This is a genomic window from Butyrivibrio sp. CB08, assembly GCF_003625485.1.
Classification (GTDB): domain Bacteria; phylum Bacillota; class Clostridia; order Lachnospirales; family Lachnospiraceae; genus Butyrivibrio.
On record NZ_RAIR01000001.1, the window covers coordinates 230,687 to 288,357 of the forward strand.

The following is a 57,671-nucleotide window of genomic DNA, read 5'->3' on the forward strand; positions in this document are numbered from 1 at the left end:
ATAACATCTCCTCCCTCAAAGAGTTGTTTTGTACAACCAATTTTGAATTCTAGCACTAGATTTTGTGGCTGTATATATGACTGACCAAATATTTAGAGAAAGTTTATAAATGGTTTAAAGAATGTTTCTTAGCAATTTTTGCAATGTTATAAAAAAGAGGACATGCTAGAATGATTATGTGAAAGCACTTACATTAGTCAAGATTTGCAACTTTTTGACCTAAAAATGAAGTGAAATTGAATATTGTTTACATTATGATGATAGTGGTTTAATAAGATTTCATGTATTGGAGGTAGTTATGGAACTTAGAACAGCATGTTCACCCAAGGACGAGAAGTACTATGACACCAAGAGACTCAGAGAAGAATTCTTAATTGATGATCTGTTTCAGCCAGATGACATCAAGCTTGTGTACAGCCACATCGACAGGATCATAACAGGATCTGCAGTTCCAGTTAACAAGGAACTTAAGCTTACAGCAGGAGATGAGCTTCGCGCTGAGTATTTCCTTCAGAGAAGGGAAATGGGTGTTATCAATATCGGTGGAGATGGAATTATCACCATTGATGGCAAGAAGTACGAGGTTGAGTACAAGCAGGGTATGTACATAGGAATGGGAGCAAGAGATATCTCTTTTGCCAGCAAGGATTCCGCAAAGCCTGCCAAGTTCTACATCAACAGCGCACCTGCCCACAAGACATATCCAACTGTTCTCATTAAGAGAGAGGGAACACCTTCTGAGGACGTTGTCATCATCAAGGATGAGAACAAGAAGGAGCTGGGAAGCCTTGAGCAGGCCAACCACAGAGTCATCAACAAGTACATCCTTCCAGGACAGGTTGAGACCTGCCAGCTGGAGATGGGTATGACTGAGCTTAAGCCAGGAAGCGTATGGAATACAATGCCATGCCACACCCACGACCGCAGAATGGAAGTTTATCTGTACTTTGATATTCCTGAGGATGCTCTCGTAATGCACTTTATGGGAGAGCCTACAGAGACAAGACACATCATCATGAGAAACGAGCAGGCAGTCATCAGCCCAAGCTGGTCAATCCACTCGGGCTGCGGAACACAGGCTTATACCTTTATCTGGGGAATGGTTGGAGAGAACCAGGACTTCGATGACATGGACGACTGTGCAATGACAGATCTTCTCTAATATAAACAAAACACTATTATTCAATTTTTCAATTTCAGGAGGGTTAAAAATGGGAGACTTTTTAAAGAACTTTTCACTTGAAGGCAAGGTAGCATGGATCACAGGCGCATCTTACGGCCTTGGACTTGCTTATGCAGTAGCTTACGCTGAGTCAGGAGCCAAGATTGTATTTAACGATATCAATCAGGAGCTTGTTGACAAGGGCCTTGCAGAGTACAAAAAGCGCGGCATCGAAGCTTACGGTGCTGTTTGCGACGTAACAAAAGAAGACCAGGTTGTTAAGTTTGTAGCTGACGCTGAGAAGGCAGTTGGCGGTACAATTGACATCCTTGTTAATAACGCTGGTATCATCAAGAGAATTCCTATGACTGAGATGACAGTTGAGCAGTGGCAGCAGGTTATCGATGTAGATCTTACAGGTCCTTTCATCTGCTCTAAGGCTGTTCTTCCAGCAATGATCAAGAAGGGATCAGGCAAGATCATCAACGCATGTTCAATGATGTCTGAGTTTGGCCGTGAGACAGTTTCTGCTTATGCAGCAGCTAAGGGCGGACTTAAGATGCTCACAAGAAACATCTGCTCTGAGTATGGTCAGTATAACATCCAGTGCAACGCCATTGGACCTGGCTACATTGCAACACCTCAGACAGCACCTCTTCGTGAGAAGCAGCCTGATGGATCAATGCATCCATTTGACAGATTCATCCGTTCCAAGACACCTGCACAGAGATGGGGCAAGACTGAGGACCTTATGGGCCTTGCAGTATTCCTTGCATCACCAGCATCTGACTTCATCAATGGTCAGGTAGTTTACATCGACGGTGGTATTTCAGCTTACATCGGACAGGATCCTAACAACCTTGATCCTTCCAAGTTCACAGATATTGATGAGAACGAAGCACAGTAATTAAATTTAAATAGTTATAAAAGGAAAGGTAATAACAATGGATAAGATTTGTGAAGAGCTTTACAAAATTGGTATTGTGCCTGTAATCGCTATCGACGACGCCAAGGACGCCGAGCCACTTGCAGAGGCGCTTATTAAGGGCGGACTTCCAGCAGCAGAGGTTACATTCAGAACAGAGGCTGCTGAGGAAGCAATCAGGATCATTTCTCAGAAGTTCCCTGAGATGATCGTAGGAGCTGGAACTGTACTTAATGCTGAGCAGGCAGATCGTGCCAAGGCAGCAGGCGCCAAGTTTATCGTTAGCCCTGGATTCAACAGATCAAATGTTGAGTACATCCAGTCTATCGGAGTTCCTGTAGTTCCAGGAACAGCTTCTCCTGGAGAAGTTGAGCAGGCTATCGAGCTTGGACTTGATTGTGTTAAGTTCTTCCCTGCAGAGCAGAACGGCGGTATTGCCAAGATCAAGGCTATGGCTGCTCCATACACCAAGATGCACTTCATGCCTACAGGCGGAGTTACCAAGGATAACCTCAATGATTACCTTGGATTCAACAAGGTATTCTGCTGTGGTGGTACATGGATGGTCAAGAAGGACCTCATCGCTGCAGGCAAGTTCGACAAGATTGAAGAGATGACAAGAGATGCAGTTAACGCTATGCTGGGCTTCAAGCTCAAGCACATCGGAATCAACCAGGACAGCGCTGAGGCTGCTGAGTCTGTTGCTGATATGTTCGATAATCTCTTTGGATTTACCAAGAAGGTTGGCAACTCTTCTGTATTTGCAGGATCATTTGTTGAGGTTATGAAGGCTAAGGGCCGCGGAGAGAGCGGACACATCGCTATCGGCTGCAATAACGTTGACAGAGCTGTTTATCACCTTTCCAAGCAGGGCGTTAAGTTTGATGAGTCATCATATTCATATGATGCTGAAGGTCACCTTAAGGTAGCATACCTTGCTGACAACTTTGGCGGTTTTGCAGTTCATCTTTGTCTCAACTGATATATTTAATGGAGGAATAATAAAATGGCAAAAAAGGTAATTACATTTGGTGAGATCATGCTGCGTCTGCAGCCAGATAACTATTTAAGATTCGTACAGGTAGACCATCTTGAGGCTACATTCGGCGGCGGAGAGGCTAACGTATCAGTTTCTCTTGCTAACTATGGTCTTGATTCTGTATATGTAACCAAGCTCCCTAAGCATGAGATCGGTCAGGCAGCTGTTAACTCTCTTAGAAAGTACGGCGTTGACACATCTAAGATCACAAGAGGCGGCGACAGAGTAGGTATCTACTTCAACGAGAAGGGTGCTTCTCAGAGAGGTTCAAAGTGCATCTACGACAGAGCTCATTCAGCTATCGCTGAGGCTTCTCCAGCTGATTTCAACTGGGATGAGATCTTCGAGGGTGCTGAGTGGTTCCACTTCACAGGAATTACACCAGCTGTAAGTGATTCTCTTGCAGCTATCACATTAGAGGCTTGTAAGAAGGCTAAAGAGCACGGCCTTACAGTGTCCTGCGACCTTAACTACAGAGGTAAGCTCTGGAGCAAGGAGAAGGCAGGAAAGGTTATGGGCGAGCTCTGCCAGTATGTAGATGTATGCATCGCTAACGAGGAGGATGCTAACGATGTATTTGGCATCGCTGCTTCTTCAACAGACGTTACAACTGGTAAGCTCAACAGAGAGGGCTACATCGAGGTTGCTCAGAAGCTCACAGACAGATTTGGCTTCAAGAAGGTTGCTATCACTCTTCGTGAGAGCATTTCAGCTAACGACAACAACTGGAGCGCAATGCTCTACACTGATGGACAGGCTTACTTCTCCAAGAAGTATGCTCTTCACATCGTTGACCGTGTTGGCGGCGGAGATTCCTTCGGCGGCGGACTTATCTACAGCTGCGTAAACAACTTTGGACCTCAGGAGACAATCGAGTTTGCTGTAGCTGCATCAGCTCTCAAACACTCTATTGAAGGCGATTTCAACCTTGTTACCGTTGACGAAGTCAACAAACTTGCGGGTGGAGATGGCTCAGGACGTATCCAAAGGTAATAAAGTTCACAAAAAATTACGAAAATAATGTCAAAAAGCGCCATGTTTGCTGTTTTAAAACATGGTGCTTTTTTGTATAATAGACTTACGGGTTTTGTTCTTTAGACTACTAACACACGAAAGAGGAGACAAAGTGCAAATACCTGGCTGGATAATACTCAACTTTTATACTGCACTTTTGTTAGTCCTTCTTTTGATATTTGAGAGAAAGACCATTCACACGGAAGCGGGTGACAGGTTTATTAGTCTTGATGTCATGACGCTTGTTCTTCTTGCGTCTGAAACCATCGGACATATAGGTGAGATTTATCCGGAAAAATATCTGATTCTGACTAAGATTGGGTACTATGTGATTTATGCACTGGACCCGGCAGATTATCTGTTTGCGATTCTTTACATTAATTGCTGGCTTGGTGATAATGGCAGGACTAAGGGGAGAAGGCCTTTTGTCTTTGCTTATTGGATATTTGTTATCACTAATTTTGCTCTTGTCACTATTTCCACTTTGTTTAATCTCAAGTGGTTTTACTACTTTGACGGAACCACTTATTGTAGAGGACCACTATTCATAACAAGAGCGGTGTTCCTGATGATATTCTGTCTGCTACTGACTTTATATACAGTTGTTTACAGAGAGAGTATCTATGCAGATTACAGGAAGGCTATTTTTTCACTTCCAACACTGGCTGCAGCGGGAGCATTTTTGCAGATAGCTTTTACAGAGATGAATATGACCTATGCTTCAATAGCTATAGGACTTCTGATACTCTTTTTCCAGCTTCAATCCAAGAATCTGGATGTAGATTATCTTACTGGAGCACTTAACAGAAGAGGTTTGGATATACGTCTTGAGGAGGCGATCAAAAACGCGCAGATGGGTGGCAGGACATTTTCAGCTATCATGCTGGATCTTGACCACTTCAAACAGATAAATGATACATATGGGCATATTGAGGGGGATTATGCTCTTAAGAAAGTGGCTGAGATTTTGTTCGAAGTCTTTTCGCAGCACGCTTCTATTGGCAGATTCGGAGGGGACGAGTTCTGTATCCTGGCTGGTGTTCAGGAGGCAGAGAAACTGGCGGATGTTGTCGACATCGTTGAAGATGAGCTTGAGAAGTGGAACTATAAAAAGGAAAAGCCCTACCAGATAGAAGTCAGTATGGGCAGCATGGTCTACGATCCATCAAGTAAGATGAGTGCTAAAGAGTTTCAGATGGCAATTGATGAGCTTATGTACAATCAAAAGCGCAAACACCATCTGGCAGATAATAGAAGGCAAGGTGAGGAACAATAATGAAGCTGGATAAGACATCTGAGACATTACTGGTATTTATGGCGGTTCTCGTCATAATAGTAACAGCATATTATGTAGAGGATATCAGCCTTAGAAACAATGTCTCCCTCGAATACAATCAGGATATGAGTCTTACTGGAGTAAGGTTGTCTGACAAGGTCTACAGTACCTGCCAGAAGGTCAAGCAGTGGAAAAATGCCACAGACTACGGCCTCCAGTTTGAGTTCACTCTCTATAACAACGAGAAGTCCAATATCAGCAACTGGACCATAGATATGGAAGTGCCTGAGGACGCAGAGATCGCAGACTGCTGGAATGCAGGAGCCACAATAAGAGATGGCATTCTTACACTGACACCTCTTTCCTATAACTCAGCCATACCAAGTGATGACCAGATCAGCTTTGGATACATAATTAACACCAAGGACAATAACTTTGCTCCTACAATGATGCATCTTGTAGGCTACAAGGCAGCAATAGTTTCAGACTCAGCAATTAAGAGAGTCATTTACATAGCATTTGTAATATGGGCAGTTCTCTTTGTTGGATTCTTCGTAACAAGATTTAACCTTAGGAACTACCGCGAGAAACAAAAGACAGACGTCAAGATCATCCTTCAGTCTATGAACACATTCATCAACTTCATAGATGCCAAGGATCCATATACCAGGGGCCATTCAAGACGAGTTGCCATGTACGCGGCAGAGATCGCCAAGAGAATGCACCTCTCAGAGGATGAGGTTCAGAACGTATACTACGCAGGACTTCTTCACGATGCAGGCAAGATCAGTGTACCTGATGCGGTACTCAATAAGCCTGGCAAGCTCTCAGAGGATGAGAGACGTCAGATCCAGGAGCACACAATCGCAGGCGGAGATATGCTAAAGCAGCTTTCTTCACTTCGTGGAATAAGGGAGACAGCTCTTTATCACCATGAGAGATACGATGGTAAGGGCTATCCTGAGGGACTTAAGGGCGAGTCAATTCCTCTTTATGCGAGAATTGTAGGCGTTGCAGATTCCTACGACGCTATGTCCAGTAACAGAGTCTATAGAAGGCACCTCAACAAGGACGAGATCATCGAAGAGATCCAGCAGGGTGCAGCTACACAGTTTGATCCTAACATCGTGGTATACATGATCGACATGATCAACGACGGATACGTCAACGTAGTTAAAATGGAGACCGCTGAGCGCGAAGAGGGCTCAAGAGATTTCCACCTTACCGAGGACGATATTCCTGGAGTATACATGGGACTATAAAAAGATACCCGCTACGGCTCTTGCCGTGGCGGGTTTTTGATTTATATATGCAGTTGGAGTGCTGACGCAAAGCGTCAGATGAGCTGTCCCTGGAGATGCCCGTCAAAGAGCTGATAGTAGGTCTCTTCGATCTTACGCATGAATACAGTGATCTCATCTTTTTCAAAGAAGATCTGGAACTGCACGCTGCCTACGCTCTCGCCGATGAGGTGGACCTTGATGTAGAGCACGTTGTCCCGGGTCCACATGGCGCCTGCAGTGTAGGCGTTATCATAAATTGGGAATATCCCTTCACACATTTCTTTAAAGCCAAAGTAGATGGTGTGAGGGGTTTTCTTTTGCTCAAAAGTAATGGAAGATGGGCCGTTATCATCAAGCACCAGAGTAAGCTTGTCAAACTCAGACTTATTTGGGGCGAGATGGAAGCTGGCAGCATATTCGGAGCCGCCTCTGGGGCTGGCGATCTCTTTTATGAAAGCCGGGATATCTGTCCTTGGCTTGTAAGCTCCAGTGTAAGCGAAATTCTCAGGAAGCCTTGGAAGGGCGATCCTAAGGGAATTGGCGTAGGCCACAAGGTCAGCGTAGGAACCACTTGGGGCAGGCGTATTGGAGGCTGTGATAGTGGCACCGGGCTTAGCAGCGGTTGGCGCTGGCGTAGCTGAGCTGGTCAGGGAGCTGCCAAGGAGGTTCTCATATATGGCGTCGTAGATAACCTGGTTGCCACCCTGTATTCCTTGCGTATCAGCAGTTGTCATGATCAGAATGTTTCTTTGAGGAATGCTGATTCCAAGCTGGCCGCCCATGCCATAGAGCACAAAGCCGCCTTTTTCTGTCTGCCACATCTGCATTCCATACCCTTGCATTTCGCTGGGCACTGGACCAGTCATGAGGGTGTCGGAGATGTTGGATGTAGCTTCTTTTATGAACTGCTCTGGTAAAAGAGTTCTTTCAACGCCGTCATTACATTTGATACGGCCGTTTTTGCTGATGATGTACAGGAACTTCAGAATATCCATTGGGGTTGCCATAAGGCCCGATCCACCCATAGATACGCCAAAGGGATCCTTGATCATGTAGGAGTTCTGGCTAAAGTCCACATACTTTAGCATCCTGTCCTTCATGTAGCTTAGCATATCTGTTCCAGAGAGCTTCTCACAAAGAGCGCACAGAACGTGAGCTGCAGAGGTGTCATAGTGAAAGATGGTGCCAGGCTTGTGTGTGGGCTCAATTGTAAAAAAGCTCTCCACCCAGTCTGATGTCATATCAACCTTATAGGTGCTTGCTGCATGACAGGTGCGCATCTGGAGCATGTTCCTGATGGTGAGCATCTTAATATAGGGGTGAGTACTGTCTGAGACATACTCCGGGAAATAGTCACAGATCTTGTCATCGAGACTGATCTTTCCTTCCATGGACAAAAGAGCTATCGCCACCGCAGAGAAGCTCTTGCTTATGGAAAACATCCTGTGAAGGGTATCTCTTTTATATGGAGCATAATATTTCTCAAATACCAGCTTGTCATCCTTCATGATAAGCAGGCTGTGCATTGGAATGTTCTTTTTATCCAGTGTTTCAAGGATTTTCTTTATCTTAGCAGGTTCAATTCCTACGTTTTGTGGAAGATCTTTTTCAAAGACAAACATGGCGAAATCTCCTTTATTTCCTGTGTTTATCTTACCATATTTAGAGGCTTCATAGTGTCCTTGAAAGAATTAGGCCTCTAGTTTATAATTGGTAATTGACGAAAAGTTTTTGTGAGGTATTTATGTCATCTATTATTCAGAACAATCAGGTTTTTAATAACGAGGTTCCATTCTGCAGAGTCTACAGTGTAGACAGCAAGAAACAGCTTGAAGAGAGGTTCCTCGCACACAGGATTTCATATTTCATCGAATGGCAGGATAAATCAATCCTCCAGCGCCTCTTTGACAGAAGCGGCAGCAAGATCGTCTGCACCTTCAAGATCAACAAGGGTGAGATCGCAAGAGCAAGAGAGCTTGCACAGGGTATCGAAGGTATCAAGTTTAAGGATTATGGTGAGGTCAAGAACACAGAGAGGATCCGCAGAAGATCAGAAGCGGTAACTGATGAGTCTACAGGCCTTGAGATGCCAGAGCTTAAGTTTGAGAACAAGATTGAGGATCTTGATAAGGAAGAAGAGTAATGTTTATAGAGCAGGGGATGAGTTCTCCTGCTCGTTTTTTCGAAAGAGACAGGAGATAACATGGCTGAGAAAAAGACAGCAGCTAAGAAAACAACAGGTAAAAAGCCAACATCAAAGAGTGTAGGAAAAAAGACGGCTCCAGCAAAGAACACAGGCAGAAAGCCTACCCCAAAGAAGACAGAGCCACCAAAGAGCGTAAGCCGCTGCCCGGTATTTAAGAAGTGCGGCGCATGCCAGATGATAGACACTCCTTATGCAACCCAGCTTCGCAAGAAGCACGCAAGGGTACAGGAGCTTTTGGAGCCCTATTGCAGAGTTGAGTCATTCATAGGAATGGAGAGTCCTGAGCACTACCGCTGCAAGGTTCATGCGGTATTTACCCACGACAAGAAGGGCAATCCATTATCTGGAATATACAGAGAGGGAACTCATGAGGTAGTTCCTGTGGATTCATGCCTTTTGGAAGACCAGAAGGCTGATGCCATCATCGCTACAATAAGAGGCCTTCTTAAATCCTTTAAGATCAAGACATTTGATGAGGACAACGGTTTTGGGCTTCTTCGCCACGTCCTTATAAGAATTGGCAAGCACACGGGCGAGATCATGGTTGTACTGGTCACAGTATCCCCGATCTTCCCATCCAAGAACAACTTTGTTAAGGCTCTGAGAAAAGAGCATCCGGAGATCACTACTATTGTCCTTAACGTCAACGACAAGCAGACCAGCATGATCCTTGGAGATAAGGAAAAGCCAATGTACGGCCCAGGCTTTATCTATGACATCTGCTGCGGCATGAAGTTCAAGATCAGTCCCAAGTCCTTCTATCAGGTTAATCCGGTTCAGACCGAGATTCTGTATAAGACTGCAATCGATATGGCAGACCTTAAGGGAGATGAGATTGCCCTTGACTGCTACAGCGGCGTAGGAACAATTGGAATCATTGCTTCCCCTCACGTTAAAGAGGTGATAAGCGTAGAACTCAATAAGGATGCAGTTAAGGACGCAATCCTTAACGCCAAGATCAACGAGGTCAAGAATATCACCTTCTACCAGAACGACGCCACAAGGTTCATGGAGCAGATGGCAGATTCTGGAGATAAGGTAGACCTTGTATTTATGGATCCTCCACGTGCTGGTTCAACGCCAGAATTTATCGGTGCGGTTGAGACTCTTTCTCCCAAGAAAGTTGTCTACATTTCCTGCAGCCCTGACTCTCTGGCCAATGACTTAAAGCTCTTTGACAGGAAGGGCTACAAGGTAAAAAGAGCTGTCCCTGTGGATATGTTCCCATTCACCCGTGGAATCGAGACAGTAGTCCTGCTTACTAGGACCGAAGGAACGACGGAAGCAGAAACAGCGAACCGCTGAGGCGGTCGTTCTGTTAACGCATGCGAAAGTAGAACTTTCGTTTAAACTTAATATCGTATATAATATTACGTAGTAAATGCAAATTCCCGTAAAGGAGGTCCTCATATGAAATTAACCGGTGAACTTAAGGATAAAGTAGGTAAAGCAGAAACTAAGGAGCAGGTCAGGGATCTGATTTCTAAGGCTGGCATAGAATTAAATGATGAAGAGCTTGACAATATTGCGGGTGGATTGGGACTTAGGGCTCCACAAAAGGCCCCGGATTGTACAAGTCAAAGTTTTTGATGGATTGTCATATGATAAGCGGAATGAGTAAATCCCGTGTAAATTAATACCAATAAAGTGAAAAAGTCGGCATGAGCCGGCTTTTTCTTTATGATAAGAGTATAGTAACTAAACAGTATATAAGCTATGCTAACAGGAGGAAATAATGAACAGCAAAATAGACTTTATAAATGGAAAGACAGGGAAGTCACTTATCAAGATGTTTATGCCACTCTTTGCGGCAATGACTCTTACCATGATCTACAGCATGGTTGACAGTCTGTGGGTGGGAAATCTACTTGGAGAGCATGGAATGAGTGCTCTTACAGCTGGAACAGCGATAATACTGGTACTTAACTCCCTTGCCATGGGAATGGGAAATGGAATATCAGTAATGGTGGCAAAACTTGTGGGAGCAGGAAAAAAAGATGAGATCCCGGGAGCCACAGCAACGATCATTACGGTTTCAACAGCAGTTTCATTTATCATTTTCATCCTCTGTGAGCTCCTTGCGGCGCCTCTTCTAAAACTTATGGGAACTCCCCAGGAAGTATATAAGGATGCAACAACATACCTGATGATCTACCTTGTAGGAAACGTGGCTCTCTTTTTGTACATGCAGTTTACTTCAATATTCAGAGCCTTTGGAGATCCAACATTCCAGATGAAGGGCATGCTGATGACTACAGTACTTAATGCCATTCTTGACCCATTTTTTATCAGGATGATGGGGCTTTCGGGAGCAGCTATTGTAACTGTGGCATCAGAGGTACTGTGTCTTGTTTATGCCATCATCTATTACAAGAAGCATAAGCTCTTTAGCATGGATTTTAAGAAAGTGAACATGAAGGATGTAGGAACTATGCTTAAGCTCTCAGTGCCTACAACAATTCAGTCCATCATGCCACCCTTAAGTTCAGCTATCATGATCTCTTTTATCACAGAATTTGGAATCGATGCTATGGCTGGCTTTGGAGTAGCCAGAAACCTTGAGCTCATTATGTTTATGCCGACAACAGGCATGTGCATGGCGATAACTGCCATAGTCGGACAATGTGCGGGAGCAAAGAGACAAGACAGGGCAGAGGACTACCTTAAGGCAGCGCTCCTTGTGGGTGGCGGACTCATAGCAGTACTTAGCATAGTGGTAGTTGCCTTCTCAGGTCAGCTCACAACTCTTTTTGGTCAGGGCGCGGGCGCAACAGCGATAGTTGCCCAGTTCTTCAGGATAATCAGTATCGGTTATGTTCTGTACATGCTCACTAGCTGTATGCAGGGTTATCTTACAGGTCTTGGACAGCCTTCCAAGGCAATGGTTTTACTTATCCTTTACTACATCGTGATAAGAATCCCTGCAGCCATAATCTTTAAGGGCGCATTTGGCCTTGAGGGTATCTGGCTTGCGTTCCTTGTAAGTCATATCTTGGCGTTTATTGTGGCCACAGTTATGGTATTATTGAGTAGGAAAACTCATGAAACCATAAGGGGACCATTGTATGAAGGACTATAAGGAAATTGCATGGTTAATGGAGAGAATCATCCATAAGTATTCTCAGTTTGAAAAGAAACCTCAGACATACTGCAAGGATATAGTGCTGACCCAGCCTGAGATCCACACCATCGCCATCATCGGAGACTACGAGGGGATCAATGTGACAAACCTTGCCAGGATGCGCGGTATCACCAAGGGCGGCGCTTCACAGATGGTCTATAAGCTTGTAGATAAGGGTCTTGTGGAAAAGAAAGTATCCCCGGACTCAGATGCTGCGCTCTGCCTGTACCTTACTGGGAAAGGCAAGAAGGCCAGAAGCGAGCACAGAAAGATGCACGAGACTGTGGGAACCATGTACGAAGAAATACTTGATCAGATTCCACCAAAAACCTTAGACAGCATGGTAAAGCTCCTTCAGGCCTTTGATGAAGCAATAGATAAAATGTGAGTGGCATTTGCCACCACATTTTTTTACCAAAAGAGTATAGTAGCTATACAGTATACAACTAAACTAATCAGGAGGTATTACAGATGAAGATATTATATTTTAGTTCGACAGGAAACAGCTTATATGTAGCAAAGAGCCTGGGAGGAGAGATCATTGCAATCCCAAAACTCATAAATGAAAACAGTTATGAGATCAAAGGAGACGCTATTGGAATAGTATTCCCAGTCTACGGACTTTGCGTTCCACCTTACATCGAAGAGTTCCTGAAAAACCTTAATGCCGACTGCAGCTACCTTTTTGCCATTGCAACCTACGGAACCTTCCCTGGAAGTGTCTGCGATGAGATCAGCAGGATCACTTTGAAAAACGGAAGGAAATTTGATTACATCAATACCATCAAGATGGCTCAGAACTGTATAACCTTTGCAGATATGGCAAAGCAAAAAGAAAGCAACAGGCAGCAGGATGCTATAGACAGCATCCTTGGCGACATCGTAGCGAAAAAGAAATTCATAAAGAAAGAGACTCCTTTCAAAAAATACATGACAAAGAACCACAAGAAAAATTACGAGTACCCTACAGGGGCCGGAATGACTGAAGGCTTTACTATAACAGACACCTGCAAAGGATGTGGTATGTGTGCAAGACTTTGCCCAACAGGGAATATACAGCTTAAAGACGGCAGACCACTCTTTTCCGAAAGCTGCATAAGTTGCGGAGCCTGCATTCAGAACTGTCCTGCAAACGCGATCCATCACGGCAAAGAAAAGAGCTCTGCAAGATATAGAAATCCTCACGTGGAAGTAACTGACCTTGTGATATCATAAATCAGTGTAAAAATGATTCTATTAAGTGAATTTTGGAATCTGTTTTTCATTGTCTGTTAGTCTAGCATTAACAAAAAACAAATTCTTAGAGGGAAGCGAAATGATCAGAATTATTCTTTTACTTATAATGATCGCCATGATCTCTTTTCTTGTGGCAAGCAGAAACAAGAAGAGAAAGAAGGGCTGGGCTATTGCGATACTTGTGATCAGCACTTTGTTGTTCGCCCTTTGCATGGTTCCTACCATAATGAAAATGAACTACAAGGAGAGGCCCACAACTGGAGAGTACCAGCATGAAGAGGCTTCAGCTATCCTGATCGACCCATCAAGGATTGAGTCCTTTGAAACAGACGGGTCATTTCGCGAAGTGCCGGTGCATTTCTATTTTCCTGAGCACATAGATCAGATGGAGGAAAAGAGCCTTCCCCTAGTGATCTTTAGTCACGGAGCCTTTGGTTACTACCAGAGTAACAGCTCAACCTACATGGAGCTTGCAAGTCACGGATACGTGGTGGTGAGCCTTGACCATCCATACCACTCCTTCTTTACCAAGGATTCCAAGGGTAAGACTGTCATCGTTAATTCTGATTTCTTTAAGACTGCTCTTGATATCGGAGGAAGTGATGTTCCTGAGGCTGAGATCTATGACACCACATCAAGGTGGATGGACCTAAGGATCGCTGATATGAACTTTGTTGTAGATGAGCTTCAGGCAGCAGCAGTTCTTGGAGAGCCAACAGGCAACTGGCATGTGGACGACAAGTTTAATGACCTTATCTGCGACGTCCTTAAGGCCACAGATTATGAAAAGATCGGCCTTATGGGCCACTCCCTTGGTGGAGCAACTGCAGTAACTGTGGGAAGAAGAGCAGATATCTCAGCTGTCATCGACCTTGATGGAACAATGCTTGGTGAGGAGAAGGGCGTACAGGACGGAGTTGTTCTTATTAACGAAGACCCATATCCAAACCCTATTCTTGCTATTGAGAATGAAGAGCACCACGACCAGGAGATGGCGGCAATTGAGAATTCCTATGCGTATGCAAACAATGTTGTAATGAAGAACGCCCTCTGCGGATACGAGACATACTTTAAGGACGCAGGACACATGAACTTTACTGACCTTCCACTTATAGCACCACCTCTTGCTGACATGCTCGGAACAGGACCTGTGGATGCGGGAGAGTGCATTGATACCATGAATGGTATTATTCTTAATTTCTTTGACTGTTATCTCAAAGGCATCGGAACATTCTCGGTGCAGGAGAGCTACTAAATAACAGACATATTATTTTTTTCAGGAGGAGAATGAAATGAGCGATATTATTTACAGACAGGCAACCCCAGAGGATGCAGAAAAGATACTTGCCTATATTAAGAAGATCGGAGGAGAGACCGATAACCTCACCTTTGGAAGCGAGGGATTTCCCATTACACCAGAGCAGGAAGCCAAGCACATAGAAGGCGTAAGAGACGACGAGAAGTCAGTTATGATCGTTGCTGTCAAGGACGGCGAGGTCATTGGTGATGCCAGTCTTTCCAGCATGCCAAGAAGAATGAAGCACAGAGCGGAGTTTGGAATCTCTGTTGTTAAAGACTATTGGAATCAGGGAATCGGCGGAATCCTCACAGATATGATAATCAGCTACGCAAAAGAGCATGGCATCGAGATAATAAATCTTGAGGTACGCTCAGACAACAAGAGCGCCATCCATCTCTATGAAAAGTATGGCTTTAAAAAGTGCGGTACATCTCCAGCCTTCTTTAAAATAGGAGATGAGTACGTTGACTTTGACCTGATGTATCTTGATTTAAGATAAATTTCCACATAGGAACCTTTGATGTGATAAGATAGAACAGGACGGCAATTTATCACATCAAAGGAGACTACGGATGAAGCAGATTTACTTAAACCAGGTTGGATTTACCAAAACCGGCAGCAAGAAAGCAGTTCTTAACTTCCCCGCAGAGAGGTTTGAACTTGTAAGCACAGGCGGCGAAACAGTTTACTCAGGGAATGTGACAGAATTTGGCCGGGACAAGATTTCTGGCGAGGAGACTTTTGTAGCAGACTTCTCGCAGTTTTCAGATGAGGGCAGTTTTGCAGTTCGTGCGGGCGACACTTCATCTGCCACCTTCAAAATATCTGATGATGTCTATGGCACTCTTTTTAAGGACCTCCTTAAGTGCTTCTATTATCTTCGCTGCGGCGATGCTCTTTCAAAAGAGTTCGCGGGCGAGTTTTATCATGAACCATGCCACACATCTCTTGCCACAGTTTATGGCACAGATGAGAAAAGAGATGTCTCAGGCGGATGGCATGACGCAGGCGACTACGGAAGATACTCAACAGCAGGATCAGTGGCTGTGGCCCATCTTCTCTATGGCGTCAGATTCTTTAAAAATCTCCTTGATGTTGATTTCAATATTCCAAAAGAAAACTGTGAAAAAGGACAGTACCCTGACATCCTGTCAGAGGTAAAGGTTGAGCTGGACTTCCTTATGAAGATGCAAAGAGAAGACGGCGCAGTTTATCACAAGGTAACTACCTTCAGTCACGCACCATTTATCATGCCTGAAGAGGACAAGGAAGAGCTCTTTGTTTTTGCTGTGTCATCAATTGCTACAGCAGATATCGCTGCGGTTTGCGCTCTGGCCTACACAATTTATAAGGATTACGACGCAGCATATGCTGACAAGCTCCTTGCAGCATCTAAAAAAGCTTATGCATGGCTATCTGCTAACCCTAATCCACTTCTCTTTTACAATCCGGAAGGATCAAACACCGGACAGTACGATGAGGCAGAGGATTTCTCAAACAGATACTGGGCAGCAGCTTCTCTTTACGAGGCAACAGGAGATGAGCAGTATCTTATTGATGCAAGGAATCAGAAGGTTAAGGCTGCAGACTATGGTGACAAGCACGCTGGCTTTGGCTTCCAGGGAGACTACCTCACATGTCTTGGCTGGGCAGAGGTTGCAGGTCTTGGATCATTTTCAATGCTCCTTGCAGGGGATGACAGCGATCTGACAAAAGAGCTAAGGACCAGATATATTTCTGAAGCTGACAGGCTTGTTAAGGTAGCCAAAGAGAACGGTTTTGGAATCCCTATGCTTCCAGAAGACTACATCTGGGGCAGCAATTTTGAAGTTGAAAAATACATGATGATCCTGGCTGTTACAGACAGCTTCGTATCACCAAATGAAGAATATAAAAAGGTGATCCGCTCAGGACTTGATTATCTTCTTGGCTGCAACAGCATGGATGTAAGCTATGTTACATGCCACGGAGAGAAGGCCTACAAAAATCCTCATCTTCGTCCAACAGCAGTTGATAACGTGGATGAGCCATGGCCAGGACTGGTTTCAGGAGGACCAAACAGAGGTCTTCAGGACGAGAAGGCATCTGAGCTTCCAAAGGATACACCTCCTATGAAGTGTTACCTTGATGACGTTACATGTTACTCCTTAAATGAGATAACCATTTACTGGAACTCACCACTTGTGTTTGTACTTGCATATTTTGGTGCTTGAAATTAATTGTATACAGGTATATATTCATACAAAAGGATTTTACAGATTAAAGTGGTGAAATGAGAGGAGTAATGGAAAAATGCCAAAGGCAGTAAGCGAAGCCAAGAAGTATGCACAGATGAACAAGCAGGAGCTTGAGCAGGAAGTTGTTAAGCTCAAGGCTGAATACAAGAAGTATCAGGAGATGGAACTTTCTCTTAATATGGCAAGAGGTAAGCCTTGCAGAGAACAGCTTGATCTTTCAATGGGTATGATGGATGCTCTTAATTCAGATGCTGATCTTTCATGTGAAGATGGTACTGACTGCCGAAACTATGGCGTTCTTGATGGTATTCACGAGGCTAAGGTCCTCATCGGAGCCATGATGGAGAACAAGCCAGAGAACATCATCATCTATGGCAATTCTTCTCTCAACGTTATGTACGATACAGTTTCAAGAGCTTACACTCACGGTATCATGGGCAACACTCCATGGTGCAAACTGGACAAGGTTAAGTTCCTTTGCCCTGTTCCAGGTTATGACAGACATTTTGCTATCACAGAGTACTTTGGCATTGAGATGATCCCTGTTGATATGACTCCTACAGGCCCTGATATGGACCAGGTTGAGAAGCTCGTTGCAGACGATGAGTCAATCAAGGGAATCTGGTGCGTTCCTAAGTATTCAAACCCTCAGGGTTATTCATATTCAGACGAGACAGTAAGACGTTTTGCACGCCTTCGTCCTGCAGCAAGAGATTTCAGGATCTTCTGGGATAACGCTTATGGCGTACACCATCTCTATGACGGACAGCAGGACTACCTCATCGAGATCCTCGAGGAGTGCAAGAAGGCTGGAAGCCCTGACCTTGTATATAAGTTCTCATCAACATCCAAGATCACTTTCCCGGGAAGCGGAATTGCAGCTATCGCTACATCCCTCAACAACCTGGAGGAGATCAAGGCTCAGCTCACATACCAGACCATCGGTCACGACAAGGTTAACCAGCTTCGTCACGTTCGCTTCTTTGGCGATATCAAGGGCATCAAGGAGCACATGAAGAAGCATGCAGCTATCATCAGACCTAAGTTTGAGGCTGTTGAGGAGATTCTTGAAAGAGACCTTACTCCATGCGGAATCGGCAGCTGGACCAATCCAAAGGGCGGATACTTCATCAGCTTTGACGCTCCAGAGGGCTGTGCCAAGATGATCGTAGACAGAGCCAAGAAGGCAGGAGTTATGATGACCAAGGCAGGAGCAACTTATCCATACGGCAAGGATCCTCACGATTCCAACATCCGTATCGCTCCTACATTCCCTAATCTCAACGATCTGCGTCTTGCCATGGACGTGTTCACAGTATGCGTAAGACTCACTGCAGCAGAGAAAATGTTAAAAGAAATGGCGTAATATTGATAATTTTTAGGCGGAGGTGCTATGCACTTCCGCTTTTTCGTTGTATAACTGAATAGGGGGGGAATATCATGGGAAAAGAAACTTCTGCAAAATTCACTGAGATCACCAAAACTCTAATTGAAAAGAAACTCACTATAACCACCATGGAGAGCTGCACTGCTGGGCTTGTTGCATCTCTTTTGACCGATACCGAAGGTTCATCGGAGGTTATGAAGGGCGCCTTTATCACCTACAGCAATGAGGCCAAGATCAAACAGGGCGTTCCTGCTGAGATCATTGCGGGCTATGGGGTGTACTCTGAGGAGACAGCCTATGCCATGGCAGTATCAGCCAAAAGAGCTTATGGCGCAGATATTTCAGTTGGCGTCACAGGTACCATGGGGAACGCAGATCCTGCCAACAAGGACAGTGTACCAGGAGAAGTCTTTTTTGCCATCGTCTATAAAGACTCTTATTTTTCATTCCACGAAAATATCCCATCTCAGCCCACAAGATATGACTACAAGCTCTATGTGGCTGACCTTATCGCAGATGAGATAATGCGCGTTATTCAATAGAAAAACTCCTTTTTGAGAAGCACAATATATGCTATACTAAAGCTTGGTTAATATTATTAGAAAGAGATAGTTTATAGCAATGGGATCGGGTAATAGAGAGAAAGTTCAGTATAGCAAACGTATCCGATATTTGCGCAGGCTTATACTTACCAGTGTGGCAGCAGCCTGTCTTATCCCAATATGTATATGTGTTATTCTTGCTGTCAGATATGACAGACTGAATTCCAAATATGAGCAGGCCAGGGCGGACCTTGACTGGTACAGAGGACGCTATGGCAGTGAGAAGGATATTCTTACTTCTGAGGAAAACATGCAGGAGGCAGACAGCTCTTTTGCCACAGATGGCGCCACTGTAGTCTTTGAGACCATGGATGTGGACTACGCCACTGTTGAGGTGAGCGGTGCTCAGAATCCTGAAGATATTGAGGGAACAAGGTACGTGTACCTGACCTTTGATGATGGCCCCAGCATATACACAGACGAGATATTGGACATTTTGGCAGAGTATGATGTGAAGGCCACATTTTTTGTGTGTGGCAAGCCAGATGCCAAGTATACAGATATGTACAAGCGGATTGTAGATGAGGGACATACACTGGGTATGCACTCATATAGTCACAAGTACAGTGACATATATTCTTCGGTAGATGCCTTTACAGAGGACCTCAAGAAGCTGAGGCACTTTTTGTATGACACCACAGATACGCTGCCCAAGTTCTACAGATTCCCCGGAGGCAGTTCCAACAAGGTCACCAAGGTTGATATTCACGACCTGATGGATGTCCTTAAGGATGAGGGAGTTACCTTCTACGACTGGAATGTTTCAGCCGGAGATGACAGGGCAGGAGCCACCAAGGTTTCCATTTACAACAACATTGTGGGAAACGTTCCTAAGTTTAAACACTGCATCGTTCTAATGCATGATGCAGCAGACAAGAAGAGCACAGTAGAGGCATTGCCGGAAGTCATTGAGGCATTGCAGGCAATGGATGACACAGTGATAGTACCGATAACTGACGATACGTTATCGGTTCAACATATCAACAATAATTAAAAGAAAAAAAGATTGAATGGAGGATATCAAGATGGGATTTTTTTCTGAGCTCAAGAGCGACCTCTCTCAGGCTGTTAACACACTGATGCCTGAAGATAAGCCAGAAGCAGAAGGTCTTGATAACAAGGCAACAGAAACAAAAGAGCCAGTTGACATCGATAGCATGCTTAACCGCCTGGACGATATCAAACTGGAAGACGCCGCAGCTAAGACAGAAGAGAAAGTAGAAGAGAAACTTGACGAGACAGCATCAAAAGAGGAGGATTCAGTTGTAACTCCTGAGGAGCCAGTTTTAGAGGAGATCAGGGAAGTAGCAAAAGAAGCTGAAGAAGATGCGCTTGAAGAGAAGATCGAAGAGCAGACAATGGAAGAGCTCGAAGTTGAAGAGCCCAAGAATGCTCTGGAAGCAATAAATCCAGCACACATCGACAAGTATGTTGCTGACAAGAATGCTGAAACAGAAATGATTACTAAGAAAAATGGGGGAATTGACACTATGGATTTCGAAAATCAGACACCTACAGATGAAGTAGCTAGCATTACCGAAGGAATGATCGTCAAGGGCGACATTGCAACAACAGGTTCACTTGAGCTGGTTGGTAAGATCACTGGTAACATCAAGTGTCTTGGTAAGCTTAACGTAACAGGCGAGATCACAGGCGATTCTGATGCAGCTGAGATCTATGCTGAGTCAGCAAGAATCACTGGTGAAGTTAGAAGTAAGGGCAGCGTTAAGGTTGGCCAGAGCACTGTTATCGTAGGTAACATTTTCGGATCAAGCGCAGTTATCGCAGGCGCTGTAAAGGGCGACATCGACGTTCACGGACCAGTTGTTCTTGATACAACTGCTATCGTAATGGGTAACATCAAGTCTCAGTCAGTACAGATCAACAACGGTGCTGTTATCGAAGGTATGTGCTCACAGGCTTATGCTGATGTTAATCCTTCAGAGTTCTTTGAGGGACTTAAGAATAAATAATTTAATCGTGGAGACCATATGAGAATATTATTAAAGCTCAGCGGAGAAGCCCTTGCCGGAGAAAAGAAGACAGGCTTTGATGAGGAAACAGTTAAAAGAGTAGGACTTCAGGTCAAGAAGCTGGTGGATGACGGCGTTCAGGTTGGTATTGTCATCGGAGGAGGTAACTTCTGGAGAGGACGTACCAGTGAGAACATCGATCGCGTTAAGGCTGATCAGATCGGAATGCTGGCAACTATCATGAACTGTATTTATGTTTCTGAGATCTTCAGAAGCCAGGGCATGACCACCAATATCCTTACACCATTTGAGTGCGGCTCTTTTACAAAGCTCTTTTCCAAGGACAGAGCAAACAAGTACTTTGAGAAAAACATGGTAGTGTTCTTTGCAGGTGGCACAGGACATCCTTACTTCTCAACAGATACAGGCGTTGTTCTCAGGGCTATTGAGGTAGAGGCTGACTATATCCTTCTTGCCAAGGCAATTGACGGCGTATATGATTCTGATCCTGCCACCAATCCAGCGGCCAAGAGATATGACACTATTTCAATCGATGATGTTGTTGCACAGAACCTTCAGGTTGTTGATATGACAGCATCAATCCTTGCAAGAGACAATAAGGTTCCAATGAGAGTATTTGCTCTTTCTGAGGATAACAGTATTGTTAAGGCTGCAAGCGGCGATTTTAATGGTACAACAGTGACTACTAACTAACCATATGGAGGAACAGGGTATGAACGAAAGACTTAAAACTTTTAATGACAAAATGCAGAAATCCTATGATTTCCTTGCAGAAGATCTTGCATCTATCCGTGCTGGAAGGGCTAACCCTAAGGTACTTGATAAGATAAAAGTTGACTACTATGGAACACCTACACCACTTCAGCAGGTTGGTAATGTATCTGTTCCTGAGGCAAGAATCATCCAGATCGCTCCTTGGGATAAGACTCTTATCAAGGACATCGAGAAGGCTATCCTTGCATCAGATCTTGGTATCACACCAAGTAACGACGGTGCTGTAATAAGACTTGTTTTCCCAGAGCTCACAGAGGAGCGCAGAAAACAGCTTAGTAAGGACATCCGCAAGAAGGGTGAGGACGCTAAGGTTGCAGTTAGAAACGTTCGTCGTGACGGCAACGATGCCCTCAAGAAACTTAAGGGAACTGAGGTTTCAGAGGATGAGATCGAAGATCTTAACGATGAGCTTCAGAAGATCACCGACAAGTTTATCAAGGACATTGATAAGGCTGTAGAAGACAAGACCAAAGAGGTCATGACGGTATAAGACTATGGAAGAAAATCTTAATATTCCTGCACATGTAGCTATTATTCTCGATGGCAACGGAAGATGGGCCAAAGAGAAGGGTATGCCAAGAAATTATGGACATATGCAGGGCGCTAAGGCTGTAGAAGATATCCTTGTTGATGCAAGAGACCTTGGCATCAAATATCTCACAGTTTATGCATTCTCAACAGAGAACTGGAATCGTCCTGAGGCAGAGGTTTCTGCCCTCATGACGATTTTGCGTAATTACCTTAAAACCAGTATCAAGAAGTCAATGAAGAACAATGTCAGATGCAGAGTTATCGGAGAGAGGAGCAAACTCTCAGAAGATATCCAGGCTGCTATTAAAGAGCTTGAGGATGCAACTGCAGGTAACACAGGGCTTACCTTTACCATCGCCATCAATTATGGCAGCAGGGACGAGATAAGACGTGCAGTTAAAAAGGTAGCTGACAAGGTGGCTTCTGGCGAGATATCATCAGATGATATCACAGAGGATATGATCACTGAGAACCTGGATACCAACTTCCTTCCAGATCCTGACCTTCTTATCAGGACCTGCAATGAGCAGAGGATATCCAACTTCCTTCTGTGGCAGTGCGCATATACTGAGTTTTATTACACTCCTGTGGCTTGGCCTGACTTTAACAAGGCAGAACTTGTTAAGGCTGTAGAGGCTTATTCCACAAGGAATCGTAAGTTTGGTGGTCTTAAGACTGACCAGCAATAGTTTTGGATCCAATTATGGGTCAAAAGGGCGACTTTGCTCCTTTTGACCCTCATTCTTATTTAAAAGCGAGAACACGATATTGAAGACCAGAGTTATTAGCGGAATCATAATAGCGTTAGTATTGGCGGGAGTGCTGATACCAGGTGGATACATCCTTTTAGGGGCACTGCTTGTTGTATCTCTCATTGGCTACTTTGAGATGACAAGAGCCCTGGGAGTCCATGAAGAAGGCAAGAAATGTAATGCTCTTGAGGCATGTGGCTACATTGCGATCGTCATTCATTACGTTCAGATGATATTTGTTGAGGACTACAAATACTTCATCTTTTCAGTGATGTTTGCATTCTTTTTGATAATGGTATGCTACGTGCTGACATTTCCTAAATACACCTCAGTACAGGCTATCTACTGCTTTTTCAGCTTCCTGTATGTGCCAATCAACTTATCTTTTATTTACCTTCTAAGGATAAGGCACCTTGGAATATACTTTGCATGGATTCCGTTTATCGCATGGATCTGCGACACCTGCGCTTACTTTGCAGGAAGAGCCTTTGGAAAGCACAAGCTTGTTCCAATCCTCTCACCAAAGAAAACAGTGGAGGGCGCCATCGGCGGAACTCTTGGAGCAGTGGCTGTTGGAGCGATCTTTGGATATCTCTTATACAGCAATGTAACTCACAATATTGGAACCATATATGTTCTCATGATCATTACTTTCGTTGGCAGCATCATCTCCCAGCTTGGAGATCTTCTGGCCTCCGGAATAAAGAGGAATCACAATATCAAGGATTACGGCCACATTATCCCCGGTCACGGCGGTATCATGGACCGCTTCGATTCCGTGATATTTGTAACGCCAGTTATCTATTTTCTGGCAGTAATACTTACTTAATGAGGAACACCATTTATGCGCAAGATAGTACTTCTTGGATCTACAGGATCCATCGGAACCCAGACGCTGGACGTTGTAAGAAATAACAGCAGCGAGCTTTCAGTTGTGGGTATAGCTGCAAACAGCAGCGTAGAAAAAGTTGAAGAGCAGGTAAGAGAGTTCAAACCAAAGTATGTTGCCATGTTCGATGAGAAGGCAGCTGCAGCTCTTCAGGACAAAATATCTGATCTTGGTATCAAGGTTCTTTCAGGAATGGAAGGACTTTTAGATATAGTGTCTGTCCCTGAGGCAGATACAGTTCTTACAGCAGTTGTAGGAATGATAGGCATTCAGCCAACTATAAGAGCAATTGAAGCTGGTAAGGACATCGCTCTTGCAAACAAGGAGACTCTTGTGTGCGCAGGTCACATCATCATGCCACTTGCAAGGGAAAAGAATGTGCAGATCCTTCCAGTGGATTCAGAGCACAGCGCGATCTTCCAGTCCCTCAACGGGGAACCCCGTGACAAGGTGGAGAAGATTCTTTTAACTGCCAGCGGCGGACCATTCAGAGGCAAGAAAAAAGAAGAGCTTGAGGCCATGACAGCTGCGGACGCATTAAAGCATCCTAACTGGGATATGGGACCAAAGGTTACCATCGACTCCTCATCCCTTGTAAATAAGGGCCTTGAAGTCATGGAAGCAAGATGGCTCTTTGACGTAAGTCTTGATAATATTGAGGTTGTAGTTCACCCTCAGAGCATAGTTCACAGCGCAGTTCAGTATGTGGACGGTGCAGTTATGGCGCAGCTCGGGGTTCCGGATATGAAGCTTCCTATCCAGTACGCACTCTTTTACCCGGACAGACGTCCTATGGCGGAAAAGAGACTTGACCTGTTTGAACTTCACAGCTTAACCTTTGAAAAGCCTGATACAGACACATTTAAGGGGCTTAAGCTTGCCTTCGACGCAGCAAGGACTGGCGGCAGCATGCCAACAGTATTCAACGCTGCCAACGAGATGGCTGTTAAGAGATTTTTAAAGGGAGATATCAGATATCTCCAGATCTACGAAATGATAGAAAGAGCAATGGAGCACCACAAGGTAATTGATAATCCTGACGTAACCCAGATCCTCTCAGCAGAGCAGGAGACCTACGACTACCTTGAGACCCTTTCGCTCTAAATAGAAGGATATTCAGATAATGCTAGTTAGTGTACTTATTTTCTTTTTAATATTTGGTGTGCTTGTAACATCCCACGAGTTCGGACATTTCATCATTGCCAAGGCAAACGGCATCAGAGTCAACGAGTTCTTCGTGGGAATGGGTCCAACCCTCTGGAAAAAGAAAAAGGGGGATACCCTCTACAGCATCAAGCTCCTTCCAATTGGCGGCGCCTGTGTCTTTGATGGCATGGACCCTGTGGCTGAGGAAAAGGAAGGATACGACGAGCACTCTTTTTTAAATGCACCAGTTTGGCGAAGGATAGCAACGCTCTTTGCAGGACCCTTTGCTAACTTCATAATCGCATATATTCTGGCCGTTGTTCTTGCAAGCTTTGCTGCATGGAATTTCCCTGTTATCAATGAACTCACAGAGAATTCTGCTGCGGCGGATGCAGGTCTTTTACCAGGAGATATGTTTGTAAGTATCGACGGTGAGAAGGTCTACATGGCAGGCGAAGTTACCATGATCTCACAGTTTGCTGAGGGCAGCCCCATGGACATCGTCTATGAGAGAGACGGAGAGCTTCACGAGACAACTCTTGTGCCAAAGTACGACGAAGAGGCCGGCAGATACTACATGGGTATCTACATCGGTAAATATGGCGGAATTGAAGGCCCTGCGGCTCTTAAGTACGCATGGTATGAGGTTAGATATTACTTTAAGACCACCTACAGAAGTCTTGCTCTTTTAGTAAAGGGCAAGCTCAACAAGGACGATGTATCAGGCCCTGTTGGAATGGTCAAGATCGTTGACGACACCTATGAGGAGGTAAAACCCTACGGAGCTTCAGCGGTGGTACTCACCATGTTGTCCCTTACAGTTCTTTTGTCTGTAAACCTGGGCGTTATGAACCTTCTGCCTCTGCCAGCGCTGGACGGAGGACGACTGGTGTTCCAGTTCATCGAAGTCATTGTAGGTAAGCCTGTTCCACCAGAAAAAGAAGGCTTTGTCCACATGCTTGGAATGGTGGCACTTTTAGGACTTATGGTGTTTGTACTCTTTAACGACATCACCAAGTTCACAAGGTAACTTTTTTAGAGAGTTTTTTAGAGGTATCTGATATGGCATATAGAGATAATACTAAGGTTATTCATATAGGCGACAGAGTGATCGGAGGAGGTAATCCTGTTCTGATCCAGTCCATGACCAACACCAAGACTGAGGATGTTAAGGCCACTGTTGCGCAGATCAAGCGCCTTCAGGAGGCTGGCTGCGAGATCATAAGAAGCACAGTTCCTACTTTGGAAGCTGCTAAGGCTTTAGGTGAGATCAAAAAAGAGATCAGCATCCCTATCGTTGCTGACATTCACTTTGATTACAAGATGGCCATTGCAGCCATGGAAAATGGCGCTGACAAGATCAGGATCAATCCAGGTAACATCGGAGGAAGGGACAGGATCGCTTCAGTTGTAGCCTGTGCCAAGGAGAGGAATATTCCTATCAGAGTTGGAGTTAACAGCGGTTCTTTGGAAAAAGAGCTTGTTGAGAAATACGGCGGAGTTACCGCAGAGGGCCTTGTTGAGAGTGCCCTTGATAAGACTGGTATCATCGAAGATCTTGGCTACGACAACATGGTTGTCAGCATCAAGTCTTCAAACGTAATGCTCTGTGTTAAGGCCCATGAGCTTCTGGCAGAAAAGTGCCAGTATCCACTTCACGTCGGTATCACAGAGGCTGGAACTCTTTACGGCGGTAACATTAAGTCATCAGTTGGACTTGGAATCATCTTAAATAAGGGCATCGGCGATACCATCAGAGTTTCACTTTCAGGAGACCCTGTTGAGGAGATCAAGACAGCCAAGATGGTTCTAAGGACCCTTGGCATGAGAAAGGGCGGAATAGAAGTTGTTTCCTGCCCAACCTGCGGAAGGACCAACATCGACCTCATTGGCCTTGCCAATGCAGTTGAAACCATGGTTCAGGGTTATGACCTTGATATCAAGGTTGCAGTTATGGGATGTGCTGTAAACGGACCTGGGGAGGCCAGAGAAGCAGACATCGGAATAGCCGGAGGAATCGGAGAAGGTCTTCTTATCAAGAAGGGCGAGGTTATCAGAAAGGTTCCTGAAAAAGAGCTTTTGCAGGCTCTTAAGGATGAACTGGACAATTTCGTTAAGTAGTTTTGTGAGGATGTTTTTGTTTTATGGGGAAGTCATTTTTTGAAGTGTTTCCAGGCCTTTCGCTTGATTCCAAAGTAAGCGAGATAATGGAACAGACTGAAGTTACTAAAGTCTCTACTACGCGCAAGCAGGACTTTATCAGAATATATATTCAGAGCAACAATCTGATCGATAAGTCAGATATCATCAAGGCAGAAAACGGTATCAAGAAGCAGCTTTTTAAGGATCAGGATATCACCATCAAGATCTACGAAAAGTTCGCCCTCTCTGCCCAGTACACACCACAGAATCTTTTAGACTTATACAGGGAGAGCATTGAGCTGGAGCTTAAGGACTATGACCATATGGAGTATAGTCTCTTTCGTGCGGCTTCTTTTGAGTACCCAGATCAGGACAGCCTCATTGTTAAGCTTGAGGACAGCGTCGTTGGTAAAAAGAAAGCTCCGGACCTTGTAAGAGTTCTCTCCAAGATCTTCAACGAGAGATGCGGTCTGTCCGTAGCTATTTCCCCGGAATTTATTGAAGTGGAAAAAGAAGATAAGACTCCTGATTACAGCGAAGAAGCTGGTAAGATGGCCAAGAAGCTGGAGGCCATGGAAGCCAAGGCCAAGGAGATGGAAGCTGAGGAGGAGAGCAAGGCTAAAGCTGAGGAGGCAGCTCCTAAGGCTGAAAAACCTGCAGCACCTGAATCCAAGGCACCAGCTCCGGATAAGCCACTTCCCGGAGCACCTAAGGGCAAGGGCTCCTTCAAAAGAGATTTCGGCGGAAGCTACAAGAAATCAGATAATCCTGATGTTATCTTTGGAAGGGACTTTGACGATGAGACCATGAAGCTTGTGGACCTCATGGGAGAACTTGGAGAAGTAACCATCCACGGCAAGATCATAGAGTTTGATTCAAGGGATATTAGAAATGAAAAGACCATCCTGATCTTTGCCATCACTGACTTTACAGATTCAATTGCTGTTAAGATGTTCGTAAATACAGAGGATGTTCCTGATATCACCAAGGACATCAAGATGGGTGCCTTTGTTAAGATCAAGGGTATTGCGGCTGTAGATAAGTTCGATCACGAGCTTTCAATACAGTCTGTTGTCGGCGTCAAGAAGATCCCTGACTTTACCGTAAAGCGCAAGGACACAGCTGACGTCAAGAGAGTTGAGCTCCACTGCCATACCAAGATGAGTGACATGGACGGTGTATCCGAGGTCAAGGATATCGTCAAGCAGGCATACAAGTGGGGTATGCCAGGTATTGCCATAACTGACCACGGCGTAGTTCAGGCCCTTACAGATGCCAATCACGTATGGGAGGATCTCTACAAGGATGAAAAGAGCCGCCGCAAGGAAGCCGGGGAGCCTCCTATAGACAGGCAGGATTTCTTTAAACTGATCCTTGGTGTCGAGGCCTACGTTGTTGATGACTTAAAAGAGATCGTAGTAAACGACAAGGGACAGAGCCTTACTAACACTACCTTTGTTGTATTTGATATTGAGACAACAGGTTTTTCACCTATTAAAAATAAGATTATTGAGATCGGCGCTGTTAAGATCAGAAACGGCGAGATAATAGACAGATTTTCAGAGTTCATCAATCCTCAGGTTCCAATTCCCTACAGGATCGAGAAGCTCACCAGCATCACTGATGACATGGTAATCGATGCTCCCACAAGGGAAGTTATCATCCCTAAGTTTGTGGAGTTTTGTAAGGACGCTGTCCTTGTAGGACACAACGTAACCTTTGATATAAGCTTTATCAATCAGAACTGCAAGGAGCTTGGAATAGACGCAGACTACACCACTGTGGATACTCTGTGGCTTTCAAGGTACTTCTTCCCGCTACAGGCCAAGCACACTCTTGATGCTGTAGCCAAGACTCTCAATATCGTTCTTGAGCACCATCACAGAGCGGTAGATGATGCTGAGTGTACAGCACTTATCTTTAACAAGTTTGTACCTATGCTCAAGGAGCAGGGAGCAGAGGACCTTACCCAGGTCAATGTCCTTGGTAAGCCAACCCCTGAGATGATAAGGCACTTAAGGCCTAATCACTGCATTATTCTGGCCAAGAATACTCTGGGAAGAGTTAACCTCTACACCCTTGTTAGTGAGTCCCACGTCGACTACTTCAGAAGATTCCCTCTTATTCCAAAGAGTGAGCTTTTAAAGCACAGAGAGGGTCTCATCATAGGAAGTGCCTGCTGCGCAGGAGAACTCTACGGCGCTGTTGTTGAGGGAAGACCACCAGAAGAGATCGCAAGGCTTGTGAGCTTCTACGACTACCTGGAGATCCAGCCAGTTGCCAACAACCACTTCATGGTTGATTCAGAGAGATATGAGGATATCAATTCTGACGATGATATCCGTGAGATCAATAAAGAGATAATAAGGCTTGGAGATCAGTTCAATAAGCCCGTTGTAGCTACCTGCGACGCCCATTTCCTTAATCCTGAGGACGAGATCTACAGGACCATCATCATGGCAGGAAAGGGAATGAATGACGAGGAGCCGGCGCCTCTTTTCCTAAGGACCACAGATGAGATGCTTCAGGAGTTTGACTACCTTGGCGGAGAAAAGGCAAGGGAGATCGTAATCGACAATACCAGGAAGATCCTTGATATGTGCGATTCCATCTCTCCGGTAAGACCCGATAAGTGCGCTCCTGTCATTGAGAACAGTGATGAGATCCTGACCAAGATCTGCTACGACAAGGCCCATGAGATATACGGAGAGGACCTTCCTGAGATAGTTCAGGAGCGTCTTGAAAGAGAGCTTAATTCTATTATCAAGAACGGTTTCGCGGTTATGTACATCATTGCCCAGAAGCTGGTTTGGAAATCCAATGAGGACGGATATCTGGTAGGTTCCAGAGGATCAGTAGGATCTTCCTTCGTTGCCTTCACGTCAGGTATCACGGAGGTCAATTCCCTGAGCCCTCACTATATCTGCCCTCACTGCAAATACAGTGACTTTGATTCACCGGAGGTTCTTGCTTTTGGTGGTAACTCCGGCTGTGATATGCCAGATAAGAGATGCCCTAAGTGCGGAACCATGATGAACAAGGACGGCTTTGATATTCCTTTCGAGACCTTCCTTGGATTCAAGGGCGATAAAGAGCCTGATATCGACCTTAACTTCTCTGGAGAGTATCAGTCCAAAGCCCACAAGTACACAGAGGTTATCTTTGGCTACGGACAGACCTTCAGAGCGGGAACAATTGCGTCTCTTGCAGATAAGACAGCCTTCGGTTTTGTAAAGAAATACTATGATGGAATCGGGGCCAGCAAGAGAAAGAGCGAGATAAACAGAATAGTTCAGGGATGTACAGGGATCAGAAGAGGAACTGGTCAGCATCCTGGAGGAATCATAGTTCTTCCTGTGGGTGAGGATATCAATTCCTTCTGTCCGGTTCAGCACCCGGCCAACGATATGACAACGGCCACCATAACAACCCACTACGACTATCACTCAATCGACCACAACCTGTTAAAACTCGATATTCTGGGACACGATGATCCCACCATGATAAGATTCCTTCAGGATTGCACAGGTCTTGACCCCAAGACTGTGCCTCTTGATGACAAGAACGTTATGAGCCTTTTCATGAATACTTCAGCTCTTAACGTAACTCCGGAGCAGCTCGGGGGAACCAAGCTTGGATGTCTTGGACTTCCTGAGTTTGGTACAGACTTCGCCATGCAGATGGTTATTGATGCGGGGCCAACATCTCTTTCCCACCTTATAAGGATCTCTGGTCTGTCCCACGGTACAGACGTATGGCTTGGTAACGCCCAGACCCTTATCCAGGAAGGAAAGGCAACCATCGATACCTGCATCTGCTGTCGTGACGATATCATGATCTACCTGATCCAGAAGGGACTTGATAAGTCTGAGTCCTTCAAGATCATGGAGTCAGTCCGTAAGGGTAAGGTTGCCAAGGGCAAGGAGAGTAGTTGGAGCGACTGGAAGAAAGATATGACAGACCACGGTGTACCAGACTGGTATATCTGGTCCTGCGAGAAGATCAAGTACATGTTCCCTAAGGCCCACGCTGCAGCCTACGTTATGATGGCATGGAGAATTGCGTACTTTAAGGTATACGTGCCACAGGCCTTCTATGCTGCATGGTTCAGCATAAGAGCCAAGGCCTTCAACTACGAGCACATGTGCCAGGGTGAGAACCACCTTCACAGTATCATGAAGGAATACCAGAGCAGAAAGGACTCTCTTTCTAACTCAGAACAGAACGAGTACGGAGATATGAGACTTGTAGAGGAGATGTACGAAAGAGGCATCGAATTTATGCCAATCGACATCTTCAAGGTTAAATCAAGGGACTTCCAGGTAATCGGCGACAAGATCATGCCATCCCTTACCAGTATTGATGGTATGGGTGAAAAAGCTGCAGACCAGATCGTGGAAGCAGCCAAAGACGGTCCGTTCCTTAGTAAGGATGACTTCCGCCAGAGAACCAAGTGCCCTCAGGGTGTCATCGACAAGATGGCAGATATGGGACTTCTTGGAGACATTCCGGATTCTAACCAGATCAGTCTCTTCGACCTTATGAAGACAATGTAAATGGTTTAAACCAAGCGCCAGTGACCTGTTTAGCAGGCTCTGGCGCTTTTTGTGTGTTTGGAGATGAGAGTGGGATGGAAAGAGTGTGCCCCGCAAGGGCCTCGGGCCGCCTTTGAGATGATTTTTGAACAGTGAAATTTGGGCGATTACGGACCAGGAGCTCAAAAAGTCCCTTTTGGTCCGTTGTTTTTCAGCCTATAACGCGTGATATTTATTGAAATTACGGACCAGAGAGCTGGATTGTGGTGTTTGGTCCGTAATTTGAGGAAAAATCTGCCTTCATAACGGGGGAAGTGGGAGTTATTTTACGGACCAAATAGACGTTTCTATGCATTTGGTCTGAAAACACCCTCTTTTTGAGTTTGCGAGTGCTGAAAAATTACGGACCAGAGACATGTTTTGGTGCGTTTGGTCCGTAAGAAAAATTGTGTTGACAAATATATAAACGAAGTATATATTAAACATATGAGCAGATGTTCATATGTTTAAATGAACTGCAAACCTAAATCTGCGGAAAGGAGACTTAAGATGCATAGAGAGCTTCCAAATGAAGATGAGCTTTACGATCTGGCGGAGCTGTTCAAGGTGTTTGGAGATTCCACAAGGATCAGGATACTGTTTGAACTCTTCGACGAAGAGATGAATGTGGGAGATATAGCAGACAAGCTTAATATGACTCAGTCAGCCATATCTCATCAGCTTAAGATCCTCAAGCAGAGCAAACTCGTTGGAAACAGACGAGAGGGCAAGCAGATAATGTATTTCCTGGCTGATGACCACGTAAGGACTATCATTGATCAGGGAATCAACCACATAGAAGAGTGACAATTGTCACCGCAGAACATCAATTAAAATTATGAGTGCCACGTTAAGTGGAAGAAAGGTGGAAATATGAAGAAGACATATAAGTGTGAGGTAGATTGTGCAAACTGTGCAGCTAAGATGGAAGAGGCTGTTAAGAAGATAGATGGCGTAGTAAGCGCAAGAGTTAATTTCATGACTCAGAAGTTCACATTGGAAGCTGAGGAAGACGTATTTGATAAGGTATTCGATGCAGCAGTTAAGGCCTGCAAAAAAGTAGAACCTGATTGTGAGATCGAGACAGCTTAAAATGTGAAGGTCGCCGTTTGCGGCGACCCTCTTTATGAAATGAGGCGATTTACATGACCAAGAAACAAAAGAAAGTAAGAAACAGGATCATCATTGTGCTCATCATGTTCGCATCCCTTATGATCCTTGAAAAAACAGGAGTTTTAGATCCTATTCCATGGTACGGACAGTTCGTGATATTCCTCGTACCATACATAATAATCGGTTATGACGTCATTAAGAAGGCGTGTATCAATATAAGCCACGGACAGGTCTTTGACGAGAACTTCCTTATGATGATCGCAACCTTCGGAGCTTTTGGCATCGGAGAGTATTCAGAGGCCCTGGCGGTAATGCTCTTTTACCAGGTGGGCGAGCTCTTCCAGAGCGTAGCCGTATCCAAGTCAAGGCAGTCCATATCTGACCTTATGAGCATCGCTCCAGAGTCGGCAAATATAGTAAGGGAAGATGGTTCCGTTGAGGAAGTTGACCCTGAGGAAGTAAGCGTTGGAGATACCATCCTTGTAAGAGCCGGTGAGAAGATCCCGGTTGATGGAACTGTACTTGAGGGTGAGTCCTTTGTAGATACTGCAGCCCTTACAGGTGAGTCAGTACCGAGACGAGTAGCAACTGGCGACGATGTGATAAGTGGCTGCGTCAACGGCGAAGGCATCCTTAAGCTCAGAGCCATAAAGGCATACGAAGATTCCACAGTTGCCAAGATCCTTGAGCTTGTGGAGAATGCCAGCAACAAGAAGTCCCGCATGGAGAACTTCATAACCAGATTTGCAAGATACTACACACCAGTAGTTACCATAGGTGCAGTGCTCCTCGCAGTGCTGCCACCACTCCTTGGACAGCTCGCTTTTTCTGACAGTATCAGAAGAGCCTGCATTTTCCTTATTGTGTCCTGTCCATGTGCTCTTGTTATCTCTGTTCCACTTGGTTTCTTTGGCGGAATCGGAGCATCCTCCAAGAAGGGTGTCCTTGTTAAGGGCAGTAACTTCCTTGAGGCCGCAGCACTTATCGACACTGTAGTTTTTGATAAGACAGGAACCATCACCAAGGGTGAGTTCAAGGTTTCAGAAATAATCCCGTCAGGTCAGAGCTCTTTTTCAGAAGACGAGCTCCTTACTCTTGCAGCAGCAGGAGAGGCCTTCTCCAATCACCCTATAGCAAGGTCCATTATCCAGTGCTATCAGGAGAGAAATGGCGGAGCAGCGCCTGATACAAGCCTTATAGATCAGGCTCAGACAAAAGAGATCGCCGGAAACGGCCTTAGTACTGTCTATAACGGAAAAGAGCTGCTTCTTGGAAACAGCAGACTCATCGATGTTCCGGCATCCATCGGACTTTTGGACGAGAGCGCAGGAACAGTTATCTACATCGGATATGATGGAAGCTACGCCGGAGCCATTGTTATCGCCGACACCATCAAGGGCGGGGTAAAAGAGGCTATTTCCTCCCTTTACGATATCGGAGTTAAGAGAGCTGTGATGCTCACTGGAGATAATAAGGACATCGCCCAGCATGTAGCTGACCAGGTTGGAATAAACGATGTGAAAGCCGGTCTCCTTCCTGCAGACAAGGTGTCTGCGGTTGAAAAAATGTTAAACGAAGAGGATAATAATAAGAGGCTTGCATTTGTTGGTGACGGCATCAACGATGCACCAGTTCTTATGAGAGCAGATGTGGGAATCGCCATGGGATCCCTTGGCAGCGACGCAGCTATTGAGGCTGCAGACATCGTTATCATGGACGATGATCTTCGCAAGATCTCATCTGTTGTCAGGATAGCCCGCAAAACGGTGAGAATCGTAAAAGAGAACATCGTCTTTGCCCTTGCTGTAAAGCTTATTATCCTGGTACTTGGCGCTCTTGGCCTTACAACCATGTGGCTTGCAGTATTTGGCGATGTTGGTGTGGCTGTGATCGCGATTCTCAATTCCATGCGAGCTTTAAATGATAAGTGATCCGCAAGGAGGATGAGATATGCCAAGAACAGAACTTGACCTGGTCTCACTTTTAATGAAAATAGTTGCCAGAGAAACTGGCGAGATCAGCAAGGTGGACTATACACCTCAGAAGAAGGCTTTTAGCCCCTTTGCTTTTCCAGATGAACAGACTTTAGAAAGAGCTACCCCCGAATCACAGGGGGTTAGCTCTGCTTTTTTTGCAAAGCTTATCCGTGACCTTTCAGAGGACAAGGAGTCAAGGATCCACAGATTTATGGCCCTTCGTCACGGTAAGGTCATCGCAGAGTGCTCCTTTGAGCCCTTTGACATGGACATGTGGCATGTGACCTACTCCATGTGTAAGAGCATCACTGGAATGGCCATTGGCATTCTTATTGATGAAGGGAAGCTTAAGCTTACTGACACCCTTCAGGATATCTTCGGGGCCAGAATGGGCCTTCGAAACACCTTAAAAAAGCAGGTTACAGTCAGGAATCTCCTTAACATGTCCAGCGGCGTTGATTTTAACGAAGCCGGCGCCATAAGCGGCAATGACTGGAGAAAGAGCTTTTTTGAGAGTTCTTATAAATTCGATCCCGGAACGAAATTTGAATACAACAGCATGAACACCTACATGCTCTCGGCAATAGTCACTGAGATCACAGGTCAGACCCTCTTTGACTTCTGCAAGGAGAGGATATTTGATCCCATGGGCATCAAGAGAGTATTCTGGGAGAGCTGCCCCCAGAGCATTACAAAGGGCGGATGGGGCCTGTTTATGCGAATCGAGGACATGGCCAAGATGGGCCAGCTGTATCTGCAGGATGGCAAGTGGAACGATGTTCAGATCGTATCAAGGCAGTGGGTGGTTGAGTCCACGGCTCTCCAGATAGAGACTCTGGATGAGGACAACCAGCACTACGGCTACCAGATATGGATCAATAACGACAGGAAAGGCTCTTTTGCCTACAACGGAATGCTGGGCCAGAACGTATTTGTCTACCCTGACATCGACATGGTAGTTGTCACAAACGCAGGTAACAAGGATGTCTTCCAGACAAGCTCCATGGCGGTCATGATAAGAGACCGCATGAAGAACGCCATTGAAGTATCTGATGAGCCGCTCCCGGAGGACCCACAGGCTCTTACTGAACTTAAGGCCATCTGCAAATCTGTGAGCCTAAGGACCACCCAGTTCCCAACCATAGAAAGGGGCGGATGGGGTAACAGGCACATCTCCATGACAACGGGATCGACAAGGCGCCGCGACAGCTCTTTTACCAAAAAGAGATTTGACTCTCCGGCTCTTTACACAAGAAATGAAGACCGGCTCATTAACACTTTCCTTAGGAGAATGTCTGGCAACATCTACGATATTGAGACCTCAGGAGTAGGTCTTTTCCCTATAATGATGCAGGTTGTCCACAACAACTTCACTGACGGCATCAGGAAAGTGGGCCTTAGGTTTACTGAAGATCGGCACTTCTTCATCGATGTATACGAGGGAGAGGTCATCTATAAGCTCAAGTGCGGTTTTGGGGACAAAAGATATATCAGCGAAATCAACATGCACGGCGAGAACTACAAGGTGTCCCTGCGGTCAGCTGTATCCAGGGATGAGTACAACAGGCTGGTCATCAGAAATGATATCTATTTCCTTGAGGAAGCCTGCATGAGGAATTTCAATATCTACTTTGATGACGAAAATCACATCGAGATAAGGCTCTCTGAGATTCCTGGAACAGAGATGCTGATGAACACTATGAAGACAGTAAAGGCAGAGAGCAGCGGCATTGAGGCCACCATCATCAACAAGCTCCTTAAGGGAGGCATGAAGGAAGCCCTTGAGCATGCGGTCAGGAACACGATTCAGCCGGTTATCTTTGGAACTTTAGAAAACCCTGAGTTTATTATGCCCACTGATGAGGAAAGTTAAGGCCTCCTATGATATACTAGGAAAAGGTTATGTTTAGAAAACAGAAAGAGGTATTAATATGTCAAATCCAACTTATGAAAAGCTTTTAAAGTGCAGAGATGCAGTCAGAAAGATCACAGACTTTGAGCCTGATATAGCTCTTGTCCTTGGCTCAGGTCTTGGCGCGTTTGCAGATAATATCAAGGTGGAGTGCGAGGTTTCCTACAGCGATATCCCTGGATTCCCTGTTTCCACAGTTCCAGGACATGCTGGAAAGTTCATCTTTGGATATCTTGGAAAAAAGAAGATCGTATGCATGAAGGGAAGAGTTCACTACTACGAGGGCTACGATATCAGCGATGTAGTGCTCCCTGCAAGACTTATGCATCTTCTTGGGGCTAAGATCCTTTTCCTTACCAATGCAGCAGGTGGTCTTGGAAAGGGCTTTAATGCCGGAGACCTTATGCTTATCACAGATCATGTTTCAATCTTTGCTCCTAATCCTCTTATCGGACCAAACATCGATGAGATGGGACCAAGATTTGCTGATATGTCTGATGTCTACAAGAAGGACCTTCAGAGCGTTATCAAGAAGGTTGCCAAGAAGAACGGCATCGATCTTAAAAAAGGTGTTTACTGCCAGCTCACAGGACCATCCTTTGAGTCTCCTGCTGAGATCAAGCTCCTTGGTAAGCTTGGAGTATCTGCAGTTGGCATGAGCACTGTAGTAGAAGCAATCGCTGCTAACCACTGCGGAATGAGAGTCTGCGGAGTATCCTGTATCAGTAACCTGGCAGCAGGTATCTCAGATGAGCCTCTTTGCCACGAGGAAGTTCAGGAGGCAGCAGATAAGGCAGCGCCACTTTTCACCAAGCTTGTAGCTGAGTCAATCAAAAAGTTTGAGGTTTGATGTATGAATATAAGATTCTTTAACGCAAGAATTTTAACCATGGAGGATGGAAAAGAGATAATAGAAGGCCAGCTCTTTGTCAGAGAAAAACGCATTCTTTTTGTGGGAACTGATGATGAAGCAAGGAGCTACTGCGACAACCATCCTGACGAAGTGCTTAAGTGGGACAGGGAGATAGACTGTCATGGAAATCTTCTTATGCCAGGCTTTAAGAATGCCCACACCCATTCAGCCATGACTCTTATGAGATCCAAGGCTGATGACCTGCCACTTCAGGACTGGCTTAACAACCAGATCTTCCCTATAGAAGCCAAGATGACAGCAGAGGACATCTATCATCTTAGTAAGATCGCCATTATGGAGTATCTTACAAGTGGTATCACTGCTGCATTTGAGATGTATCTGACACCATATTCTGTTGCAGATTCCTTCAGGGACTGCGGAATGAGATGCGTTCAGACCAGCTGCGTAAACAACTTCAGCCAGTCTGTGGAGCTTTTAGAGGATTACTACAACGACTTAAACGGAAGAGATGAGTACAACTCATTTATCATAGGAGTTCACGCTGAGTATACCTGCTCAAAAGAGCTCCTTACCAAGGTTTCTGAGCTGACTCACAAATACAAGGCTCCATTCTGGGCCCACATTCAGGAGACTGAGTCTGAGCTTATGGAGTGCGTTGAGAGATATGGAATGTCTCCAATACAGTTCTTTGACAGTCTTGGACTGTTTGACTACGGCGGAGGCGGATACCACGTGGTATGGACCAATGAGCATGACAGAGAGATCATGAAAAACAGAGGTCTCTATGCCGTAACTAACCCTGGCTCCAACTGCAAGCTTGCAAGTGGAATAGCACCAATCAAGGAGTACCTTGAAAAGGGCATTCCAGTAGCGATCGGTACAGATGGACCTGCCAGCAACAACTGTCTTGATATGTTCAGGGAGATGTTCCTTGTTACTGGTCTTGCCAAGATCAAGAACATGGATGCCAGCAGCGTAGATGCCATGGAAGTACTTAAGATGGCAACAGTTAACGGAGCTCACGCTATGGGACTTAATGACGCAGATACCCTTTCTGAGGGTAAGCTTGCTGATATCATCATGCTTGATCTGTCCCAGCCAAACATGCAGCCAATAAACAATATCCCCAAGAATATTGTCTATAGCGGCAGTAAGAGCAACGTACTTATGACCATGATCGGTGGAATCATCCGCTATGAGAACGGCCAGTTCAACATCGGAGTAGAGCCATCGGAAGTTTACAGTAAGGCAGAAGAGATTAGTAAGAGGTTATATAGCTGATAATGGATAGAAGTGATGCATACATGATTCTTGTCATAGTCGTTGTCTTCATTGTGGGCGCATTCGCCTTGGGACTTCGGGACAAGATAAACGCCAGAAAGGCCCTTATCAAAAAGCTTCAAAAGGAATACGGCTCTGAACCCCACAGGAATTACAAGGAGAGAGACAGAGAGCACCTTTTGGGATTTTATAAAAACCACAGGGAGGGCTTCCAGATCGACGATACCACCTGGAACGACCTTTCCATGGACAATGTCTATGACAGGCTGGACTATTGCCTTTCCGCTGCAGGAGAGGAGTATCTTTATCACATGCTCCGAACTCCCAGGCAGGAGGATGACTTTGAAGACCTGGAAAAGAAAATAGACTTTTTCCAGAAGGAAGATGACAAGCGTTTAAAAATCCAGCTGATATTCTCTGAGATAGGAAATAACAGCAAGTATTCGATTTACGACTACATAGATTTCCTTAAAAAAGTGAACAATGCTGGAAATACCATGCATTATGTAATGCTTGTACTTCTGGTGGCTTCTTTTGTTACCATCTTTTTTAAGTTCGTTCTGGGCTTTGGTGCATTTCTCATTATCATGGTTGCCCAGATAATTACGTATTTTAAGATAAAGGGTGATATTGACCCTTATCTTGTGACCTATGGCTACATCATGAGAGTCATAAAGTCCATAGACAAGTTTAGCGGGATTCAGGACGAGGCCCTCTCTGGAGACGTTGCAGAGCTTAAGGAAATCGGTAAGAGCTTTACATCATTCAAGGCCTTTGCGGGCATCCTTCTTTCTCCAACCAGGATGAACTCCAGTGGCAATCCTCTAGACCTTATCATGGACTACATCAGGATGGTCACACACATTGACCTTATCAAGTTCAACCAGATGTATAAGGAGATCATGAGTAAGAGGGACAAGCTTGACCGCATCCTTGAGATCACAGGAAGGATCGAGGCCTGCATCTCAATAGCCTGCTTTAGGGCTTCCTTTGCGGATTCTTACTGCGTTCCTGAGTTTGGAGGAAGCTCTTTTACCGGAAAAGAGCTGTTCCATCCCCTTATCACAGATCCAGTTGCCAACGATATTGAGTCCGAGACAGGAGTGCTCCTTACAGGTTCCAACGCATCAGGTAAGTCCACATTCCTTAAGACCTGCGCCATAGACGCTATCCTTGCCCAGTCCATCCACACGGTTCTAGGAAGGAACTACAAAGCGCCTCTTTACAGGATCTACTCATCAATGGCTCTTAAGGATGATATCTTTGAAGGCGACAGCTACTACATCGTAGAGATCAAATCCATAAAGAGGATCCTTGACGCAGCCCTTGCTACTGGCAATCAGGTTCTCTGTTTTGTGGATGAAGTGCTTAGAGGCACCAATACAGTTGAGAGAATTGCAGCTTCAACACAGATCCTTAAAAAACTCTCTGAGGAGAAGGTTCAGTGCTTTGCTGCAACCCATGATATTGAGCTGACAGCTCTTTTGAAGGACAGATATGACATCTATCACTTTGAGGGAGATGTTACGGACAACGACGTTAAGTTTGATTACAGGATCAGAAAGGGCCCTGCAACCACCAGGAATGCTATTAAGCTCCTTGGAGTACTGGGCTATGAAAAAGAGCTTGTGGACGATGCCCAGAAAATGGCGGATGGCTTCCTTGAAAAAGGCAGCTGGGAAGCAGCTTTTTGAAATGAAAGGATATAGATGAAGGTTAGTATTTATTCAGACGGGTCAGCCAGAGGCAATCCGGACGGACCAGGAGGATACGGAGTCCTGCTTCGCTACGTGGATGCTTCAGGAGTTGCCCATGAAAAGGAAATAAGCGCAGGGTACGACAAGACCACCAACAACAGGATGGAGCTTATGGGTGCCATAAAGGGACTTGAGGCTTTAAACCGCCCCTGCGATGTGGAGATGTTTACTGATTCCAAGTACGTATTATCCGGCTTTACGGAAGGCTGGATAAAGAGCTGGCTCAAAAACGGCTGGAAGACAGCAGGCAAAAAGCCAGTCAAGAATGTGGAGCTGTGGCAAAGGCTCATTAAGGCAGCAGAGCCCCACAACGTAAAGTGGAACTGGGTCAAGGGACACAATGGACATCCTGAAAACGAGAGGTGCGATGAACTTGCTACTTCTGCGGCAGATCAGGATCCCGCCTTTCTTTTACACGACGACGGAACAGGATTATACGAGGAATGATCTACTATATAGCAGACTGTCATTTCTTCCATGCAGCCTTAAATGACAAGATGGACATGAGGGGCTTTTCTTCTGTGGAAGAGATGAACGAATACATGGTAAAAAAATGGAATGACAAGGTCACGGCCTCAGATACAGTTATTGTTATCGGAGACCTATCCCTTGGAAAGAGCAGGGAGACAGAGGAGCTCCTCTCTTCCTTAAAGGGCAAGATTTGTCTCATTCGTGGTAATCACGACAAGTACCTTGATGCTGCGGACTTTGACAGTTCAAGGTTTGAATGGATCTGTGACTACAGGGAAATCACTGATTCCCAGAGGAAGGTTGTTCTTTGTCACTATCCGATTCCCTTTTACAATGGCCAGTACAGGCTCAAAAAGAGCGGAGAGCCCAAGACCTACATGCTCTATGGCCACGTCCATGAGACAAGAGACGAGGTCCTTATGCAGCAGTTTATAAGGCAGATCCAGGAAACACCCTATACGCCTATCCACGGGGAACACACAGCTGTTATCCCCTGCAATATGATCAACTGCTTTTGCAAGAGATCAGACTATGAACCATTATCACTATCAGAATGGATAAATCTATGAGCGAAGAAAAAAGAAAAGCTCTGATAGCTATGAGCGGTGGCGTTGACAGTTCAGTTGCCGCCGCTTTGATGACTGAAAAGGGCTTTGACTGCATGGGATGTACCATGCGTCTATATGAAAACGACATGATCGGTGAGGACCTCTTTGGTACCTGCTGCAGCTTAAATGACACGCAGGATGCCAGGGCTGTGTGCGAACGCATAGGTATTCCTTACAACATCTATCACTATGAGTTTCAGTTTAAGGAAAAGGTCATTGAGCCCTTTGTGTGCAGCTACGAGAAGGGCGAGACACCAAACCCCTGCATTGGATGCAACAAGTACCTTAAGTTTGACATTCTCTATGAGAAGGCAAAAGAACTTGGATACGACAATATAGTAACCGGTCACTACGCAAGGATCGAGGAGAGAGAGGACGGACACTTCTATCTTCTTAAGGCCAGGGACTTAAGTAAGGACCAGAGCTACGTACTTTATAACCTGTCAGAAGAACAGCTTCGACACACCTATTTCCCGCTTGGAGACCTTACCAAACCTGAAGTCAGGGAGATTGCTGACAAGAACGGCTTTGTGACATCCCACAAGAAGGAGAGTCAGGATATATGCTTTGTTCCTGATGGGGACTATGCAGCCATGATAAAGCGCTATCGTGGCAGGGAGTATCCTGAGGGAGATTTCGTGGACCTTGAAGGAAATGTCCTTGGAAGGCATGAGGGAATAATAAACTACACCATTGGTCAGCGAAGAGGCCTTGGAATCCCGGCTGACAGAAGGCTCTATGTTAAAAAGCTTGATGTCGCTGGAAACAGAGTCATCCTTGCTGATGACAAGGACCTTTTCGAGAGAGAAGTAAGCGTCAGAGAATTCCACTGGATAACAGGGGATAAGCCTACGGGGGATTTTAGATGCAGTGCCAAGATCAGGTACAGGCACAAAGAGCAGCCTGCAACTGTTACAGTTATTGATGAAGACCACGTAAAGGTGATCTTTGATGAACCTCAAAGAGCTATAACTCCCGGACAGTCAGCTGTATTCTACGACGGAGACGTAGTCCTTGGAGGCGGAATAATAGAAAACTAAATATGTGTAGTAAAAAAGGGCTTTGGATATCTCTATCCAAAGCCCTGTATTTTTGTTTGTTTACTTTATGGATGCTGCGTTAGATTTATCAACTGGCTCAAATGGTACCCATACATAGAGGCCATCTGATGTTACATATTCAACATCCTTACAGGTTCCCTTCTTGGCAAGAGCTATAGCTGCTTCTACGCAGGATGCGCCCTGTCCCTTAGCGGACTGGTAAACAGTAAACTGCATTCCGCCATCAAGGATTGACTGACAACCGTCAGCGGTAGCATCGATACCTACTACAGGAACTGATGCTGTATCAATACCAAGTTCGTTCATGGCCTGAACTACGCCAAGAGCCATGGAATCGTTGTTACAGATAACACAGTCATAAGGCTGTCCTGTCTTAAGGAAGAGCTTGAACTCATCAGTTGCCTTCTGGGTATCCCAGTAAGCTGTATCGTTGAATACGAAGTTTGCGTTAACGCCAACGTTCTTAAAGTATTTCTTAACGGCCTTTGTTCTGTTCACAGCAGCAGGGTGACCTGGTTGACCCTGGAAAAGAACTATGTTGAGGCTGCTTGGTTTTCCAAGCTTGTTCCAAACGTATTCAGCCTGCATTGTACCTGCATCTATCTCATAACTTCCAACGTACATATACTTGTCAGCCTTAAGATATGCTGCATCTGGCTGGGTGTTTGTAAACAGGATAGGAATATCTCCGGCTGTCACCTCAAGCTGAAGAGCAGTAGCTGCATCTACAGGATTACAGATGATAGCATCATATCCCTTTGCTGCTGCATCTCTGATCTGGGCAACCTGTTCATCAACTGTAGCACAGGGAGTTCCAACATCAACTGTAACTCCGCTGCTCTTACCAGCCTCTATAACTGAGTTCATTACGAGCTCTTTGAAATCATCAAGGGTCAGGGTGGAGAAGTATACTTTTACTCCGGAACCATCAACGGATCCGCCACCACCTTTAGAAGCGCTTCCACAACCTGTAACTGATAAAGCTACTAATACACCGGCGATAACGCCTGTCAGAATTCTTTTAAGAGATCTTTTCTTTAACATGGCTTATCCCCTCCTCAAATCTTAAACTTCTGAACATAGGATGTAAGAGTCTGGGAAGTCTCCGCAAGCTCGTGGGAATTGTCTGCCACATCCTGACTGCTCTTTGTGATATTGTTTGCCATTTCAACCATGTTCTCACTGGTTGCGAGGATCTCATCAGCACTGGCTGCCTGCTCCTCGGAAATAGCAGCTACGTTAGTTGCTACGTCATCAACCTTCTGGATATCATCTATCATGGCCTCGATAAGACCATTGGATTCCTGAATGTTGTTATAGATCTGATCAAAGGTTCCAACAGCAACATGAATAAGATCTGAGTTCTCTCTTATGCTGTCAGCACTTTCGTTGGCCTTTCCAACTGCTTCGCCGATAAGTCTCTTAACCTCGTCAATGAGGTTTGAGATGTCCTGAGCGCTCTGGGCTGAAGTCTGTGCCAGCTTGGCAATCTGAGTAGCAACGACTGCAAAGCCCTTACCTGCTTCACCAGCTCGTGCAGCCTCAATACTTGCATTGAGGGAAAGGAGATTGGTCTCTTCAGCGATCTCACCGATCATTCCAACGATATTGGTGATCTCCTCAGAAGCAGCACCAACCTTGTTGATGGACTCTACAAGTCTCTCGTTGGATTCTGAGATTCCATTCATGGCCTCGGAGAGCTTCTCCATATCCTGACGGCCCTGCTGGGAGATCTCAACTGTTTCCTTCATGCTTTCATTAGCCTTGTCACTGTTATCTCTTGTATCAGCAACAACCTGGGCGAGGGTAGTAGCGTTATTTGCAATGTCGTTAACAGCTGTAGCCAGCTGATCAACGGTTTCATTGAGCTGCTGCATGGCCTCAGCCTGGGACTGGGATGCTTCGTACATGGTCTTTGATACTCTGTCGGAGTTATCAGACTCTTCCTGAAGTTTGTCAGATTCCTGACTGATATGGGACAGCATACTTCTCATGGATGCTACGAAGTCTGAAACCTTGCTGCCCATAACACCGATCTCATCGTTACTTGAGGAGTCGACGTCAATTGTGAAGTCACCCTCTGACATGGAAGCGATGTTGTTGGAGATATTGCCAAGAGGAGCAATAACTCTTCTGACAACGAACAGGATAAGAATAACAATAAGAACAATTGCTATTGCACCAACTATTGCCAGGATTGTACCCATCTGAGCAACGGATTTTAGAATAACATTTGTTGGGATGTATGATACTAAAACCCAGTCAGTTCCCGATACTTCAGAGAATGCAACCATGTAATCGCCGATCTCTTTACTGGTAAGATCGCTTTCATCGATAGACTTGCAGGCGCCTGCTAAAAGCTCATCAGAGCTGCTCTGTGAGAGAGTGGTTCCTACAAGTCCTGTTTCTCTGTGGGCAAGGATCTTGTTGTCGTTGGTATCTACCAGGAAAGAGCTGGCATCAGTCATCTTTACACCGGAGTTTACGATGATCATTATCTTGTTCAGGGTAACGTCAGCGCCGATGATCTTAATTACGTCTGAACCGTCATTTAAGATACCAGTGGCACTTATAACTGTTTCACCCTGGTCATTTGTGTATGAAGTTCCGTATGCCATGGCTATGCGGCTGATACCCTGTTTAAACCAGGTGCTCTCGGTTATGTTCGCATCTGACATATCAGACTCCGTAGCCTTATAGAGCTTTCCATCGGTTGTTCCGATATAGAAGCCCTTTGGCGAATCGGAATTATAGCCATAGAAAGAATCAAGAATGCCAGTAAGCTCTGCTTCGCTGGGATTCATGCTCTCAATGGTGTGTTTTACAGTCTGGAAATAGGTCAGATTCTCAGCCAGCCACGCTTCGATGTTATCGGACTGGTTGGAGATTGAGGATTCCAGTGTTTCCAAAGCCATTTCTGTCATTCTGCGCTTGGAAACTGAGGCCGCAATGTTGACAAGTGCCAGAACTGTGATGATTACAACAGGAATGATGTACATAAGGAGCTTGGTACTGATCTTCTTGTTTTTCTTCTTCACAGCAGTAGATGTGATTTCCCCGTTTGTGCTCATAGTTTTGTCTCCTGTTATTAAAGTAATAAATATTTACAAGACTTTCCTATAATTATAGCACTTTCGGGGTAGGATATAGACTATATAACGATATAATTTACATTATTTTAAGAAAATGTTGGTCAGTTTTTTGAATTATCAGAAAAAAGCGAAGCAACCTTCCCGGTTACCTTCTCAAGGGAATCTCTTCCCTCGTCCACGGTAATATCTGCATACTTTTCGTAAAGAGCAGATCGCTCCTGGTAAAGAGAATCCAGTGTCTGTCCATCCTTCATGACTACGCCTCGCTGCTTGGCGTGATGGAGACGCTTTTTCAAAGTCTCAAGGCTTACCTTTAAGTAGACTACCTGGCCAATTTCCTTGTAGTGCTCCATGGCCTCTTTTCCATAGACAACGCTTCCGCCTGTGGCGATAACAGTTCTGTCAGCTTCTATCTCTGAATTGATGCGGTTTTCAATGGCTACAAAGCCGTCAACTCCCTCATCCTCGATGATCTTGGAGAGCTTACGTCCCTCTTTTTCCTGGATAACAATATCAGCATCTATGAAACGATACCCCAGTATCTTAGCGAGAATTACGCCAACTGTACTCTTTCCTGAGGTGGGCATTCCTATGAGTATGATGTTATTTTTTTTACTGTCTGACATATCGCATCTCCTTGAAAAAAATTCATTTCATTCTATCACAGTTTACGTGGGGAAAGTACATTGACACCACTATTTTCTTAATATAAAATAATAACGCACGCAATTATTCGCGGGCACGATGGGAGGAAATAAATGTCTAGAAAAGCAACAATCACGCAGAAAGAGATCGTTAATGCGGCGTTTAAAATAACAAGGAAAGAGGGCTTTGAGCAGATCACATCAAGAAAACTCGCAGCAGCAGCTGGCTGTTCAACACAGCCTATTTTCCGTATCTATGAGAACATGGATGCCCTCAAGAAGGACGTCTATGACAAGGCAGCAGAGTACTATCTTGAGTATTATGATGAGTGCAGCAAGACCCACGATGTTCCTTTTGTGGACCTTGGCCTTGCATATATTGGATTTGCGCAGAAATACCCTCATCTGTTCAGACTTCTTTTCATTTCTGAGCAGGGATCAGAGTCTAAGAGCATGTATGACCTTGTAAACGGCAATTCTGAGAACGTTGTAAAAGAGATCAACAGAGCTCAGGCTAAGGGTGCATCCAATGCACAGCAGCTCTTTATGCAGATGTGGATCTTTATCCACGGCGCAGGCTGCATGGCAGTTACAGGCGATTATGACCTTGATGAAGCTACTTCTGTAAGTATGCTTGAGTCAGCATACATGGCATTTAGCCGCTGATGGTGGTCATATGAAGTTTGACGCGGACGTAGATGTAGTTACCAGGATAAATGAATGCTACTCCAGGATGAGTAAGGGCAAAAAGAACATTGCCACTTATGTCATCGAGCACTACGAGCAGGCAGTATTTATGAAGGCTGCTGAGCTTGGCAAGATTGTTGGCGTCAGTGAGTCAACAGTTGTGAGATTCGCCATGAGTCTTGGCTACGAGGGATATCCTGAGTTCCAGAAGTCCCTTGCTGAGTGGGTCTCCGACAAATTTGGATCAGTAGAAAAAGTGGGCAGACGATTTGGAAAGAGCAGCGAGGGAGAGATCCTTTCATCGATCCTTCAGTCTGATATTTCCAATATCGAGCACACTATCAATAATATTGATGTGGCTGCTTTTAAAACAGCAGTTGATATCATTCTTAAGGCAAGAACAGTTTACATTGTAGGTATTAGGAGCTGTGAGCCTCTGGCAGATTTCCTGCACTTTTATCTCAACATGATAAGGGGCGGTAATGTCCTGATAAAGACAACCAGCGTCAGCGAGATGTTTGAGCAGATGATCAGAATCGGAGACAGGGACTGCATCATAGGTATCAGCTTCCCAAGATATTCCATGCGTACGCTTAAGTGCATGGAGTTTGCCAACGACAGAAATGCCAAGGTCATCACCATAACAGACTCGGTTCATTCACCCATGAACCTGTACTCCTCCTGCAATATCCTTGCAAAGAGCGAGATGGCATCTATAGTTGATTCTCTTGTCGCACCTCTTAGCGTTATAAATGCTCTTGTTGTAGCACTTTGTATGAAGAGGCCCAATGAAGTTAAGGCAGATCTTCAGATGCTTGAGGAAGTCTGGAACAACTATCAGGTATACTTAAACGATGAAATAGATTTTGCTTCTGACGACGTGGCTATGCATTTGCCAGGACCACTTAGGGATAAGTCAGATGAGGAAGAATATGAATAAAATAGCAGTGATCGGCTGCGGTGCAGCTGGTATGATGGCGGCGCTTGCTGCTGCGGAGAGCGGCGGGAGCGTCACTATTTTTGAGAAAAATGAAAAACCCGGGAAAAAGATCTATATCACAGGAAAGGGCCGCTGTAATGTGACCAATGCCTGCGATGTAGAGGACTATTTTGACCATGTCATGAGAAATCCCAGGTTCTTATACAGTGCAGTTTACAGCTATGACAATGAGGCAGTAATGCACTTCTTTGAAAAGAACGGCTGTCATTTAAAGGTAGAGCGCGGAGACAGGGTGTTTCCTGTTTCAGACCACTCATCTGATATTATAAGGACCCTTTACGAAGCTGTTAAAAAAGCAGGTGTTTCTGTTTTGTTTAATACGCAGGTTCATTCGGTGGAGGCTCAGTCTGGCAGGGTATCAGCTGTTACTTATTCAAGTGACGATGACCCGATTACCAGAGAAGAGTTTGACAAGGTCATCATCTGCACAGGAGGAATGTCCTATCCATCAACCGGATCAACTGGAGATGGATACAGATTTGCCAGGGATCTTGGCCATGAGATTGTTTCAGCACGTCCTTCTCTTGTACCTTTTGAGATTCAGGAGGAGTGGTGCACAAGGCTCCAGGGCCTGTCACTTAAGAACGTGACCCTTAAGATGTATCAGTATAAGAGCGACGAAGAGATGGCTGCAGCTAATGCTCCCGGCAAAAAGAAGGCGAAGCCTGTATATGAGGGCTTTGGAGAGATGCTCTTTACCCACTTTGGCATAAGCGGACCAATCGCCCTTACAGCCAGCTGTTACTACGAAAAAGAAAAGAAGGCAAGGCTCCTTTTGGACCTTAAGCCTGCTCTTTCTGCCGAGCAGCTTGATAAGAGGATCCTTAGGGACTTCGATGATGCTCCAAATAAACAGTTTAAAAATGTGATAGGATCTCTTTTCCCATCAAAGCTTGTGCCTGTAATGGTGGAGCTGTCCGGGATCGATCCTGAAAAGAGCGTAAATAACGTAACCAGAGAAGAGAGAACAGCTTTTGTAAACCTCATCAAAAATGTCCCGATGACAATAACTGGCACAAGGGGCTTTAATGAGGCTATAATAACCAGAGGCGGAGTCAAGGTAAAAGAGATCGACCCGTCCACCATGGAATCCAAGATTGTTTCGGGGCTTTACTTTGCGGGAGAAGTTCTGGATGTAGACACCGAGACTGGTGGATTCAACCTGCAGGTTGCCTGGTCTACAGGGCATCTTGCCGGAGTATCAGCTGCCAGTGAGGAGTGACTTTTAGGCAGCACAAGTTAGTAATTGGAGGAATTTTAGTAATGAGTAGAAGTATCGCAATCGACGGACCTGCAGGAGCAGGAAAGAGCACAATAGCCAAGAAGGTAGCCAAATCCCTTGGCTTCATATATGTGGACACAGGAGCAATGTACAGGGCAATGGCTCTTTACATGATCAAGCAGGGAATTGATGCATCAGAGTCAGATAAGATCAGCGCGACCTGCACCACAGCAGACATCACTATAAAGCATGAGAACGGCGAGCAGGTGGTATACCTTAACGGCGAAAATGTAAACGGTCTTATAAGAACTGAAGAGGTTGGAAACATGGCCTCAGCCAGCAGCGTAAACGGAGATGTTCGAAAGAAACTGGTTGAGCTTCAGCAAAAACTTGCAGAGACTACAGACGTAGTAATGGATGGCCGCGACATCGGAACTGTTGTACTCCCGGGTGCAGACCTTAAGGTTTATCTTACAGCAAGCTCAAGAGTACGCGCAGAGCGCCGCTACAAGGAGCTTGTGGCTAAGGGAGTTGAGTGTAACCTTGATGACATCGAGAAGGACATCATTGACCGCGACTACCGCGACATGCACCGTGAGAATTCACCTCTCATGCAGGCAGAGGACGCGGTTCTCGTAGATTCATCCGACATGACCATTGATGGAGTAGCAGACAGGATCCTTGAACTGTACAGAGAAAGAGTCTGATAGGAGTTTTTATGGAAGTAATTGTAGCTGAGCATGCTGGTTTCTGCTTTGGAGTGACAAAAGCGGTTGAAACAGTTTATGACCAGATAGATAGCAAAAAAGCGAATATTTATACATTTGGACCCATCATCCACAACGAGATCGTCGTTGGAGACCTGGAGAGCAAAGGCGTCAAGGTTATAGAGAGCGTTGATGACCTTAAAGGCGTAACAGAAGGAACCGTTGTCATCAGGTCCCACGGCGTAACCAAAGAGGTTCACAAGGCATTAGAGGAAACAGGCCTTGAGATCATAGATGCCACCTGTCCTTTCGTTAAGAGGATCCACAGGATCGTGGAAGAGGAGAGTAAAAAGGGCAAGAGCATCATTGTAGTTGGCAGCAAGACTCATCCAGAGGTTGAGGGTATCGTAAGCTACGCCAGTGGCCCTGTTTACGTGGTTGAATCACCCGAAATGGCAGATAAATTCCAAGGTGACAAAACAAAAGATTACACAGTCGTGTCCCAGACTACCTTTAACAAAAACAAATTTCAAGAAACCATTGAATTAATTGAAAATTATGGTTACAATATTAATATTGTGAATACTATATGCAACGCCACTGACGAGAGGCAGTCTGAAGCGGAGGAGATAGCTTCCCGTGCAGATGTAATGATAGTTATAGGCGGTGCGCATAGCTCAAACTCAAGAAAACTCTACGAGATATGCGCTGCGAGATGTGATCGCACATATTTTATTCAGACACTGGATGACCTCAAACTGGAGATACCAGAGGGGGCCAGACTAGTGGGCATTACCGCCGGGGCTTCAACCCCAAAGAACATTATTGAGGAGGTTCAGAAACATGTCAGAACAAACTTTTGAACAGATGCTTAACGAATCGTTCAAAACAATTCACACAGGGGAGGTTGTAGAGGGAACTGTTATTGACGTTAAGCCTGACGAGATAATCCTTAACATTGGTTACAAGTCCGACGGTGTACTTACCAAGAACGAATACTCTAACGACAACAGTATTGACCTTACAACAGCCGTTAAAGTTGGTGATACAATGGACGTTAAGGTCCTTAAGACCAACGATGCTGATGGTCAGGTCATTCTTTCATACAAGAGACTTGCACTTGACAGAGGCAACAAGAGAATTGAGGAAGCCTTCAACAACAAAGAGGTACTTACAGCTAAGGTTGTTCAGGTACTTGAGGGTGGACTTACAGTAGTAGTTGACGAAGTAAGAATATTTATACCAGCTAGTCTCGTATCAGACAGCTATGAGAAGGATCTTTCCAAGTATCAGGATCAGGAGATCCAGTTCGTAGTAACTGAGTATAATCCTAAGAGACGCAGATACATCGGTAACCGCAGAATGCTTGTTACAGCTGAGAAGGCTGAGGCAGCCAAGAAGCTCTTTGATACAATCAAGGCTGGCGATGTAGTTGACGGTGTAGTTAAGAACGTTACAGACTTTGGTGCCTTCATTGATCTTGGTGGCGCAGACGGACTCCTTCACATCTCAGAGATGAGCTGGGGAAGAGTTGAGAGCCCTAAGAAGGTATTCAAGATTGGCGATACAGTTAAGGTACTTGTTAAGAGTATCGATGGCAGCAAGATCGCTCTTTCAAGAAAGTTCGACAACGAGAACCCTTGGAAGGATGCTACTGAGAAGTATGCAGTAGGCAACGTAGTTAAGGGCAAGGTTGCAAGGATGACAGACTTTGGTGCTTTCGTAGAGCTTGAGCCTGGTATCGACGCACTTCTTCATGTATCTCAGATTGCAAAAGAGCACATTGAGAAGCCTGCAGATGTCCTTAAGGTTGGCGATGAGGTTGAGGCTAAGATCGTTGATTTCAACGAAGCTGACAAGAAGATCAGCCTTTCAATCAAGGCTATGTTCGCTCCAGAGAAAGAGGAGGAAGCTCCTGCAGAAGAAGAGGGCGATGTAGTATCTGTTGATATCGACAAGGTTATCGCCGAGCAGAGCGAAGAGAATGAATAATTTACAGCCGTGGCTGTGTAAGGAGGTGGATTCATTCCACCTCCTTTTTTCAAGAAAAGATATTTCTTTTTCGTGGGAGTTTGGGGTATGTTAAAGGTTTTTTTGGCTGAAGATGAATTCGTGGTACGGGAAGGTATCAAAAACAATATCGACTGGAATGGGGCAGGTTATGAATTTTGCGGAGAGGCTGGCGACGGAGAGCTGGCCTACTCCATGATCCAGAAGCTAAGGCCCGACATTCTTATCACTGATATCAAGATGCCGTTTATGGACGGCCTCGCACTTAGCCGCATGGTCAAGGCGCAGTTCCCAAACATTGAGATAATCTTACTTACAGGCTATGAAGATTTTGAGTTTGCCAAGGAGGCAATTAAGATTGGCGTATCCTCATATCTCTCAAAACCTATTAGTGGTGAAAATCTCCTTAAGGAGATCGGCGTTGTTGCTGAAAAGCTCGAGGAGAAGAACAGAGAGCTTGAAATAAGACGCATGTACGAAGAGGACATGAAGGAGAGGACCGAGCTTGATAAGCATGACTTCTTCGAAGACCTTGTTAAGGGTTCAAGAGACCTTCCATACATCCTTAAGCGTGCTAAGGAACTGGATATAGACATTTCCGGCCTTAGCTATAACATTATCCTTCTTAAGATCTGGTCCATCAAGCACGAGAGCGGAGAGTTCTCAAATACTGTAGTTAAAGTGGCAGACCAGGTGGCAGATCTCGTTGAGGAAATGGGTGGTCTTATCTTTGATATGAACCTGGACAGCAAGGCTATACTTCTGAAGGGTGACTTTGAAAAAGAGACTAATGAAGCGGTTTCCGGAATCATTGAGAGGATGAAGGAGCTCTTTTCCCAGTATCCAAATATCAGGTACTTCGGAGGAGTTGGTAAGCCGGTTGAGAGGATCACTGATATCCCAACGAGCTTTAAGCTGGCAAGCCGCGCCTTTGCACATCTGTACCTCAACACAGGCAACGACTTCCTTGTGGGGTCAGAAGGTGCGGTACATTCAAAGGGCGACGATATCATCATTTCTGAGATAGATCCAAGACATATCGACAGGCGCCACGTCAAGGAGTTCTTAAGACGAGGCGAGGAGTCAGAGGCTGAGTACTTCCTTGAAGAGTTCTTTGAGGGAATGGGACAGGATGCCCTTCGCTCCAACATGCTGCGCCAGTATATCGCCATGGATGTGTACTTCTGCGTGGCAGACTTTGTGGAGAATGACCTTCTTCTTAACAGGAGCGAGCTGGGAGATCAGATTCCTGCAGCGGACCTTCTTGGAGACGAACAAAAGACCAAAGATTTCCTTGTAGATATCCTTAAAAAAGCCGTTACTTTAAGGAAAGACAGTTCCCAGGGTGGCGTAAGGGATGTGGTCAAGGAAGTGATCGCATACATCGATGAGAATTACAGCGACGACGAGCTGTCCCTAAACAAGCTGGCAGCCCACGTGAACTTCTCACCAAACCACTTAAGCGCTGTGTTCAGGCAGGAGACAGGGCAGCCCTTTATCAAGTACCTTACGGACTTTAGGCTTGAGAAGGCAAAAGAGCTGCTTCTGGAAACCTCAAAAAAGAGCAGCGAGATAAGTCTTCTTGTGGGATACAAAGATCCCCACTATTTCTCATACCTGTTTAAAAAGACCCAGGGCATGACCACAACCCAGTACAGGGGCAAAGGACGCGTGGAGGGCGATGAATGAGAGAGTTTTTCGGGAAAAACAAAAACCAAAATAAATCCCGTCTGGCTTCTCAGATAAGATTGTCCTACCTGGTGCTACTTCTTCCAAACCTGGTGTTCATGATCTATGCCTTCTACAACCTGTACCTCATAAATGTCAGGTACAACGACATGTTAAATAGCGTGGTTGTAGCGTCAGAGTTCTCCCTTGATTTTAAGAACGACTTTGACTATGAGACATATCTTCTTATCGTAGGTAACGTACTTCCTGAGGATTCCAAGATCCCAACGCTTTTGTCTGACGCGAGGGGCGTAGTAGATTCCCTTAAGCTCATCACAGATACGCCGGACAACAAGAAGAGGCTTGAAAGTGCTGAGAAGTACCTCAATAACCTTGAAGGGTACATTAAGAACATCACTGAGAACCTGGACTACGACGACCGGTATGAGGCAAACATGCTGATCTGGGAGAACGACGTTCAGATAGTGACAGCTCTTTTGCAGGAGACCATCAACGAGTATATCTACTATGAGAACAGGCAGATCCAGACTGCCCAGCAGCAGAACAGGCAGTACTATCTTGATATTATAAAGCTATTGTCAGTGATTCTTGTGATAACCATCGTATCTATCCTTGTTATCTCTATTGTTGGGCCACTTATCATCACAAGACCTATCGAGGAGCAGGTTACCAGGGAGCAGAAACAGCTCAGGAAGGCGGAGTTTGAGCTGTTGCAGGCTCAGATCAATCCCCACTTTTTGTATAACACCTTAGATGCCATTGTCTGGTCCGCTGAGGCTGGCAATGAGAAGCAGGTTGTTAAGATGGTAGGGTCTCTGTCCGAGTTCTTCAGGTCATCTCTTAACAAGGGAAAAGAGATCGTAACAATCCGCGAGGAACTGTCCCACGTAAGGAGTTATCTGGAGATCCAGCAGATAAGATACCAGGATATCCTGGACTACGAGATTGATGTTCCAGAGGAGCTTTATGTAAATCAGATCCCCAAGATCACCGTGCAACCTGTTGTTGAGAACGCTCTTTACCACGGCATCAAGCAGAAAAGAGGCGGCGGCAAGATAAGTGTTACTGGCTACGAGGACGGGGCAGATTACTGCATTAAGGTTACTGATAACGGAATCGGAATGGATCCCGACAGACTTAAGGAAGTAAGGGATGGTCTTACAGACGCAAATCCCGACTCCAAAAAGATATACGGCCTCTATAACGTAAATCAGAGAATAAGACTTGATTTTGGCGATGAATACGGGCTTTCTATCGATTCTGTCTACGACGAGGGAACAACTGTTACAATTCGTCTCCCGAAAAAATCAACCGAAATCGTAAAAAAATCAAACTAAATAGAATAAAAGTAAAAATTCCAACTTCTTTTCATGTATATGTCCATGGTTATTTTACTTTAATGTAATAAAATAGTAGATAAGTAAGGAATGGTCCTTACGCATTCATATCCATTTAGGAGGAAAAGTTATGATGAAAAGAGTATTGGCAGTTCTTATGGCATCTGCAATGACACTTAGTCTTGTAGCATGTGGCAGCGCAGCACCTGCATCTTCAGGTTCAGCTCCTGCAGCATCTGGCGGAAAGATCAAAGTTGGTATCATCAACAACGATCCTAACGAGTCTGGTTATCGTACAGCTAACGACGCTGACCTTAAGGCTAAATTCACAGAGGCTAACGGCTACGAAGCTTCATTTGCTTACAGCTTAAAGAACGACGAGCAGATCCAGTATGCTCAGAACTTTATCCAGGACGAAGTTGATTATCTTCTTCTTTCAGCAGCTGACACAGCAGGCTGGGATTCAGTTCTTAAAGATGCACAGGCAGCAGGCGTAAAGGTTATCCTTTTCGACCGTACAATCGACGCAGATCCTTCACTCTATGAGGCTTCTATCGTATCTGATATGGCTAAAGAAGGACAGACAGCTGTTGATTGGCTTGCAGGCCAGAACCTTTCAGAGTACAACGTAATCCATATCCAGGGTGTTATGGGTTCAGCTGCTCAGCAGGGCAGATCTGGTGCTCTTGATACTAAGGTTGCAGCAGAGTCTAACTGGAACATCGTTAAGCAGCAGACAGCTGAGTGGAACGCAGAGAAGGCTCAGCAGATCGTTCAGTCAGTTATCGACGCTGGAACACCTTTCAACGTAATCTATGCAGAGAACGACGATATGGCTAAGGGCGCTGTAGCAGCTCTTGACGCAGCTGGTATCTCTCATGGTGTTGGCAAGGACGTAGTAGTTATGGGATTTGACTGCAACAAGTGGGCTCTTGAAGAGCTTCTTGCTCAGAACTGGAACTACGACGGACAGTGCAATCCTTTCCAGTCTAGCTACATCGATGACATCATCAAGAAGCTTGAGGCAGGTGAGACACTTTCACAGAAGACTATCATCATGGATGAGAAGGGCTTCGATGCTTCAACAATCACACAGGATGACGTTGATAACTACGGAATCTAATATCTAAGATTTTTGAAGGGCGCGGCAAGCAAATGGTGCCGCGCCTTTTTTAAGAGAAAAATGGGGTGATAACGTGAACGAATCTACCGTGCTTACGATGCGTGGCATCAACAAATCATTTCCTGGCGTTCGTGCACTTCAGAACGTGGATTTCAAACTCGAAAAGGGTGAGATACATGCTCTTATGGGAGAGAACGGTGCAGGAAAATCAACGCTTATTAAAGTTCTGACAGGTGTTTACACCAAGGACAGCGGCACTATCGAGCTCGAGGGGAAGGGCGAGGTAGCAATCCATTCACCACAGGATGCGCAGAAACTTGGAATAAGCACTGTTTATCAGGAAATTACACTTTGTCCAAACTTAACAGTTGCAGAGAACATGTTCATTGGAAGAGAAAAGAGCAGCATCACCAACTGGAAACAGATGAATGCTGACGCTGACAAGCTTCTTAAAAAGCTGGACATCCCTGCAATAGCTACTCAGCAGCTTTCAAACTGCTCCATCGCTGTTCAGCAGATGGTTGCCATAGCAAGAGCTGTGGATATGGACTGTAAGGTACTGATCCTGGATGAGCCTACATCTTCACTGGATGAGCAGGAAGTAGAAAAGCTCTTTGGCCTTATGAGAGATCTTAAGGCTATGGGTGTAGGAATTATCTTTGTAACACACTTTTTGGATCAGGTTTATGAAGTATGTGACAAGATCACCGTTCTTAGAGATGGTCAGCTTGTCGGTGAATATGAGATCAAGGATCTTCCAAGAGTACAGCTTGTTGCCAAGATGCTTGGTAAGGAAATGGATGATCTATCAGACATAAAGGGCGAAGGCAAGCAGTATAACGGTGCTGACGCCGGAGAAACAGTATTTGAAGCTGAGCAGCTTCAGAGTGACGCAGGCATTAAGCCTTTCGACTTCCACATCAAAAAGGGTGAAGTTAACGGCTTTACAGGACTTCTTGGTTCTGGTCGAAGCGAGTGCGTAAGAGCAATCTTTGGCGCAGACAGAGTGCTTGGCGGAAAAGTTAAGGTTCATGGCAAGGAAGTTAAGATAAACAAGCCTCTTGATGCCATGAAGAACGGAATTGCATACCTGCCTGAGGATCGTAAGGTTGATGGTATCATTGGAGATCTCTCTGTTAGAGATAACATCATCATGGCCCTTCAGGTAATGACAGGCTTCTTTAAGCCATTCTCAAGAGCCAAGGCTGAGGCCTTTGCCGATGAGTACATCAAGAAGCTCAATATCAAGACAGCATCATCTGATACACCTATCAAATCTCTTTCAGGTGGTAATCAGCAGAAAGTTATCCTTGCAAGATGGCTTTTGATGCATCCTGAGTATCTCATCCTTGATGAGCCTACAAGAGGTATCGATGTAGGAACCAAGGTTGATATTCAGAAGCTGGTTCTTGAGCTTGCTTCAGAGGGTATGAGCGTAACATTCATCTCTTCAGAGACAGATGAGATGCTCAGAACCTGTTCCAGACTTGTAGTTATGCGCGATAGGAAGGTAGTAG

At 45.2% G+C, this 57,671-nt stretch carries 52 protein-coding genes (2 of these 52 running past the window's edge); 47 read left to right on the forward strand and 5 right to left on the reverse strand.

Features of this window, described 5'->3' with window-relative positions:
- Positions 1–2, reverse strand: a 2-nt sliver of a protein-coding gene (locus D6855_RS01070; protein WP_120737153.1) for a hypothetical protein. 535 nt of this gene lie to the left of the window's left edge; just 2 of its 537 coding nucleotides fall inside the window; only part of the start codon is in view: it crosses the left edge, with 2 bases visible at positions 1–2; the stop codon falls past the left edge of the window.
- A 296-nt stretch (positions 3–298) separates the two neighbouring features.
- On the opposite strand from D6855_RS01070, the gene kduI reads away from it, so the two are divergent.
- The 6 genes from kduI to D6855_RS01100 all read left to right on the forward strand — a co-directional run bounded on the left by kduI (position 299) and on the right by D6855_RS01100 (position 6,678).
- On the forward strand, positions 299–1,162 hold the full coding sequence (gene kduI / locus D6855_RS01075) for a 5-dehydro-4-deoxy-D-glucuronate isomerase (protein WP_120737155.1): 864 nt from the start codon (positions 299–301) through the stop codon (positions 1,160–1,162).
- A 49-nt stretch (positions 1,163–1,211) separates the two neighbouring features.
- Complete coding sequence (locus D6855_RS01080; protein WP_120737157.1) at positions 1,212–2,069, forward strand: gluconate 5-dehydrogenase; 858 nt, start codon at positions 1,212–1,214, stop codon at positions 2,067–2,069.
- A gap of 37 nt (positions 2,070–2,106) precedes the next feature.
- Positions 2,107–3,069 carry a bifunctional 4-hydroxy-2-oxoglutarate aldolase/2-dehydro-3-deoxy-phosphogluconate aldolase gene (locus tag D6855_RS01085; protein WP_120737159.1) on the forward strand — a complete coding sequence of 321 codons (963 nt, stop codon included), beginning with the start codon at positions 2,107–2,109 and terminating at the stop codon, positions 3,067–3,069.
- Between the two features lie 24 nt (positions 3,070–3,093).
- Positions 3,094–4,119, forward strand: a complete 1,026-nt coding sequence (locus D6855_RS01090) for a sugar kinase (RefSeq protein ID WP_120737161.1) — start codon at positions 3,094–3,096, stop codon at positions 4,117–4,119.
- A 133-nt stretch (positions 4,120–4,252) separates the two neighbouring features.
- A complete protein-coding gene (locus D6855_RS01095; protein ID WP_158589437.1) occupies positions 4,253–5,416 on the forward strand; it encodes a GGDEF domain-containing protein in 1,164 nt (387 codons plus the stop codon).
- Positions 5,416–6,678, forward strand: coding sequence for an HD domain-containing phosphohydrolase (locus tag D6855_RS01100; RefSeq protein ID WP_120737166.1), 1,263 nt, complete (start codon positions 5,416–5,418; stop codon positions 6,676–6,678). Before D6855_RS01095 ends, D6855_RS01100 begins: the two co-directional genes overlap by 1 nt.
- A 74-nt stretch (positions 6,679–6,752) precedes the next feature.
- Here D6855_RS01100 and D6855_RS01105 read toward each other — a convergent pair whose 3' ends face one another.
- Positions 6,753–8,321, reverse strand: coding sequence for a serine hydrolase domain-containing protein (locus D6855_RS01105; RefSeq protein WP_120737167.1), 1,569 nt, complete (start codon positions 8,319–8,321; stop codon positions 6,753–6,755).
- Positions 8,322–8,443: 122 nt separating this feature from the next.
- On the opposite strand from D6855_RS01105, the gene D6855_RS01110 reads away from it, so the two are divergent.
- From D6855_RS01110 to mnmA, 31 genes are all read left to right on the forward strand, one after another.
- A complete protein-coding gene (locus D6855_RS01110) occupies positions 8,444–8,842 on the forward strand; it encodes a hypothetical protein (RefSeq protein ID WP_120737169.1) in 399 nt (132 codons plus the stop codon).
- 60 nt (positions 8,843–8,902) lie between these two features.
- Complete coding sequence (gene rlmD / locus D6855_RS01115; protein WP_120737171.1) at positions 8,903–10,210, forward strand: 23S rRNA (uracil(1939)-C(5))-methyltransferase RlmD; 1,308 nt, start codon at positions 8,903–8,905, stop codon at positions 10,208–10,210.
- 105 nt (positions 10,211–10,315) lie between these two features.
- Positions 10,316–10,495, forward strand: coding sequence for a hypothetical protein (locus D6855_RS01120; RefSeq protein ID WP_120737173.1), 180 nt, complete (start codon positions 10,316–10,318; stop codon positions 10,493–10,495).
- Between the two features lie 145 nt (positions 10,496–10,640).
- A complete protein-coding gene (locus D6855_RS01125; RefSeq protein ID WP_120737175.1) occupies positions 10,641–11,984 on the forward strand; it encodes an MATE family efflux transporter in 1,344 nt (447 codons plus the stop codon).
- Positions 11,971–12,414, forward strand: coding sequence for a MarR family winged helix-turn-helix transcriptional regulator (locus tag D6855_RS01130; protein WP_120737177.1), 444 nt, complete (start codon positions 11,971–11,973; stop codon positions 12,412–12,414). Before D6855_RS01125 ends, D6855_RS01130 begins: the two co-directional genes overlap by 14 nt.
- A gap of 83 nt (positions 12,415–12,497) precedes the next feature.
- Complete coding sequence (locus tag D6855_RS01135; protein ID WP_120737179.1) at positions 12,498–13,241, forward strand: EFR1 family ferrodoxin; 744 nt, start codon at positions 12,498–12,500, stop codon at positions 13,239–13,241.
- Between the two features lie 100 nt (positions 13,242–13,341).
- Positions 13,342–14,517: an alpha/beta hydrolase family protein gene (locus D6855_RS01140; RefSeq protein WP_120737181.1), complete on the forward strand. Its 1,176-nt coding sequence runs from the start codon at positions 13,342–13,344 to the stop codon at positions 14,515–14,517.
- A gap of 37 nt (positions 14,518–14,554) precedes the next feature.
- Positions 14,555–15,061 carry a GNAT family N-acetyltransferase gene (locus D6855_RS01145; protein ID WP_120737183.1) on the forward strand — a complete coding sequence of 169 codons (507 nt, stop codon included), beginning with the start codon at positions 14,555–14,557 and terminating at the stop codon, positions 15,059–15,061.
- Positions 15,062–15,134: 73 nt separating this feature from the next.
- Positions 15,135–16,775 carry a glycoside hydrolase family 9 protein gene (locus D6855_RS01150; protein WP_120737185.1) on the forward strand — a complete coding sequence of 547 codons (1,641 nt, stop codon included), beginning with the start codon at positions 15,135–15,137 and terminating at the stop codon, positions 16,773–16,775.
- 79 nt (positions 16,776–16,854) lie between these two features.
- A complete protein-coding gene (locus D6855_RS01155; protein ID WP_120737187.1) occupies positions 16,855–18,165 on the forward strand; it encodes an aminotransferase in 1,311 nt (436 codons plus the stop codon).
- A 74-nt stretch (positions 18,166–18,239) separates the two neighbouring features.
- On the forward strand, positions 18,240–18,728 hold the full coding sequence (locus D6855_RS01160; RefSeq protein WP_120737189.1) for a CinA family protein: 489 nt from the start codon (positions 18,240–18,242) through the stop codon (positions 18,726–18,728).
- Between the two features lie 79 nt (positions 18,729–18,807).
- Positions 18,808–19,782 (forward strand): polysaccharide deacetylase family protein, encoded by a 975-nt coding sequence (locus D6855_RS01165; protein ID WP_120737191.1) that lies wholly within the window; start codon positions 18,808–18,810, stop codon positions 19,780–19,782.
- 31 nt (positions 19,783–19,813) lie between these two features.
- Positions 19,814–20,761 carry a polymer-forming cytoskeletal protein gene (locus tag D6855_RS01170; RefSeq protein ID WP_120737193.1) on the forward strand — a complete coding sequence of 316 codons (948 nt, stop codon included), beginning with the start codon at positions 19,814–19,816 and terminating at the stop codon, positions 20,759–20,761.
- A gap of 18 nt (positions 20,762–20,779) precedes the next feature.
- A complete protein-coding gene (gene pyrH, locus D6855_RS01175; RefSeq protein ID WP_120737195.1) occupies positions 20,780–21,475 on the forward strand; it encodes a UMP kinase in 696 nt (231 codons plus the stop codon).
- 19 nt (positions 21,476–21,494) lie between these two features.
- Positions 21,495–22,046 (forward strand): ribosome recycling factor, encoded by a 552-nt coding sequence (frr, locus tag D6855_RS01180; RefSeq protein WP_120737197.1) that lies wholly within the window; start codon positions 21,495–21,497, stop codon positions 22,044–22,046.
- 4 nt (positions 22,047–22,050) lie between these two features.
- On the forward strand, positions 22,051–22,776 hold the full coding sequence (locus tag D6855_RS01185) for an isoprenyl transferase (protein WP_120737199.1): 726 nt from the start codon (positions 22,051–22,053) through the stop codon (positions 22,774–22,776).
- A gap of 79 nt (positions 22,777–22,855) precedes the next feature.
- The gene (locus tag D6855_RS01190) at positions 22,856–23,668 is read left to right on the forward strand and encodes a phosphatidate cytidylyltransferase (protein WP_120737201.1); all 813 of its coding nucleotides are present in this window, start codon (positions 22,856–22,858) and stop codon (positions 23,666–23,668) included.
- A 15-nt stretch (positions 23,669–23,683) separates the two neighbouring features.
- Positions 23,684–24,832 carry a 1-deoxy-D-xylulose-5-phosphate reductoisomerase gene (locus D6855_RS01195; protein ID WP_120737203.1) on the forward strand — a complete coding sequence of 383 codons (1,149 nt, stop codon included), beginning with the start codon at positions 23,684–23,686 and terminating at the stop codon, positions 24,830–24,832.
- 19 nt (positions 24,833–24,851) lie between these two features.
- Positions 24,852–25,904: an RIP metalloprotease RseP gene (rseP, locus tag D6855_RS01200; protein ID WP_120737205.1), complete on the forward strand. Its 1,053-nt coding sequence runs from the start codon at positions 24,852–24,854 to the stop codon at positions 25,902–25,904.
- A gap of 32 nt (positions 25,905–25,936) precedes the next feature.
- Positions 25,937–26,995 (forward strand): flavodoxin-dependent (E)-4-hydroxy-3-methylbut-2-enyl-diphosphate synthase, encoded by a 1,059-nt coding sequence (gene ispG, locus D6855_RS01205; protein WP_120737207.1) that lies wholly within the window; start codon positions 25,937–25,939, stop codon positions 26,993–26,995.
- A 23-nt stretch (positions 26,996–27,018) separates the two neighbouring features.
- Positions 27,019–31,572: a PolC-type DNA polymerase III gene (locus D6855_RS01210; protein ID WP_120737209.1), complete on the forward strand. Its 4,554-nt coding sequence runs from the start codon at positions 27,019–27,021 to the stop codon at positions 31,570–31,572.
- A gap of 528 nt (positions 31,573–32,100) precedes the next feature.
- On the forward strand, positions 32,101–32,397 hold the full coding sequence (locus tag D6855_RS01215) for an ArsR/SmtB family transcription factor (protein WP_243111753.1): 297 nt from the start codon (positions 32,101–32,103) through the stop codon (positions 32,395–32,397).
- Positions 32,398–32,463: 66 nt separating this feature from the next.
- Positions 32,464–32,682, forward strand: coding sequence for a cation transporter (locus D6855_RS01220; RefSeq protein ID WP_120737213.1), 219 nt, complete (start codon positions 32,464–32,466; stop codon positions 32,680–32,682).
- Positions 32,683–32,735: 53 nt separating this feature from the next.
- Complete coding sequence (locus D6855_RS01225) at positions 32,736–34,634, forward strand: heavy metal translocating P-type ATPase (RefSeq protein ID WP_120737215.1); 1,899 nt, start codon at positions 32,736–32,738, stop codon at positions 34,632–34,634.
- A 19-nt stretch (positions 34,635–34,653) separates the two neighbouring features.
- Entirely contained in the window at positions 34,654–36,552 is a 1,899-nt protein-coding gene (locus D6855_RS01230) for a serine hydrolase domain-containing protein (RefSeq protein ID WP_120737217.1), read from the forward strand.
- Between the two features lie 58 nt (positions 36,553–36,610).
- Positions 36,611–37,441 (forward strand): purine-nucleoside phosphorylase, encoded by an 831-nt coding sequence (locus D6855_RS01235; protein ID WP_120737219.1) that lies wholly within the window; start codon positions 36,611–36,613, stop codon positions 37,439–37,441.
- A gap of 3 nt (positions 37,442–37,444) precedes the next feature.
- Positions 37,445–38,746: an amidohydrolase gene (locus tag D6855_RS01240; RefSeq protein ID WP_120737221.1), complete on the forward strand. Its 1,302-nt coding sequence runs from the start codon at positions 37,445–37,447 to the stop codon at positions 38,744–38,746.
- Positions 38,747–38,748: 2 nt separating this feature from the next.
- Positions 38,749–40,440, forward strand: coding sequence for a MutS-related protein (locus D6855_RS01245; protein ID WP_120737223.1), 1,692 nt, complete (start codon positions 38,749–38,751; stop codon positions 40,438–40,440).
- A gap of 15 nt (positions 40,441–40,455) precedes the next feature.
- Positions 40,456–40,950: a ribonuclease HI gene (rnhA, locus tag D6855_RS01250; protein WP_120737225.1), complete on the forward strand. Its 495-nt coding sequence runs from the start codon at positions 40,456–40,458 to the stop codon at positions 40,948–40,950.
- Entirely contained in the window at positions 40,947–41,543 is a 597-nt protein-coding gene (locus D6855_RS01255; protein ID WP_120737227.1) for a metallophosphoesterase, read from the forward strand. The genes rnhA and D6855_RS01255 overlap by 4 nt, the downstream gene beginning before the upstream one ends.
- Positions 41,540–42,622: a tRNA 2-thiouridine(34) synthase MnmA gene (gene mnmA / locus D6855_RS01260; protein ID WP_243111754.1), complete on the forward strand. Its 1,083-nt coding sequence runs from the start codon at positions 41,540–41,542 to the stop codon at positions 42,620–42,622. The genes D6855_RS01255 and mnmA overlap by 4 nt, the downstream gene beginning before the upstream one ends.
- Positions 42,623–42,682: 60 nt before the next feature.
- On the opposite strand, the gene D6855_RS01265 is transcribed toward mnmA, so the two are convergent.
- The 3 genes from D6855_RS01265 to D6855_RS01275 all read right to left on the reverse strand — a co-directional run bounded on the left by D6855_RS01265 (position 42,683) and on the right by D6855_RS01275 (position 46,361).
- Positions 42,683–43,687 (reverse strand): substrate-binding domain-containing protein, encoded by a 1,005-nt coding sequence (locus tag D6855_RS01265; RefSeq protein ID WP_120737231.1) that lies wholly within the window; start codon positions 43,685–43,687, stop codon positions 42,683–42,685.
- Between the two features lie 14 nt (positions 43,688–43,701).
- Complete coding sequence (locus D6855_RS01270) at positions 43,702–45,714, reverse strand: methyl-accepting chemotaxis protein (RefSeq protein ID WP_120737233.1); 2,013 nt, start codon at positions 45,712–45,714, stop codon at positions 43,702–43,704.
- A 122-nt stretch (positions 45,715–45,836) separates the two neighbouring features.
- Positions 45,837–46,361 (reverse strand): shikimate kinase, encoded by a 525-nt coding sequence (locus tag D6855_RS01275; protein ID WP_120737235.1) that lies wholly within the window; start codon positions 46,359–46,361, stop codon positions 45,837–45,839.
- A gap of 132 nt (positions 46,362–46,493) precedes the next feature.
- Between D6855_RS01275 and D6855_RS01280 the strand changes: the two genes are divergently transcribed.
- The 10 genes from D6855_RS01280 to D6855_RS01325 form a co-directional block, all read left to right on the forward strand.
- Positions 46,494–47,045, forward strand: coding sequence for a TetR/AcrR family transcriptional regulator (locus tag D6855_RS01280; protein ID WP_120737237.1), 552 nt, complete (start codon positions 46,494–46,496; stop codon positions 47,043–47,045).
- A gap of 10 nt (positions 47,046–47,055) precedes the next feature.
- Positions 47,056–48,006: a MurR/RpiR family transcriptional regulator gene (locus D6855_RS01285; RefSeq protein ID WP_120737239.1), complete on the forward strand. Its 951-nt coding sequence runs from the start codon at positions 47,056–47,058 to the stop codon at positions 48,004–48,006.
- The gene (locus tag D6855_RS01290) at positions 47,999–49,288 is read left to right on the forward strand and encodes an NAD(P)/FAD-dependent oxidoreductase (RefSeq protein ID WP_120737241.1); all 1,290 of its coding nucleotides are present in this window, start codon (positions 47,999–48,001) and stop codon (positions 49,286–49,288) included. The genes D6855_RS01285 and D6855_RS01290 overlap by 8 nt, the downstream gene beginning before the upstream one ends.
- Before the next feature lie 41 nt (positions 49,289–49,329).
- A complete protein-coding gene (cmk, locus tag D6855_RS01295) occupies positions 49,330–49,995 on the forward strand; it encodes a (d)CMP kinase (RefSeq protein WP_120737243.1) in 666 nt (221 codons plus the stop codon).
- 11 nt (positions 49,996–50,006) lie between these two features.
- On the forward strand, positions 50,007–50,858 hold the full coding sequence (gene ispH / locus D6855_RS01300; protein ID WP_120737245.1) for a 4-hydroxy-3-methylbut-2-enyl diphosphate reductase: 852 nt from the start codon (positions 50,007–50,009) through the stop codon (positions 50,856–50,858).
- On the forward strand, positions 50,839–51,987 hold the full coding sequence (rpsA, locus tag D6855_RS01305) for a 30S ribosomal protein S1 (protein ID WP_120737247.1): 1,149 nt from the start codon (positions 50,839–50,841) through the stop codon (positions 51,985–51,987). Before ispH ends, rpsA begins: the two co-directional genes overlap by 20 nt.
- 87 nt (positions 51,988–52,074) lie before the next feature.
- Positions 52,075–53,694, forward strand: coding sequence for a response regulator (locus tag D6855_RS01310; protein ID WP_243111755.1), 1,620 nt, complete (start codon positions 52,075–52,077; stop codon positions 53,692–53,694).
- On the forward strand, positions 53,691–55,031 hold the full coding sequence (locus D6855_RS01315; RefSeq protein ID WP_120737251.1) for a sensor histidine kinase: 1,341 nt from the start codon (positions 53,691–53,693) through the stop codon (positions 55,029–55,031). Before D6855_RS01310 ends, D6855_RS01315 begins: the two co-directional genes overlap by 4 nt.
- Before the next feature lie 130 nt (positions 55,032–55,161).
- Positions 55,162–56,154, forward strand: a complete 993-nt coding sequence (locus tag D6855_RS01320; RefSeq protein WP_120737253.1) for an ABC transporter substrate-binding protein — start codon at positions 55,162–55,164, stop codon at positions 56,152–56,154.
- 73 nt (positions 56,155–56,227) lie between these two features.
- A protein-coding gene (locus D6855_RS01325; RefSeq protein WP_330546786.1) for a sugar ABC transporter ATP-binding protein crosses the window boundary here: on the forward strand, positions 56,228–57,671 show its 5' portion. It continues 65 nt past the right edge of the window; the window shows 1,444 of its 1,509 coding nt (coding positions 1–1,444); it begins with the start codon at positions 56,228–56,230; its stop codon lies off the right edge, out of view.

Excerpts from the sequence above, each read along its gene's own strand:
- cmk (WP_120737243.1), top strand. The coding sequence starts at position 49,330 with ATGAGTAGAAGTATCGCAATCGACGGACCTGCAGGAGCAGGAAAGAGC.
- pyrH (WP_120737195.1), top strand. The coding sequence starts at position 20,780 with ATGAGAATATTATTAAAGCTCAGCGGAGAAGCCCTTGCCGGAGAAAAG.
- D6855_RS01150 (WP_120737185.1), top strand. The coding sequence starts at position 15,135 with ATGAAGCAGATTTACTTAAACCAGGTTGGATTTACCAAAACCGGCAGC.
- D6855_RS01140 (WP_120737181.1), top strand. The coding sequence starts at position 13,342 with ATGATCAGAATTATTCTTTTACTTATAATGATCGCCATGATCTCTTTT.
- D6855_RS01085 (WP_120737159.1), top strand. The coding sequence starts at position 2,107 with ATGGATAAGATTTGTGAAGAGCTTTACAAAATTGGTATTGTGCCTGTA.
- D6855_RS01100 (WP_120737166.1), top strand. The coding sequence starts at position 5,416 with ATGAAGCTGGATAAGACATCTGAGACATTACTGGTATTTATGGCGGTT.
- rpsA (WP_120737247.1), top strand. The coding sequence starts at position 50,839 with ATGTCAGAACAAACTTTTGAACAGATGCTTAACGAATCGTTCAAAACA.
- D6855_RS01320 (WP_120737253.1), top strand. The coding sequence starts at position 55,162 with ATGATGAAAAGAGTATTGGCAGTTCTTATGGCATCTGCAATGACACTT.
- ispH (WP_120737245.1), top strand. The coding sequence starts at position 50,007 with ATGGAAGTAATTGTAGCTGAGCATGCTGGTTTCTGCTTTGGAGTGACA.
- D6855_RS01110 (WP_120737169.1), top strand. The coding sequence starts at position 8,444 with ATGTCATCTATTATTCAGAACAATCAGGTTTTTAATAACGAGGTTCCA.
- kduI (WP_120737155.1), top strand. The coding sequence starts at position 299 with ATGGAACTTAGAACAGCATGTTCACCCAAGGACGAGAAGTACTATGAC.
- D6855_RS01090 (WP_120737161.1), top strand. The coding sequence starts at position 3,094 with ATGGCAAAAAAGGTAATTACATTTGGTGAGATCATGCTGCGTCTGCAG.
- D6855_RS01155 (WP_120737187.1), top strand. The coding sequence starts at position 16,855 with ATGCCAAAGGCAGTAAGCGAAGCCAAGAAGTATGCACAGATGAACAAG.
- D6855_RS01230 (WP_120737217.1), top strand. The coding sequence starts at position 34,654 with ATGCCAAGAACAGAACTTGACCTGGTCTCACTTTTAATGAAAATAGTT.
- D6855_RS01315 (WP_120737251.1), top strand. The coding sequence starts at position 53,691 with ATGAGAGAGTTTTTCGGGAAAAACAAAAACCAAAATAAATCCCGTCTG.
- D6855_RS01220 (WP_120737213.1), top strand. The coding sequence starts at position 32,464 with ATGAAGAAGACATATAAGTGTGAGGTAGATTGTGCAAACTGTGCAGCT.
- D6855_RS01080 (WP_120737157.1), top strand. The coding sequence starts at position 1,212 with ATGGGAGACTTTTTAAAGAACTTTTCACTTGAAGGCAAGGTAGCATGG.
- D6855_RS01245 (WP_120737223.1), top strand. The coding sequence starts at position 38,749 with ATGGATAGAAGTGATGCATACATGATTCTTGTCATAGTCGTTGTCTTC.
- D6855_RS01195 (WP_120737203.1), top strand. The coding sequence starts at position 23,684 with ATGCGCAAGATAGTACTTCTTGGATCTACAGGATCCATCGGAACCCAG.
- D6855_RS01275 (WP_120737235.1), bottom strand. The coding sequence starts at position 46,361 with ATGTCAGACAGTAAAAAAAATAACATCATACTCATAGGAATGCCCACC.
- D6855_RS01125 (WP_120737175.1), top strand. The coding sequence starts at position 10,641 with ATGAACAGCAAAATAGACTTTATAAATGGAAAGACAGGGAAGTCACTT.
- rseP (WP_120737205.1), top strand. The coding sequence starts at position 24,852 with ATGCTAGTTAGTGTACTTATTTTCTTTTTAATATTTGGTGTGCTTGTA.
- D6855_RS01120 (WP_120737173.1), top strand. The coding sequence starts at position 10,316 with ATGAAATTAACCGGTGAACTTAAGGATAAAGTAGGTAAAGCAGAAACT.
- D6855_RS01285 (WP_120737239.1), top strand. The coding sequence starts at position 47,056 with ATGAAGTTTGACGCGGACGTAGATGTAGTTACCAGGATAAATGAATGC.
- D6855_RS01165 (WP_120737191.1), top strand. The coding sequence starts at position 18,808 with ATGGGATCGGGTAATAGAGAGAAAGTTCAGTATAGCAAACGTATCCGA.
- D6855_RS01145 (WP_120737183.1), top strand. The coding sequence starts at position 14,555 with ATGAGCGATATTATTTACAGACAGGCAACCCCAGAGGATGCAGAAAAG.
- D6855_RS01185 (WP_120737199.1), top strand. The coding sequence starts at position 22,051 with ATGGAAGAAAATCTTAATATTCCTGCACATGTAGCTATTATTCTCGAT.
- ispG (WP_120737207.1), top strand. The coding sequence starts at position 25,937 with ATGGCATATAGAGATAATACTAAGGTTATTCATATAGGCGACAGAGTG.
- frr (WP_120737197.1), top strand. The coding sequence starts at position 21,495 with ATGAACGAAAGACTTAAAACTTTTAATGACAAAATGCAGAAATCCTAT.
- D6855_RS01135 (WP_120737179.1), top strand. The coding sequence starts at position 12,498 with ATGAAGATATTATATTTTAGTTCGACAGGAAACAGCTTATATGTAGCA.
- D6855_RS01105 (WP_120737167.1), bottom strand. The coding sequence starts at position 8,321 with ATGTTTGTCTTTGAAAAAGATCTTCCACAAAACGTAGGAATTGAACCT.
- rnhA (WP_120737225.1), top strand. The coding sequence starts at position 40,456 with ATGAAGGTTAGTATTTATTCAGACGGGTCAGCCAGAGGCAATCCGGAC.
- D6855_RS01210 (WP_120737209.1), top strand. The coding sequence starts at position 27,019 with ATGGGGAAGTCATTTTTTGAAGTGTTTCCAGGCCTTTCGCTTGATTCC.
- D6855_RS01240 (WP_120737221.1), top strand. The coding sequence starts at position 37,445 with ATGAATATAAGATTCTTTAACGCAAGAATTTTAACCATGGAGGATGGA.
- mnmA (WP_243111754.1), top strand. The coding sequence starts at position 41,540 with ATGAGCGAAGAAAAAAGAAAAGCTCTGATAGCTATGAGCGGTGGCGTT.
- D6855_RS01265 (WP_120737231.1), bottom strand. The coding sequence starts at position 43,687 with ATGTTAAAGAAAAGATCTCTTAAAAGAATTCTGACAGGCGTTATCGCC.
- D6855_RS01310 (WP_243111755.1), top strand. The coding sequence starts at position 52,075 with ATGTTAAAGGTTTTTTTGGCTGAAGATGAATTCGTGGTACGGGAAGGT.
- D6855_RS01160 (WP_120737189.1), top strand. The coding sequence starts at position 18,240 with ATGGGAAAAGAAACTTCTGCAAAATTCACTGAGATCACCAAAACTCTA.
- D6855_RS01215 (WP_243111753.1), top strand. The coding sequence starts at position 32,101 with ATGCATAGAGAGCTTCCAAATGAAGATGAGCTTTACGATCTGGCGGAG.
- D6855_RS01255 (WP_120737227.1), top strand. The coding sequence starts at position 40,947 with ATGATCTACTATATAGCAGACTGTCATTTCTTCCATGCAGCCTTAAAT.
- D6855_RS01225 (WP_120737215.1), top strand. The coding sequence starts at position 32,736 with ATGACCAAGAAACAAAAGAAAGTAAGAAACAGGATCATCATTGTGCTC.
- D6855_RS01270 (WP_120737233.1), bottom strand. The coding sequence starts at position 45,714 with ATGAGCACAAACGGGGAAATCACATCTACTGCTGTGAAGAAGAAAAAC.
- D6855_RS01235 (WP_120737219.1), top strand. The coding sequence starts at position 36,611 with ATGTCAAATCCAACTTATGAAAAGCTTTTAAAGTGCAGAGATGCAGTC.
- D6855_RS01130 (WP_120737177.1), top strand. The coding sequence starts at position 11,971 with ATGAAGGACTATAAGGAAATTGCATGGTTAATGGAGAGAATCATCCAT.
- D6855_RS01170 (WP_120737193.1), top strand. The coding sequence starts at position 19,814 with ATGGGATTTTTTTCTGAGCTCAAGAGCGACCTCTCTCAGGCTGTTAAC.
- D6855_RS01280 (WP_120737237.1), top strand. The coding sequence starts at position 46,494 with ATGTCTAGAAAAGCAACAATCACGCAGAAAGAGATCGTTAATGCGGCG.
- D6855_RS01290 (WP_120737241.1), top strand. The coding sequence starts at position 47,999 with ATGAATAAAATAGCAGTGATCGGCTGCGGTGCAGCTGGTATGATGGCG.
- rlmD (WP_120737171.1), top strand. The coding sequence starts at position 8,903 with ATGGCTGAGAAAAAGACAGCAGCTAAGAAAACAACAGGTAAAAAGCCA.